We start from the raw sequence: 55,132 nt of genomic DNA, 5'->3' as shown, positions 1-55,132 counted from the left end.
TGGCCGAGCGGTACATCGTGTAGATCTGCACGACGAGCGCGAAGACCCACAGCGCGTAGCCGCCCGGACCGCTACCGACGATACCGACCGTCGTCTCGAAGGCCGGGAAGCTGAGTCCGTAGGCCTGCGGCGAGTTCAGCACCCCACCGATCAGCAGGATGGTGAAGTAGCCGAAGAAGCCGGTTGCCCACCACATCGCGATGATGCGTCCCCAGCCGGGCTGGGTGTGTTCGGGCAGCCGCGTCGAGTTCAGGATGGTGACCAGCGCGTTGTACGGCCACATCATCGCACCGGCGATTGCGGCACCGATGACGAGCAGGATCCACGGCTGCTGGAACTGCGCGACGATGATGAGGATGCCCCACAGCGTGAACAGGGTGAGCAGGCCGAGGAAGACCCGCGACAGGTCCCAGCCGGCCGACCGCCCGTACCCCTCGAAGATGATGTCCACGCTGTTGCGGACGAAGGCTTCGAGGATGGCGTACTGCGTGCTGAAGAGGGCGATGAAGATCACCACGTACATCAGCTGCTGTTGCAGTGCGCCGAGCTGCGGGATGATCACGTCGAGCCACATGTTGATGGCGCCCTGATCCGTCCCACTCGCGTACTGCGCGGAGATGGTCATCGCGACCGTCGCGACGACGAGCAGGCCGACGACGAACGTCAGGAAGTGCTCCTGCTGGGTGACCTTCCACCACTGTTTCCAGCGCAGGAGGTTCTTCTCGGTCGGTTCGAAGGTGAAGCCGCCGTGAACCTCTTCGGGTTCGGCTCCCCGAAGCGGGTTCTTGATGCGGCCTTGGTAGGTACCCATGCCGTACCCCTTCTCGCGAGCCCAGATACCCTGGGCGAGGTTGATGTACCCGCCGGCACCCGCGTAGGCGAGGCCACCGAGGAACGTCGCGATGTCCATGTTCTGCGGGAGCGCGCCGAAGTTGACGGCGCCCGCGGGGATGTTAGCGAACTGACCGACGGAGCCGGCGATGAACGCCAGCACCACGGCCCCGAAGATGGCGACGATCATCAGGATCAGTTGGGCCTTTTCGATGGCGTTGTACAGAATCGGGCCAGCCTGGTAGCTGAGCCAGATGAGCACCATCGTCACGACGCCGATGATCGCCCAGTCCTCACGGGGGACGACCCCGGTCCAGACGGCGAACACTTCTGATGCACCGGCCGCCCAGCCCGGCCACCCGACGTGGAAGAAGCCGGCGACGAGGAAGAACCACGGCCAGATGCCGTTCATCCGGTCGAACGCCCGGAAGATGCTCTCCCCGGTGGCGATGGTCCAGCGCTGAATCTCAGTGTTGATGAAGAACTGGGTGATCACACCGACCCAGAAGGCCCAATAGAGGCCCCAGCCGTTCTGGGCGACGAGCGTCGGCCAGAACATCGTCTCGCCGCTCCCGAGTGACGCACCGAGCATGATGGCGCTCGGTCCGACGAGGTGGGACACCTTCGGGACTTTCGGCATGTCGTACTTCCGGAAGCCCCATTTGCCGTCGGTCGAGGGGTACTCGCTCGTTTCGGGCGCAACCTCGAGGGCCTCGTAATCAACGTCACGATACACTGTCGCACGATACTGTTCACCGACTTCGGCGGTCGTATGGACGTCGTCCTCCGTCAACCCGCCGTCGGTTTCTACTTGTGGTTCGTCGTGGTCGTCTGTCATAATCTCCCCTTGATTTGCGGGATCATACTTCGTGGGTCATGCTACCATCGTCTGTGCGATCCATGTTATCCAGGTTTGTCATATCATAAATAATCATCGATGCGTGACAGCGTGGTTACTATTCTGGAGGCACAGAGCGAGTAACAGCCACTCAAACGCCGAATTCCGGGGATTCGGACGTAACAGAGGAAGTACCCCGATGTCGGCTACGTGTCAGTTGTCCACGATTCGGACCGTCGCGCCGGCCCCATCGGGGAGGCGTGACAACGGAGTAATGTCGTCGAGTTGCGCGACGACGTTCACCGGCGACGCCGCCCGTGGTTGGGTTCCCGTACTCGCCGGCGTCGGCCCCCAGAACAGACATACCGCGGGCCCCTGCGGCCAGTAGGCGATCGTCCCCGGTTCGACTTCGGCGCGGGCGTTCGGTTCGAGGTCGACGTTCACGGACACGTCGAAGTAGAGTTCGTCGCCCCAGCGGGCCGCCCGTCCCTCGACCGGGAGGACGTCGGCGAGCGCCCGGCGCGTCTCCGGGCTCTCCGACGCCCACGAGGCCTCGATTTCGGTGCCATCGACCGTGGCGACCAGATCCGACTCTGACATGGGCGTGCGGTCGTCACGAACCGGGATATATCCCGGGGAAAAGTGGAATCGCGGCTGCGGCTGCGGCGATCAGTTCAGCGCGTCCGCGAGCTTCTCGACCGGATGCGGCGGATGCTCGTCGTACTCGTCGCCGAGCTGCGAACGACAGGAGGCGCCCGGGGCGGTCACCACGTCGCCCGGACTCTCCTCGACTTCCTCGAACAGGAGGCTGCCGATGGCCTGCGAGATGTCGTAATGCTCCTCGTGGTAGCCGAAGGAGCCGGCCATCCCACAACAGGTCGTGTTGAGCGTGTCCACCTCGTAGCCCGCACCTTGGAGGGCGCCGACGGCGTGGTGGTCCTTGTTCGTCGCCTTCTGGTTGCAGTGGCCGTGGTAGGACAGCGACTGCGGCGGCTCGCCGAAGTCGGCCACCTCGGTCAGGCCCGTCACGTCCGCGTACTCCATGACGCCGTAGGCGGCGTCGGAGACGGCCTCCGCGGCCGGCCCGGAGAGCAGGTCGCGGTACTCGTCCTGGAACATCACGGCGTCGGACGGCTCGATGAACACGACCGACCAGCCGTTCTCGACGTCCTCGCGGAGCGCCGAGACGTTCGTCTCCGCGCGCTCACGGCAGAGGTCGAGCATCCCCGACGAGAAGGCCGCGCGCCCGGACGGCGCCACGTCATCGGGGATGCGGACGAACACGTCCGCGGCTTCGAGCACGCGGATCGCCGCCTTCCCCGCCTCGGGGTAGATGTAGTTGGTGTAGGTGTCCGGGAAGAGAAGCACCTGGTCGCGCGCGTCGCTCGGGGCGACTTTACAGCGCCCGCGACGCTCGAACCACGCTTCGAGGCTCTCGCTCGCGAAGGTGGGGAGTTCGCGCTCCCGGGAGATGCCGAGCGCCTCCTCCATCACCGCGCGCGCGCCCGGAATCTTCGGCGCGAGGTTGGAGATGGGCGCCGTCATCGACCCGAGCTTCGACAGCGTGTCGATGTTGGCGAAGACGCGTTCGCGCAGGCTGACGCCCTCCTCCTGGTGGTACTGGTGTTTGACCTCCGTCTTCAGCTTCGCCATGTCGACGCCGGTCGGGCAGTCGCTCTTACAGCCCTTGCAGCCGACACAGAGGTCCATTACCTCCTCCTGGAAGCGGTCGGAGTAGATTTCGTCCTCGTCGAGGTTGCCGCTGATGGCGGCCCGGAGCATGTTCGCGCGGCCACGCGTCGTCTGAATCTCCTCCTGACTCGCGCGGTAGGTCGGACACATCACTTCGGAGTCGGTCTGGCGGCAGGTCCCACAGCCGTTACAGAGTTCGACGAGGTGGGAGAAGCCGCCCTCGTCCTCGAAGTCGAGGGTGGTCTGCGGTTCGACCGACTTGTAGGCGGTGCCGTACCGGAGGTTCTCGCGCATGTCGGCGCCGACGCCGCGGTCCGAATCCGGCCCGATGTCCTCGGGACCGTCGCGGTAGACGACGTTGCCCGGATGCATGTGCCAGTCGGGGTCGAACGCCGTCTTCAGCTCCTTGAACGCCTGCCAGAGTTCGTCGCCGTACATCTTGGGGTTGAACTCCGTGCGCGCCATCCCGTCGCCGTGCTCGCCAGAGAACGACCCGTAGTGGTCGAGCACGAGGTCGGTTACGTCCTCCGTGATGGAGTGCATCTTCTCGATGCCCTCCCCGTCCTTGAGGTTGAGGATGGGGCGGATGTGGAGCGTCCCGCTCCCGGCGTGGGCGAAGTACGCGGCGGAGGTGTCGTGGTCCTCCAGTACCTCCTCGAACTCGAAGACGTACTCGGAGAGTTCCTCCGGCGGCACCGTCGCGTCCTCGATGAACGGGTACGGCTTGGGGTCGCCTTTCATCCCCATCAGCAGGGGGATGGCGGCCTTGCGGAGCTTCCAGATGTCGGCCTGGTCCTCCTCGGTGTAGGCCTCGATGGCGTGGAAGGCGTCCCCGTTCTCGACGAAGTATTCGTTGGTCTCCGCGATGGCCTCGTGGAAGTCGTCGGCGAGTTCGGAGTCGAACTCCAACATCAGGGCCGCCTTCGTCCCCTCCGGGATCATCTCGACGTACTGGGCGTACTCCGTCGAGTCGGCGGCGAGGGCGAACACCTCGTCGTCCATCAACTCGACCGCGCCCACGTCGAACTGGAGCGCCTCGGGCACGGCCTCCATCGTCTCGACCAGGTCGTCGAAACAGTAGAGGACGAGCGCCGTCTCCTCGGGCAGGGTGACGAGCGACACCTCGGCCTCGACGATGACGCCGAGGGTCCCCTCGGCACCGACGAAGAGCTTCGAGAGGTTGATGACCGCTTCACCCTCGTCGTTCTCGTAGATGACCTTCTGGAGGTTGTAGCCCGACACCGAGCGCTTGAGATCGGGATACTTCTCCTCGATCTCCTCCTCGTGGTCCTCGACGAGGCGGCGGGTCGTCTCGTAGATCTGGGCTTCGAGGTCGTCACCGGACACCTTCTCGTCCCACTCGTCGCTGTCGAGGACGATCTCCTCCGTGTGAATCAGCGAGCCGTCCGCGAGCACCACGTCGAGTTCCTCGGTGTAGGCGTCGGTGATGCCGTACCGAACGGAGTGTGCCCCCGTGGAGTTGTTCCCGATGCCACCGACGATGGTCGACCGATTGGAGGAGGCCGGGTCGGGGGCGAACTTCAGGCCGTACTGTTCGAGGTGGTTGTCGAGGTGGTCCTGCACGACGCCGGGCTGGACGACCGCCCGCTGGCCGTCGGGATCGACGTCGACGATGTCGTCCATGTATCGCGTGAAGTCGACGACGACACAGCCCGGTCCGACCGTCTGACCGCCGAGCGACGATCCGGTGCCGCGTGGCAGGATCGGCACGCCGTGTTCGGCCGCCGTCTCGACCGTGTGCTGGACGTCCTCGATCGTCTGCGGCAGGACGACCCCGGCCGGCTCCGCCTGGTAGATGCTCCCGTCCGTCGCGTACAGCACCTGCGCGTACTTGTCGAAGGAAACGTCACCGCGGACTCCCGCCCGTAGGTCCTCGGCGAGCGCCTGATACTCCTCCGCATCGGGATGCTCGTGCCCCAGGGAGTCGGCTGAGGTCTCTAATCCCGTTGATCGTTCATCAATGGCCATGCGTCGCACACCGGACTCAGCAGGTATAAGTCCTACGTTGCGGAGATGGTCGACTCTCGGCGCCGTCCCCCGATTTTACACGAACGTTCGGGAGTAATTGTTGCCGCGTTCGATAGGTGATCACACGCCGCACTCTCCCGACCGTGGGACAGCTTCGGGATGACCAGTCGGTCGCGAGTGGTTGCCAATGACAATAGGTACCATCACACAAAAATTCGCGATCGATGCTACAGGTACGACTTGTCGATGCCGGCACCGATGGTGTAGTTCGGGTCGACCATGTTGCCGAGGCGGACGTGGCCCACCTGCGTGAGGAGCATGTACGCCTCCATCTCGTCGAAGCCGTAGTCGTCCGCCATCCACGTCACCAGATCGGCGTACGCCGCCCGCGCCGCGTCCTCCATCGGACGGGCGCTCCCGATGCTCATGACGAAGTCGTCGGATTCGAGCCGCGGCCACTCCAGTTCCCAGTCCTCGATCAGATCGACCGTGATCGTCGTGTTGGTGGGGTGTTCCAAGGCGACACCACAGAGTTCGCCGTCACCCTGTGCCGCGTGACAGTCGCCGAGGTAGACGTAGCCACCGTCGACTTCGACGGGGAGGTAGATGGTGTTGCCCGGCCGGACGTCGGGCAGGTCCATGTTGCCCCCGTGTTTGAACGGCGTCAGCGCGTTCACCGAGTCGATCTTCGGCGACGTGCTGATCGTGCCGACGAAGGGTTCGTAGGGGATGGTGATGTCGTCGTTCCAGACGGTGCCGTCCGTCGTCACCTCGAGTTTCTTGACGATCTCCGGCAACGGCTCGTGGAGCATCGCCGTCCGGTCGGTGGTCGAGAGGCCGCCGAAGTGCGGAACCGTACAGGTCGTCCCCCGGGGCTGTGGGCCGCGGGGTTCGATCTCGTCGATGGTGATCGCGAGTGCGTCCCCCGGCGTGGCACCCTCTACGTAGATCGGCCCGTTCTGGGGGTTGAGGTTGTCGCCCAGCACCTCGCTCGGGAGGTCGTCTTCCGTCTCGATGGCGCCCTCGAAGGCGTCGTGGGTCTCGACCTCGACGGTGTCGCCGGGGGCGACCTCGAGGACTGGATCGGGGTACGGCCCGACCGTGTAGTGGTACTCGCCCTGAACGCCTTCGGTGAGTTCGTGTGTCGTCACGGTGTGTGAGCGACGAATTTACGCTCGTATCGGATAATAATTTCCTACGTTGCAATTTTGTGTGCTAAAAGTGGCCGTAACCGATTTTATATATGGATTTCAGTTCCTCATCGTCAAATACTATTCGAGGGGAGAGCGTGGATATCGTCGTTCTCGACGAGCGGTGGGTCGACCCGACTCAGCCATCTTTTTGTCGTCGTGTCACCCTCTTCGGGACGCAATGAACCTGATTCACGTCTGTCTGAACGTCGCCGACGCCGACGAGTCCATCGAGTTCTACGAGCAGTTCGGCTTCGAGGAGTCGTGGTCGTTCGAGACGCCGGACGGCGAGACGGAGAACCGCTACGTCGCGGACCCCGACGGCGTCGAGATTCAACTCTCCGAAACCGAGGGTGAGACGGCGTTCGAACAGGGTACCGCGTGGGACCACCTCGCCCTCGGCGTCGACGACGTGGACGCCACGTTCGAGGACATCGACCACTACGGCGTCGTCGAGGAACCCGGCGATCAGCCCGCGGCCGGCGCCCGCACCGCGTTCGTGAAGGACCCGGACGGCCACGTCGTCGAACTCGTCGAACCGCTCGAATAGCGGGTCGTGCGCCCGCCGCTCACACCCGGCGAAGCGTCTTTTCCCTCCCGGTGCCTCCATCCGGTATGACCGACGATCCGACCGGCTGGCCGACGCGCCGTGCCGTCCTCGCCGGCGGCGTCTCGATGCTCGGTGCGGGGTGTCTGGGGAGTGCCGGTGGCGGGGGCGGGAACGGCGGCGGAGACGAGGGGGGCGGCGATACCCCCACCCTCGCCGACCACCCGGTCGGCGGGAACCTCGACGCCCAGCCGCGACTCGGTCCCGAACCCACCACGGCGGCGGGGACCATCGTCGCCTTCGAGGACCCCTCCTGTCCACGGTGTGCAGCCTTCGAGAAGCAGACGGTCCCGAAGATCAAGTCGGAACTCGTCGACCCCGGCGACGCGGCCTACGTCGTCCGGACGGCTCCGCTCGTCTACCCGTGGGGCGAGCCGGCGATTCACGCGCTCGAAGCCACGTACGCCCGCGACGCCGACGCCTTCTGGGCGCTTCTCGGTCACTACTTCGCCGAGCAGGACGCCTTCGACACCGGAAACGTGCTGGATCGGACGGAGACGTTCCTGTCGGCCGAAACCGACGTGGACGGCGCGGCGGTGGCCGCCGACGCCGAGAGCGGAGCGTCCGACGACGCCGTTGGCGTGGACGTCGACGCCGCCGAGGCGGCGGACGTGAGCGGCACCCCCACCGTCTTCCTGTTCCGCGACGGCGAGTATCGAACGCGCGTGACGGGATCGGTGAGCTTCGACCTCGTCAGGCAGTCGCTCGGACTGTGATCTCGCTTCCCACCCGCGTCGCCGACTGGCGGTTGATGGGACGGACCACGCGACTCGTCCTCGCCGGCCCGGTTTACGCCGCCGTCGCCGTCGTCGCCGCCGCCGTTGCCCTCACGGGCTTCGTCCTCTCGCAGAACCTGCCCTTCACCGCCGACGCCCTCGCGGGGCGCGTGCCGGCCGCGGCCCTCCTCGAACTCTACCCGTTCGTGGGCATCTCGTACGACCCGGTGACGGGGACCGTGTTGCTCCTCGTCTCCTTCCTCGTCGGCGTCGACATCGCGCTCGTCGCCTACCACGTCCGCGAACACCGCCTCTCGGCGGAGGGGGGCGGCGGGAGCCTGCTCGGCGTCCTCCTCGGGACGCTCGGCGCGGGGTGTGCCGCCTGCGGATCGGCCATCCTCGCCGGCGTCCTCTCCCTGTTCGGCGCCGCGGGGCTGGTGACGCTCCTGCCGCTCGACGGGCTGGAGTTCGCGCTGCTGGCGCTCGCCGCGCTCGTCCTCTCCATCCACTGGCTGGCCGACGGGATGCGCGGGGGCGAGATTCGCGGCTGTCCGGTCGATCTGCAAAAATAGGAAGTCGGGAGAGCGAAACGCCGAGTTACAGGATGCCGGCCGCGCGGGCCTTGGCGACGATGTCCTGCGCCATCTTGTTGGTGGCCTCGTCGACCATCTGGCCGTCGACGGAGACGGCGCCCTTGCCTTCCTCCATCGCCTCGGCGTAGGCGTCGACGATGCGCTCGGCGCGTTCGGCGACCTCGGGGTCGGGCGCGAACACTTCGTTGCCGATTTCGATCTGACTCGGGTGGATGGCCCACTTGCCGTCACAGCCGAGCATGTTGGCGCGCTCCGCGGACGTGCGGAAGCCGTCGGGGTCGTCGATGTCAGCGTACGGGCCGTCCATGCAGGGGAGGCCGGCGCTCTTCGCGGCGGAGTTACACTCCGAGAGCGCGTGGTGCCAGTAGTGGCCGGGGTACTCGGGGAACTGCCCGATGTCGAGCCCGGGCGTGCCCATCGCGGCGGAGTAGTCGCCGGGACCGAAGATGATCGAGGAGAGCCGGTCGGAGGCGTGGGCGATCTCGTAGACGTTGTGGATGCCGTCGCCGTCCTCGATCTGGGGTTCGAGGCCGATGGCGCCGACTTCCAGCCCGTTGTTCTCCTCGACCTGTTCGAGCAGGTTCTCGACGGTGTGGATGTCGCTCGGGCCGGCGACCTTCGGGATGATGATGTCGTCGATCCCCTCGCCGACGGCGCCGACGACCTCGATGATGTCGTCGTACCACCACTGGGTGTCGATGCCGTTCATCCGGTACGACAGGATCTTGTCGGACCAGTCGTGCTCCTCGACGGCCTCGATGAGCGGCTGGCGGGCCTCCACCTTCGCGTTGGGCGCCACGGAGTCTTCCAGGTCCAGGAAGACTTCGTCCGCGTCGCTCCGCGAAGCACTCTCCATGAAGTCAGGGTCGCTGGCCGGCGTCGCGAGCTGCGTGCGCCGAAGTTCGACGTCTTCAGACATGATTTCTACCACCCATAAAAGCCGCTCGCTGACAGATAAAGATTCCTTAGTATCCGTATTTTCGGGGGCTGACGTACGTGATTTCGTTCGTTGTCGACAATGGTCGAATGGAAAACGATATCCTCCGCGGCGGCGCCCCGACCCGGACCGCAGACTGAACGCTTTTAGGCTCGCCGGGTAGAGGTACGCCCAATGAGCGAGTACGACTACGAGGCGCTCGGCCTCGTCGCGGGGCTGGAGATCCACCAGCAACTCGACACCGCGACGAAGCTGTTCTGTGCGTGCCCGACCGAGCGTCGGGAACCCGAGGAATCGAGTCGGACCTTCTCCCGGTATCTCCACCCGACCAAGAGCGAACTCGGCGAACTCGACGAGGCGGCGGTGGAGGAGAGCCGCGTCGACCGCGAGTTCGAGTATCTCGCCTTCGACACCACCTGTCTGGTCGAGGAGGACGACGAACCACCTCACCGCATCGACGACGAGGCCCTCGACGTGGCGCTGCAGATCGCCGCCTTGCTCGACATGACCGCGGTCGATCAGGCCCACGTGATGCGGAAGATCGTCGTCGACGGCTCCAACACCTCCGGCTTCCAGCGAACGGCGCTGGTGGGACAGGACGGCGAAATCGAGACGAGCGAGGGGCCCGTCGGCGTCGAGGACCTCCTCCTCGAGGAGGAGAGCGCCGGTCGCGTCGAGGAGACGGCGGCGGGCGTCCGCTTCAGCCTCGACCGCCTCGGCATCCCGCTGGTCGAAATCGGGACGAAACCGGACATCTCCTCGCCCGCGCAGGCCCGCGAGGCCGCCGAGCGCATCGGGATGCTCCTGCGCTCGACCGGGTCGGTCAAGCGCGGCCTCGGCACTATCCGCCAGGACGTGAACGTCTCCATCGCCGACGGGGCCCGCGTCGAGATCAAGGGCGTGCAGGCGCTCGACGAGATCGAGGAGATCGTCCGGCTGGAGGTGGGCCGACAGGTCGAACTCCTCGACATCGCCGACGAACTCCGGCGGCGCGACGCGTCGGTCGGGGACACGCAGGACGTGAGTGCGGTGTTCGAGGACACCGACAGCGGGGTGATCCGCGGTGCCCTGAACTCGGGCGGCCACGTCACCGCTGTTCCCCTCTACGGCTTCGACGGCCTCGTCGGCCGCGAGATCCAGCCCGACCGCCGCCTCGGCACCGAATGCTCCGACCACGCCAAGCGCCACGGCGCCGGCGGGATCTTCCACACCGACGAACTCCCGGCGTACGGCGTGACCGAGGACGAAGTGGCGGCCCTCCGCGACGCCGTCGGAGCCGGTCCCGACGACGCCGTCGCCATCGTCGCCGACGACCCCGAGACGGCCGAGTTAGCCATCGAAGCCGTCGCCGAGCGCGCCGAGACGGCAATCGAGGGCGTCCCGGAGGAGACCCGCGACGCGACCCCCGAGGGGACCACCCGCTACCTCCGTCCCCTCCCCGGCGCGGCGCGGATGTACCCCGAGACGGACGTGCCGCCCGTCGAACTCGACCCCACGGACGTGGACCTGCCGGAGCTGCTGACCGAGAAGGTCGAGCGCTATCAGGGCGACTACGACTTAGACGCCGGCCTCGCGGAACAGGTGGCCTACGGCCGCCGGATGCCCCTCTTCGAGTCCGTCGTCGAGGCGGGCGTCGACGCCACCTTCGCCGCCGGCGTGCTGGAGGGGACGCTGACCGAACTCCGCCGCGACGACGTGCCGGTCGAGCGCCTCACCGACGACCACCTGCGCGAGGTGCTCCTACTCGTCGAGGACGGCGACCTCGCGAAGGAGGGAGTCGAGCAAGTGCTGTCGACGCTCGCCGAGAACCCCGACCTCTCCGCCGACGAAGCCGTCGAGGAAGCCGGCCTCGCCGGTGTCTCCGAGGCCGAGGTGCGCGAGGCGGTGAGCGAGGTGGTCGAGCGAAACGCCGAACAGGTCGAGAGCGAAGGGATGGGCGCCTTCTCCGCGCTCATGGGCGAGTGCATGGGTGCGCTCCGCGGGAAGGCCGACGGCGAAATCGTCAGCGACGTGCTCCGCGAAGAGATCGGCAAGCGGACGTAGCGCGCTCGGTTCGCCGGACCAGACGTGGGACGAAAATGCACAATTCTAATGCGGAAACGGCGGTTTTTCGAACGACTGACGCCGCTCACGCATCCACCATTAAGTAGCTCTGAATGGTAATTTGCAGTATGTACCAGACAGTACCAGCGATAATCGCCGGTCGATCCGTCCCGCAAGGGACGAACACGAGCGTCGCGGGGGGAGACTGACCGTGGCGTCGGACGGCCTCGATACGCGGACGCTCGTCCTGTTGCTCGTCGCGGCGGTGATTCTGCTGCCGCTGTTGACGATGGGGCTGGGCGGCGGGATGATGGGTGGCGGAATGATGGGCGGCGGGATGTGGGGCGGCCACATGTGGAGCGACGGGGGGGTGTCCGGCTGGTGGCTGCTCGTCGGTCTCTTGGGTCGTGTCCTCACTCTCCTCGTCGTCGTGGGTGTGGGCTATCTCATCTACCGCGCACTGACGGAGTCGGACGAGGGGATTGACGAGGCGATGGACGAACTCCGACTCGCGTACGCCCGCGGCGACATCGACGACGAGGAGTACGAACGCCGACGGAAGACGCTCGAACGGGACGAGCGCTGATCAGTTTTGCGCCGGCGTGCGCGACGGGCATTCGACGCCCGTGATTTCGAAGCGGGTGCCGCCCGCCTCGCTCTCGGTCACTGTGACCGACCAGCCGCGGGCGTCGACGATGTGCTGGACGGTGGTGAGGCCGACGCCCGTGCCTTCGGCCGCGGTGGGGTAGCCGCTGTCGAAGACGGTGTCGCGATCGGTCTCGGGGATGCCGGAGCCGTCGTCGAGACCGGCAATCAAGGGGTTCGACGCGATGTCGATCGGCCCGAGGACCTAGATGCGGTGTGATCCGTTCGGTGGTACACCACCGAAACGTAGCGGATACCGGAACGGGATCGGACATGTGGCCCTCGATCCGACCCCGACAGCGGAGTTCCCAACGATCGCTACGTCCCGATGGTCTCGGCCGCGAACACGACGGTACGAGAGGGAAAACAGTTTTGCCCTCGAAGTCGTTATGTCATACTCAACATATCGTCGTGAGAAACGATACCACGGAACACTCATGATGGGACCACGATCACGGCGTGCATTCCTCGGGACGATGGCCGGTGCATTCGCGCTGGGCGCCGGCTGTGGGCGGTCCGGACGAACGGGAACCGGTCGATCGACGGCGACGGGGACAGCGATGTCGACGTCGACGTCGACACCGACACCGACAGCCACCGAAGTCTGCATGGAGCCGGTCGGCTGTCTCACGTTGGATTCCCCGCCGGAGACGTGGGTCGCCAACGCGGGTATCTACTGTGACATGGGGATGGCGCTGGGACTGACGGATCGGCTCGCCGGGATCGGTTCGCCGCGCCGATTCTACACGGGCTATTACGAGCAGTTGCCGGGGATTTCGCTGGACAAGCGAGCCTATCCGGCCCTGTCCCGAGGGACTCGGCTGCCGAAGGAGTCGTTCTACGCCGTCGATGCCGATATCCACATCATGGATCCGGTGTGGATCGTCAACACCTTCGGCTGGACCGAGGGCGACGTTGCGGAGATAGCGAACAACGTCGGTCCCTTCTTCGGGAACTACATCCGCGAGAAAGGGGACGCGTGGCACGACTACCGATACTACACCCTGTGGGAGGCCTTCGAGAAGGTGGCGACGCTCTTCGACCGTCGAGAACGGTACGAACGGCTCAACGCTGTCCATCGGGACCTGACCGAGACCATCCGGTCCCGTCTCCCCGACGAGCGACCGGAGCTCTTGCTGTTGCGTCCGCAAGGCGTCCCACCGCAGTCCTTCTTTCCCCAGTACATCGACGACTCCGTCTCCGACCTCCAGTGGAACGTCGTCGAGATTCGGGACGCGCTCGCGGGAAGTGACATCCCGAAGTGGGGCGTTCGGATCGGCTACGAGGCACTCGCGGAACTCGACCCGGACGTCATCGTCATGGAAACACAGTTCGCCGACGACTTCGTCCTCGAGGAGGAGTCGTTTCGGGAGTACACGCTCGGATTCCTGCGTGAGAACTCCGTCACCCGCGACATTTCGGCCGTCGAGAACGGCCGGGTTCACGCCGGCGGCATCAACTATCAGGGACCGTTGATCTCCCTGTTCCAGATCGAACAGGCCGCCAAGGTGGCGTATCCGGAGGAGTTCACCGAGGAGACGCTGTTCGACAGACAGCAGGTTGCACGTATCGTGTCCGGTGATCGCGGGTGACGCATCGAGCCTGACCGATGACCAGCGAGGATCACCTACCAGTCGACCGGTTCGATTGGATCACGCGGGAGTTGGGCATCGTCGTCGCCGGCAGTAGCCTCCTCGTCCTCGTCGCGGCGACGTTGCAATTGAGCTTCGGCGCGTACCCGCTCTCACCGGTCGCGGCCTGGCGAACGCTGTTGGACCCCACGGTCCTCCTGAGCGGCGGGGCTTGGCACGCGTTCCTGTTCGGCGGTCCCGTCCCGGCGTACGAGACGGGGACGCTCGTCACGTGGACGATCAGACTCCCCCGGGTGCTGGTGGGCATGCTCGTCGGGATGAACCTCGCCGTCTCCGGCGCGATACTCCAAGCCGTGACGCGCAACGAACTCGCCAGTCCGTTCGTCCTCGGAGTCTCCTCGGGGGCCGGCCTCGCCGTCCTCCTGACCGTCGTGGTGTTCACCGGCCTGCTTCCGTATCTCCCGCTGTTTGCCGCCGTCGGCGGCGGCGTCGCCTTCCTGCTGGTCTACGGTATCGCGTGGCAGGGAGGGACCAGTCCCGTCCGACTGGTCCTGGCGGGCGTCATCGTCAGCAGCGTGTTCGGATCGGTCCAGACCGGCCTCTTTCTCCTCTTGGAGGACGTCGGCGTCATCCAGAGCGTGGTGGCCTGGACGACTGGGTCGTTGGTCGGGGCGGACTGGGCACAGGTCCGGATGATACTGCCGTGGACGGCCGTCGCCGTCGGCGCGGCGCTACTCGGCGCGCGGCAGTTGAACGTCCTCACACTCGGGGAGCGAACGGCATCGTCGCTCGGCATGTCCGTCGAACACGCCCGGTTCGGACTCTCCGGGGTCGCGGTACTCGCGGCGGCGGCCAGCGTCGCCGCCGCCGGCATCGTCGGGTTCGTCGGACTCGTCGTCCCTCACATCGTTCGGCGACTCGTCGGCACGGATCACAAGCGGCTACTGGTCGGTTGTGTGTTCGCCGGCCCGGCGTTGCTGACCGCTGCCGACGCCGGGGCACGACTGGCACTCAACCCGGCACAGATTCCGGTCGGTATCGTGACCGGACTGGTCGGCGGTCCGTACTTCCTGTATCTGATGCGGAAACACCGCGACTTCGGAGGGTTCTGACCGTGGACGATCCGAAATATGGAGCCGACACGACCGACAGCTCCCTCTCGACGGCGTCGCTGACCCTCGAATATCCGAACGGCGAGTCGCCGGCCGTCGACGGCGTCTCACTCAGCGTCGACCCCGCTCGGATCACGGCGCTGGTCGGCCCGAACGGGAGCGGCAAGAGTACGCTGCTCAAGGGACTCTCGGGCCAACTGGAACCGACAACGGGACGGACGGTTCTCGACGGACGGGCAGTCGCGACGTACGACGACACCGAACTCGCACGTCGGCTGGGGATTCTCCACCAAGAGACCGATGGAATGGAGAGGATACGTGTCGAGGAACTGGTCACTCACGGTCGCTATCCGTACCGGGGGTTCCTCGAACGGCCGTCCGAAGCGGACGTCGCCGCCATCGAACGAGCGCTCTCGTTGACGGGGATCGAGCGGCTTCGCGACCGTCCACTGGCCGATCTGAGTGGGGGACAGCGCCGACTCGCGTGGCTAGCGATGGTCCTCGCACAGGACACTGATGTCCTCCTCCTCGACGAGCCGACGACGTTCCTCGACCTGCGACACCAGTTGGCCGTCATGGACGTCGTCCGTGAGCTACGAGATGATGTGGGCACGACGGTCGTCGTCGTGCTTCACGACATCGAACAGGCGGCCCGGTACGCCGACGAGATGGTGGTTCTCTCCGACGGGGAGGTCGCCGCCCGCGGACCGCCAGCGGAGATCGTCACGGCCGACCTGCTGGCGGACGTGTTTGGCATCGAGGCGACGGTCGAAACGGATTCGCAGGGTGTGCGGATACGACCCGTCCGCCCGCTCTCGCCGCCATCGCACGACCGATCACTATGAGGACCGACAGAACCCATATCGATCCCAGTGGACACTGGCGCGTGATCCTAGTCGCAATCGTCGTCGTACTGGCGGGGTGCCCGGGTGGCACGTCGAACACTGCGGACGACGTCGGGTCCGACGTACCTGAATCGCCGTCGGAGCCGGCACCGTCGTCGACAGCGGTCGACTCGACACCGATCACTCGGACATCGGCGGAGATATCCAGCGGAACGGATACGGCTGTTCGCCCCCTCACAGAGGGGATACTCAACGAATCATTCGTCGTCGGAACGGGATCGAACCGGGTCCGCTACACGATCACCAGTATTGATCGAGCAGATCGCGTCGGGGGTGAGTTCGGTATCGACGCCGACGCACAGTTCGTCGTCGTGGGAGTCACGGTGACGAACCTCGGCGACAACATCACTCGCGTCACCGGCGATGCGTTCACCGTGGTCGCGGGTGATGGGGAAAGATATCCAACGGACGGGCAGGCGATGAACGCCGACGAAGACGCGCTCCTCGTTCGAGATTTGGGCCCGAACGCGACCGTTCGTAGGATACTCATCTTCGACGTTCCTCCGACTCGAGAATCGCTTCGACTCAGCGTGACGGCCCCTCAGTCCTGAACCGACGCCTCCGGGAGTCTACCGACGATTGCCACCTCTGGGTTTGGCAGTAGGAACACCCAGAACGCATCCTCGAAAGTTCCAATCGTGCTGGACGCGCTCCCCGTCGGAAAGGGGCGAATTGCGGGAGTGGACACCTCATTGAGTATGGCTACAGGTGGGAGATCGAGAGCGGCTACAGATCGATAAAGCGGTTCGTGGCGTCGACGACGTCGAAGGATTTCGGATTCCGGTTCGTCTGCTCGCTATACTCGATCTGGCGGGTGGTGGACCTGCTTGTGCGGGTGGAGTTGACCGGTGGGTACGAGCATTCGCCAATCGTGACTGCCGACGCTGTTGAAGAAGGAAACAGGAATCGGGTAGTGAGGCAGTCTGTCTGGGCTAGCGGGCAGTTTGAGAAGCAAGGCTCCCGAAAGCCGTCGTAATTCCCCTTTACGATTGGTAGTAGAACAAGTAGTCTGTTTGAACGGCGATTTGAAGCAGTTTCGGCTCCTCGATGCAGCCGAATCCCCGCTAAACCCGTGTAGTCTCAACTTCCACGGGGGGCCGGTTTCGTATCGCGCTCGACGGTTTACTCTCGACAGCAATGCACTTCACTCCCGAACGTGACCGTCGACCGATGACCGTCTTTCTCGACGACATCCGGCGCTGGGACGGCGAATCGTACGGCACCTACGAGGTGACCGAGGCGGAGATACTGGAGTTCGCCGAGCGCTACGACCCACAGTGGTTCCACACGGACCCCGACCGCGCGGCCGACTCCATCTACGGCGACCTCATCGCCAGCGGCTGGCACACCGCCTCGATGTCGATGCGGCTGTTCGTCGACGGCTTCCTCGGCGAGACAGCGACGCTCGGCGCGAAGGGACTGGATCGACTCCGCTGGCCGAAGCCGGTCGTCCCCGGCGACGAACTCACCGTCCACTCGACCATCGAGGGCGTCGCGGAGGAGACGGAGGACTACGGCGTCGTCCGCTGGGGGGTCGAGACGACCGCCAACGACGGCGCGAAGACCGTTCTCGCCATCGAGGCGCTCGTGTTGGTCGCGACCGAGTAGGCCGATTCCCACGCTCCGGGAACGGGCTTCGCCGATTCCCCGATGCTCGGAATCGGCGCGTCGCATACGTTACTGTCGGCCCCACTCTCAACCGAGGTGAGTCACAATGAGCGTCCGTTCCCTCGAAGGGGAACTGTTCGGCGAACCGTTGACGATTCCGGAGCGCGTCGCCGCCGGCCTCGCGGCAGTCGTGGGAGCCGCCGGTCATATCGTGCTCGTGACGGCCGCACTGCTCTTTTTCGCCATCGTCCTCGGCGTCGTTTGACGCCGTGGACGGAGCAGTGGGTCGGGAAGTAACGGCAAGGTGTTCGGGGTCCGGGGCGTGAGACGATTGTTGTGACTGTGTACCGGTGGTTCGCTCGTCCGTCTTGGCGAACCACCGATACGGATTCACAGCAAACCGTACGAGTCACCACCGATCCGGCTCGTCGTACTCAGCGAGGAGTTCGGATCGGTGTTCGAGCTGACCCGTCGCCCGACGCAACACGCCGAGCAAGGTGTGAATCTCGCGGTCGGTCGGGTGGGCGCGGCCGATCAGCCGGCGGACCAGTCGCCGGGTCTTGTCCCGCTTTATCTCTTTGTAGCCGCTGGCGTCGAGGAACTCCGCCACGAAGTCGTGGAACCGCTCGACGTCCGCCTCCGCGGCGCGTTCTCGCTCCACGTCGGGCAGTTGCGTCTCTTCGACGGTCAGCTCGCGGAGTTCGTAGAGGAGGATAGTCGCCGCCTGTCCCAGGTTCAGGACGGGGTAGTCGGCGCTCGCGGGGATCGAACACACCTCGTCCAGCCGGGCGAGTTCCCCGTTGTCGAGGCCGCGGCCCTCCCGGCCGAAGACGAGCGCCGTCGGCGCATCGACCGTCCGCAGGCTCTCCGCCAGCTCCCGCGGCGTCTTGAACGGGAAGCGGACGTGTCGACGGCTGTCCTCGCCGGTGATGGCCGTACAGCCGACGGTGTGGTAGTTCTCGACCACCTCGTCGAACGTCACCTCCTCGGCGTTCGGGAGCACGTCCTCGCGGGCGTGGCCGGCGAAGCCGTACGCCTCGCTGTCGCGACCGAGTTCGGGTGGGTTCACCAGCTTGAGCTCCGACAGCCCGAAGTTCTTCATCGCGCGGGCGATGGTGCCCACGTTGCCCGGCGTCTCGGCGTCCACGACGACGACGACCGGCGGGTCGCGGTCGTGGCTCATCGCGACGGGTAGTCGGTGCCGAGGTCGACGTCGTCGAGGTCGAGTTCCTCGGCGTCTTCGCTCTCGTCCGCGTCGTCCGCGTCGTCCGCGTCGTCCCACCCCTCACGCAGGTCGATCCGCCGGCCCTCGAACCCCTCGTTCAAGCGCCGATGGATCTCCTCGGGGTCCGGCGGGTCGGGAAGCCCGTCGGGGTCGGTATCGACGTGATCCAGCCCCTCGTAGCCCGCCGGCGCGCGGCCGCCGTCGGCGAACCACTCGTGGAAGCGGTCGCGGAAGGTCGGTTCGCCGCGGTGTGCCTTGCCCCCCTCTTCGCGGTACCAGTAGAGGAAGTCGGCCTCGTGGTCGGCACACAACAGGAGTTCGTCGCCGGGTTCGCCGTAGACGATGGCCGCCTGTGCGCACCGCTCGATGTCCGCCTCGCCGTGAATCAGATAACAGGCGTCGCAGGGCTGTTCGACGAGGTAGGTGAGTCGAACGAGCCGTTCCCGAGGCTCCTCGGGCACCTCGTCGAGGGGCTTGAATTCGCCGTCCTCGGTGAACACCTCGGACTCCTCGAAGCGCCAGCCACGAAGCCCGATGTTGACCTTAGCCATTGTCGCCCGGTAGCGGCCGGGCGGATAAAAAGAGCGTGTCTCGCCGTCCGCGCGGCGAATCGGTCGACATCGTCCGGCCCACCGTCACCCCGACCGGTCCGCATATGGTCGTCGCGTCCCCACGGACGCTCATGCGCAACGTGGACGCCGCGGGCCTCGGCATCGGCGACGACTACCCGCCACGGATCATGGGGGTGTTGAACGTCAGCGAGGAGTCGCCGTACTCGCCGAGCGTCTTCGACGACCCGGACGAAGCCGCCGCGTACGTCGACGAGGACCTGATCGGCGAGGGTGCCGACATCGTCGACGTGGGGCTGGAGTCGGCGAACAAGCGCTTCGAGGTGCTCACCGCGGAGGAGGAACTCGACCGCCTCGACACCGCCGTCCAGGCGATAGAGAGCGTCTCCGGCGACGCCGTCTTCTCCATCGAAACCCGCTACCACGAGGTTGCCGAGGCGGCCCTCGACGCCGGCTTCGACATGGTGAACGATATCTGTGGGTTCGCGGACCCCGAGATGCCGCGGGTCTGTGCCGAACGGGACGTGGCCGTCGCGAAGATGGCTAGCCCGCCGAACCTCGAACGCCCCGGTGCCGTCGAGGCCGTGGACGACATCTACGCGGCCCTGCAACGGGAGGGGCTCACCGACAAGACCATCGTCGACCCCGCGTTCGGCGGGTGGAGCGAGGCCAAAACCCTCGAAGACGACCGCGAGACCTTCCGCCGCCTGCGGGAGTTTCGCGCCCTCGACCGTCCGATCCTCGTCTCGATCAACCGCAAGAACTTCCTCCGTGACCTCGCCGGCCGGTCGACGGAGGAAGCCCTCCCCGTCAGCCTCGCGGCCACCGCGATGGCCGTCGAGCGCGGCGCGCACGTGATCCGCACCCACGACGTGGCGGAGACGCGGGACGCCGCCCTGATCGGCAAGGTGTTCGCGCGGGACCGCCTGCGGACGACCGACGAGGTGGCCGTCGAGGAACTCGACGTGACGAGCGTCGGGGAGCTTCGCCGCCATCTGGATCGGATCGGCGGCGAGGCGGCGGCCGCCCGGCGCGGCGTCGTCCGCACCTTCGGACTCTCGGGGCTCTCGCCCGCCGAACGCGAGACGCTCGCCGACGCCGCCCGGGGGACGCCCGTGACCGTCGCCGGCGAGGGCGCGCACCGACTCCTCGTCGGGACGCCCGCGGACCTGCCCGCCGTCGTCGAATCGGCGTCGGGGCGGTCCGACGCCCTCGATGCCGCGCTCGCCGCCGTCGCCGAGGCACTCGCGTAACGCGCCGAAACCGCCCGGCCACGGTCGTGTGATCGGGCACTATCGGTCGACGACACGACTGTATAGTAAGAGAAAGCTTATGCCGGACGCTTCAGAACAACGGACGTGGAAGCCGGAGCGGCACACGGGTAGGGGTACTTGGTGTCGGTCCGGCTACTGTGGTCTTATTGTGCAATGAACTACCAGACGTGGCTCCCGGTGTACGAACGCATCCTCGACGACTTCGGGTACGACCGCGCCGGCGACGAACGCGCCCGTGACCGCCTCGCGGCGCTCGTGACCGCCTTCGACGAGTCACGACTCGGCTGGCTCGACGGAGCGGTCGTCGCCGTCGCCGGCGCCGGCCCGTCGCTCGAAGCCGAGGCGGGCGTCGCCGCCGACGCGGAGATGGTGATCGCCGCCTCGGTGGCCGCCGACCGACTCCGCGAGGTCGGCGTCACCGTCGACCTGATGGTCACCGACCTCGACAAGACGCCGGCCACCGCCCGCGACCTGACCCGCGAGGGCGTCCCCGTCGCCGTCCACGCCCATGGCGACAACGTCCCCGCCGTGGAGCGGTGGGTGCCGCGATTCGACGGCGAACACGTCCTACCGACGACGCAGGCCGAGCCAACCGGGCCGGTGCGCAACTACGGCGGGTTCACCGACGGCGACCGGGCCGCCTTCCTCGCGGACGCGTTCGGCGCCGCCTCGCTCCGATTCCCCGGCTGGGACTTCGACGACGCGAGCGTCGGCCCCGAGAAACGGCGGAAGCTCGTGTGGGCCGAACGGCTGCTCCACTGGCTCGAACGCCGTCGCGGCGAGCGGTTCGCCGTCCTCGACGGCCGGCGGTCGGGGATCGATCCGATCTGAGCCGATCGGCTCTGCCGACCGCCGTCACTGCGTTTCGGTGCTCCGTCGAGACGGAGCGGCCGAGCGCCGATACCGACGCCTCCGTCAGTCAGTGCTCGTATCGCTGCCACTCGACCCGCTGGAGTCACCACCGCTCGAACCTCCGGAGTCACCACCGCTCGATCCGCCGGAGTCACCACCGCTCGATCCGCCGGAGTCACCGCCCGATCCGCTGGAATCGCCACCGCTCGAACTACCACTGTCCGAATCACCGCCGCTCGAACTTCCGCTGTCCGAACCACCCGAGCTTCCCGAGTCACCACTACTCGTGCTTCCCGAGTCGCCACCGCTCGAACTTCCCGAGTCACTGCCGCTGTCTGAACCGCTCGAACTTCCCGAGTCACCGCCGCTCGAACTGCCACTGTCCGAACCGCTCGAACTTCCGGCGTCACCGCCGCTCGAACTTCCGCTGTCCGAACCACCCGAGCTTCCCGAGTCACCACTACTCGTGCTTCCCGAGTCGCCACCGCTCGAACTTCCGCTGTCCGAATCGCCGCCGCTCGAGCTGCCACTATCCGAATCGCCACCACTCGAACTGCCGGCGTCCGAGCCGCCATTCGCTCCGCCGTCGCTACTCCCGGCATCGCCGGCGTCGGCATCGCTCGCTCCACCGGAGTCCCCGCCGTCCGAACTGCCGGCGTCCGAGCCGTCACCGCCGGCGTCGCTCGACCCACCGGCGTCGCCGCCGTTCGAATTGCGGTTGTCCGCGCCACCCGAATCGCCGGCGTTTCCGGAGTCGCCGTCCGCTCCGTCGGTCGTGGACCCGCCGGCCGAGTCGGCGTCGTCCCCGTCCGTACCGGCGGAGCCGTCGGCGTTCGACCCGTCGTCCGTACGACCCGAGTCGCCGGCGTCGCCGCTCTCGGCACCGTCGTCCGAGGCGTCGTCGTCACCGTCCGCCCGGGTATCGGCGTCGGTCGGCCCGCCGTCGGGAGCCGGCCCGTCGGTGTCCGATCCGTCGTCGTCCTCCGCGTCGGGCGCGTTGGACGCCCCGGAACCGGACGCCCGATCCGAGCTACCCCCGGCGCTCGCTCCGCCGGACCGTGACGCGGACGGCTGGCCCGGTTCGCCGTCGTCGCTCGCGTTTCCGGTCGTGCTCACGATGCTCGCGTTGCCGGCGCCGTTCCCCGGCGCCGCCGCTCCGGCCACGGTGGGCGGGCCGGGCGGGACGACGGGTTCGATCACCGGCAGGCCGGACACGTCGACGGTGGCGTCGACGCCGCCGGTGTCGCTGAACACGGCGACGGTGTAGACGCCGCCGAACGCCGCCGCGAACGTCAGCCAGCAGGCGACGACGACGGGCAGGACGGCGCGGTGCTCGGGTGTCATCGACCCGCGCTCCTCGGTTCGACGGGCGCCGACGGGAGCGGCTCCGACTCCATCGGGACGCCAGCGTCGGCGTCGCCCGTTGGCCCGAGGTGTCGCTCGATGGCGTCGACTTCGGCGCTCGCGTCGTCGGGACCCGTCGGCACGTCGCAGGCGTACGTCACCGCACCGTCGAGGACGACGTACCGGTCGCGGTCGTCGCGCAGGAGTGGCCGGCCGAGGGTGGCGGCGATGGCCGACAGGTCGGCCGGCGTCGCCACGTCGACGGTCGGGCCGGTCGGACGCCCATCGCCGATGCGCACCGTCGGGGCGACCGTCAGTCGGTCGGCGGCCGTCGCCGCGTCGAACGGCGCGAACAGTCGAAGCGCGACCGCGAGGAGGAACAGCGCCCCGACGGCGATGGCGAGGGTCACGGAGACGGCCGTCGGCGTCCCGAAGGCGACGTAGCCGGCGTAGACGGTGAAGGCGCCGAGGGCGACGCTCGACAGCGTCAGGTCCGCGGGCGTGAACACGACCTGGTCGTCGGGGACGGGGTCAGTGGCCGTGGCCGTCGTCGCGACGGCCGCGTCGGAATCGGTCGGCGCATCCGCGTCGGCCGCGTCGCTCGCCGCCGCGCCGGACCGTCCCGCACGGAGCAAGTCGGCGACTTCCGAGACGACCAGCAGGCCGAGCGGAAGCACGACGAGCGCGACGAAGCCGGCGGGCGTCCCGACGAACTGGATGACGTGACCGATCAGTGGAATACTGAAGACGACCCGCCCGATCACGCGGTCCGGCGTCACGGGGGTCAGGTCGGCGTCCTCGTTCGCATCACCCTTGGTTTGGAACGCGGGCGGGGCGCCGGCGGAGCGCTCCACACCGATTACCCGGTGGGTGATCGGGATGGCGTCGCCGGCCCGCTGTTCGAACACGATCACGTCGCCGACGGCGATATCCCGGGCCGGCACCGAGTCGACGATCACCACGTCGCCCGGCGCGATGGCCGGTGTCATGCTGGCCGTCAGGACCACGTAGCTCGCTTCGGCGCCGACGGTCGCGGGGACCGCGTAGACGACGAAGGGGGCGATCAGGGCCAGCAAGACGACGGCGAGCAACGCTCGTCCGACCGTCGGGGGCCGCAGAGTCTGCCGAATAGTGTGATTCATTTCGTCTCACCGCTCGCATCGCTCGGGTCGGGAGCGTCGCTCCCGGTCGATTCCGTCGCAGTCGGGTCGTTCGTCGGTGGGCCGCCACGGGACCCCCCGTCGTCACACGAGAGCGCGACGACGGCGTCGAAGGTGCCCGCCGACCCGTTCCAGTCGTCGAGTTTGGCGCCCGTGCCCTCGCAGGCACACCGCGAGAAGTTCGCCGGCACGTCGAGGAGCGTCCCGCCCGTCGAGGAGACGGTTATCGTCGTCGTGCCGCCGGCGTCGAAGCGCCGGAACTCCGGGCCGGCCTTGACGACGGCGTACTGGATCGGAACCGGCGCCGTGACCGTCACGACGAACGCCTCGTCGACCGCGCCGGTGGCGTCGGCGCCCGTCTCCGGGTCGCGAACCGTCCACGTGACGGCGCCGGGATCGACCGACTCCGACGACGTACACAGCGAGACGTTGCTGATGGCGTAGCCGCCGTCGTCGCCGTCGTCGCCGCCCTCGCCACCGCCCGTGGGCGCACACGGCGGGAACGTGAACGAGGGGTTCTCCCCCGCGGTCGGCCGCCGCGGCGTCGGGACGTGTCGCGACTGCTCGGCGTAGGCGTCGACGCCGACGGCGAACGGCGACGCGGCCTTCAGCGCCCGGACGGTACCGGGGTCGTCGGCGAGCGTCGTCGAGGCCCAGACGTCGACCGCGAGACACACCGCGCCTTCGGAGCCGGGCGACACGGGGTCGCCGTCGCCCGCGAGGGCGGTGAGGAGGACGCCGTCGCCGCCGGGACCGGCGATGGTGTCGAGGAGGCCACCGAGCGAGCCGGTGTAGACCGTCGTCCCGTCGACGCGCAGTCGGGCGTCGAGCGCGTCCGCGACGGGGTCGGTGGGGCAGGCGCGAACCCACAGCCAACCGGGATTTGACTCGTCGCCGAGGCCGAGACAGACCGTCTCGGTGTTCCGGTGCTCGAAGCCGTAGTCGTCGACGGTGAAGGACAGGTCGACCCGTCGAGTGTCGTTTCCGTCGAGTGCGAGCGTCACCGACCCCGCAGTCATGCGGTTGTCGGCGAACGTCTCGCGGTCAGTCAGGTACGCGGCGGCGCCGCGGCCGGTCAGCGCACCGGCGGCACCGACCGTCGAAATGGCGGCCAGCAGACGCCGGCGGTTCAGCCGGAGTTCGTCCCGGTCGCTCATTCGCCCCCTCCGAACGGGTTCGTCGTCTCGTCGCAGGCCGTCGCGGCGAAGGCGATGTCGAGACGCGCCGAGTCGCTCTGGATGACGTTAGCCACCGAGGGGTCGATGCGCCAGCGCAGCGCGAGACAGCGTTGCGCCCCCGCGTCGATACAAGGGTCGTCGACGAGGCCGAACGTCAGGGGAACGCCGCCGGAGAGCGCGTCGCTAACCTCGGCCAGCGTGCCCGCGGCGACGACGGCCTCCTCGCTGAAGTCCCGGCGGCCGTTACAGCCGCCGACGCCGAGTCGGCCCGTGTCGTACCAACATTCCACGTCGACGTAATGCTGGAGTTCACCGGCGTCAGTCGCCGTGTCGTCGGTGGTGGTGTCGCCCTCGGCCCGTTCCGGCTCCACGAGGGAGTTCTCCGCGAACTCGGACGCCTCGATGCTGAGCCAGGCGCGGGCGTCGGCGCCCTCGGCCCGGAGGCCGATCAGGAGGAGGCCCTCGTCCCCCGGCTGCGCGTTGGGAATGGAGAGTACCGGCCCCGCGGCGACGGCGTCGGGACCCGTCACGTCGACGAATCGACCGGCGTCGTCCGACGTGTTGAACGAGTCCGAATCGTTCGTCAGCGGCGGGCCGTCGGTAAAGCGGTTGCTCTCCTCGGCCAGAGTGCCGTTGTATCGCTCGTACCACGCCACACGGAGGTTCGGGCCGGTGGACTGGGCGTACGTGTACTGCGTGAACGCCGGGTCGTGACCCATGGCGCCGACGGCCCGCGGCCCGGCCGCGAGGAGGCCGACGCCGCCGATGGCGGCCAGGAGTTTCCGGCGTGTGAGTGGTGAACCGTGTGTCATTGGAATCCCCGAGGGGAAGCCCACCGGCGGAGTCGAACCGCCCGTACCGTCCCGTGTGGGTCGTGTCGTTTTCGAACGCTACTACTGCGCGGTGATCGGGGTTAGGTATGCCCGTCGTACCCCGATTTCGAAGGGTTCAGGACGACCCTACTCCGTGGCTGTCTCGTTCGTAGACGCCGCAGTGTCGCCGGCGGCGGCCGGTTCGAACGGGTTCCAGCCGTCCGGGTCGTGCCGGCACTGGACCGCCGCGAACCGACAGTCGAACGCGACCGAGTCGGTGATCGCGCGGTTGTGATCCGGCCCGTCGAGGGGGAGACACCAGTCGACCGTGACGGTGAGTGTCTCGGCCTCGCAGGTCGGGCCGTCGTCGCGGGTCAGGAGGAGCCCCGATCCGGCCGCCGTCGCCAGTCCGGCGAGCGTCCCCTCGTAGACGACGCGGTCGGTCTCGTCGACGACACCGTCGGCGTCGATCCGGACCGACACGTCGACGAGGTCCCCCAGTTCGCCCGCCTCGACCGTCTCGTCGCCGGCGAGAATCTCTTCCGGGCGGCGGTCGTTCTCCGCCGCGTCGACGATATCGACCGCCAGCCAGAGCCGCGACGGGTTCCCGCAGACGTACAGGGTCGTCGTCAGCGTGCCGCAGTCGCCGGGTTTCACGTCCGCGAGTTCGATCACCGGGACGCCGTCGCCGTCGACGAGGCCGGGGGTGTCGCAGTCGACCGCTTCGTCCTCGCCGGGCGCCGACGCCAGCGGCTCGCCGTTGTACGTCGACCGGTAGCCGAGTTTGAGTTCGAGGGTGCCGGCGGTCGTGACGTTGGGGACGCGTTCCCGGTCGGTGAGATAGCCCACCGAGCCGAATCCGGCGCCCGCGCTACAGGCGCCGACGGCGCCGAGGCCGAGCAGGAGTTGGCGGCGCGAAAGCGTCGTCATGAGAGTCTCCGGAGGGACGCGGGTGACACGCGGTCACCCGACGACCGTCACGACCTCCGTCCCCGTCGTGCCGCTCGTCTCCCCACGGTAGGTGAGGCTGATCGTGACCGACCGGCCGCTCATGTCGACACTGGCGCCGCCCGCGTCGCGGAACCCGGTCAGCGTGGCGTCGGCGACTTCGCCGGAGGTCAGGATCGGCTCCTGATCGGCGCCGTCGCTGTAGCCGTCGCTTCCGAGGGCGATAGTGCCGGGGAGCCCAACCCCGCCGGCGGTGTCGGTGTAGCCGGGCGTCGAGGCGTCGACGTACACCTCGTAGCCGTACCGGCTCCCCGGGTCCGCCACGTCGTCGCTCAACAGCGTGAGCGACGGATCGGCGGGCACGACGGTGACGCTCGTCAGCGCGATCGGTTCGGCGAGGCCGTTCTCCACGTCGAATCCGAGGGCGCTCGGGGGCGAGCCACCCGTATCCGCCGTCTCCGATCCGGCGAGTGAGATGGCCGCTGCGTTCCGGATCGCCACCGCGGCGCCCATGCCGCCCCCGTCGTTGTGGCGGCACTGCTCGGCGTAGAAGCCCACGTCGAAGGTGACACCGTCGGACTGGATCTGGTTCGCGTGGTCGACGGGGAGTTCCCACCGGAACCCGACGTAGTACGTCGTCGAGTTCTCGAAACAGGCGCGGCCGACGGCGTCGGCCCCGGTGTCCCCGTCCCCGGCGAGCGGAATCCCGTCGCCCGTCGACAGGAGCGCGAGCACCTGCCGGAGCGTCGGGTTCGCCGTCGGGTCGGCGTTGCCGCCGAGCAGGACGGGTTCGCCGGCGTCCACTTCAGCGTCGCCGTCCGTGTCGTACCAGACGGTGACGCGAATCTCGTCTAAGAGTTCCACGTCGTTGTCGAGGCCCGTCGCCACCTCGTCGGGGGCGCCCGTGGTGTCGGGATCGGACGCCTCGGGTTCGGTGTGGCCGTTCTCGCGGGCCTCGGTCAGACCGCCGTTCAGCCAGATGTAGCCGGGGTTGTCGAACAGGTGGAGGCTGAAGGAGACGGTCCCCTGGTCGCCGGGTTTCACGTCGTCGAGGTCGATGATCGGCCGCGCCTCGACGAGGTCCTGTGGAACGTCCGCGAACTGCGAGCGGAACTGGGTCTCGACCGTCGCCTGTCGATCCGCGTCGAGTTCGTCGAAGTCGACACCGTAACGCATCATCGAGAGTTCGTCCCGCGTGAATATCGGATCGCGAACGTCGTCGGGACCCTCGACGAACGGGTTGAAGAAGTCCGGGTTCTCGGCCAGTTGCGTCGGATCGTCGGGGTCGTTCCGATACTCGTCCGGCGATGCGGTGACGTACTCGAAGCCGTTCGGGCCGGTGTAGGTCACCTGCCAGTCGAGCGTGAGGTCGAACTCGCCGGCGGTGAGTTCGTTGTTCGCGAACGTCTCCTGATCGCTGAAGTAGGCCGTGGTGCCGAGGCCGGCACCCGCGGACGCGACGCCGACGGTGCCGAGACCGGCGAGGAGGCGGCGGCGGGTGAGTGTGAGTTTGTGGGTCATAGTATGGGGGGAGCCCCACCGGCGGGGTCGAACCACCGAACGGCCGCGCCGTACCGGGCGCTCCGCGTGGGGAGTGTCTCAGGACGAACGGGAGCCGCGGGTCGACGGCTACCGAGCGTGGCTCAGATCGGGGTGAGTTTACGCCTCGACCTGCTCCTCCGGGACCATCCCAGTACCGTCGTTGTGGCGGCACTGTTCGGTGTAGAACCCGACGTCGAAGGCGACGGAGTCTCCCTGAATCTGGTTCGCGTGGTCGACCGGGAGCCACCACTGCAGGCCGACACAGTGGGTCGTGCCGCCGCCGGTGAAGCAGTCGCGCTGCGGATCGTTCTCGTCGCCGTGGAGTTCGTCGAAGCCGGTTCCGCGGTCGCCGTCGAGCGGGATGCCGCGACCCTCGTTGCCGGAGAGGGCGACGAGCGCCTCGCGGAGCGTCCCGCTCGTAAAGAACACTTCTTCGCCGACGACGACGCTGGCGACGAGACTGTCCGCAGCCGCAGTCAGGTTGCCGAGGTCGATGTCGAAGTAGAAGTTCGTCGACGCGATCTCGTCTTCCAAGTACGTCGGCAGATCCGTGTACTGGGTGATGGCGGGGCCGGTCAGCGCCTCCGTTGGGTTGTCACCGACGTTCACGACGGCGACGCGGACCGGGGTGCCGGAGTTGCGCACTTCGTCCGCCACGTTGGCGGTTTCGTCGAGTTCGTTGACATCGACGCTGCTGTCTGCGGTGCCGCCCTCGTAGCCGGTTGCGCCGGGGTCGTTCGAGTAGCCGGTGGCACCGCGCGGGGCCGTGTAGCCGCCGCCCGAGTATTCGACGCCGGACTCGTAGTTCGGACCGCCGTCGGTGAACACGGCAATCGCCTTCTGCGCGCCCGGACGGGCGTTGCTACCGTTGAACAGTTCCTGCTCGGCGATGTCGAGCGCCGGGGGCAAGGGCGTGTTGCCGCGGCCGGAGTTGGGGTAGCTGACGCCGAAGCCACTCGGACTGGAGAGGCCCTGGAAGCGGGTGATGTCGTTGTTCTCGCCGAAGAGGAGCGAGCCGACTTGCACGCTGCCGTTGGTGGGCAGCGCACCGATGAACGCGTTGACACCCTGGACGAGGTTGTACGCCTCGGTGCCCTCGGTTCCGCTGTTGCCGTTGATGGAGCCCGACGCGTCGACGACGATCATGATGTCGAGGTCCTCGCTGCTCTCGGTGATCTGATTGTTGCAGTCGGGGTCGTACCACATACGCACGCGCAGTTCGTCGAGGAGTTCGACCTGACTCGTGGAGAGGTCCATCGGGCCGCTCACTTCGTCGGACGGGCCACCGGTCTGGGGGTCGCTCGCCTCGGGTTCGGTGTGACCGTTCTCGGCCGCGCTGACGAGTTCGCCGTTCATCCAGACGTAGCCGGGGTTGTCACACAGGTGGTAGCTGAACGTGACTTCGCCGAAGTCACCCGGCTTCACGTCGTCGAGGCTGATCAGCGGTTCGCCGACCGAGCTCTCGGTCCGGCGGTCGGAGCTGAGGCCGTCCTCGGCGCCGCCCACGTTCACGAGGATATCCTCGGTGCAGACGACGGCGTCGTCGAACTCGTCCTGCTGGCCGTCGTCGTTCTCGTCCGGGAGCGCCTCGATGGCGGTGGCGTCCCAGAACAGGTCCTTGGCGGCCTGCGGGTCGTCGTCGCCGATGAACTCGATGGCGATGGAGCGCGAGTCGGGGTTGTTCACGGGGCCGGGAAGCACGTACGCGCCGGGATCTTCGGGGCTCGCCAGCCGGGCGAACTCCCCGCCGATCGTCCCGTTGTAGTAGTGTTCCTCCCAGTCGACGAGCATGTCGAGCGTGCCGGCCGTCAGCTGGTTGTTCTGGAACGTCTCCTGGTCGGAGAAATATGCAGTCGTGCCGAGGCCCGCCCCCGCGGAGGCGACGCCGATGGTCCCGAGTCCGGCGAGTACCTTCCGCCGCGAAATGCTGAATTGTCGGTCGTTGGTCATGGTGTTGTTTGCCCGCCGTGGCCGACGGAAGTCGTACCTCGGTTCGGGTCAGCCAACCCTGGGTGGCCAGGGGACATAGGTAATCACCGACACCCCACGGCCGAACGACGCCATAGCGGATTCTACGGCCTCCGTAGCGGCGTCTCCGGGGTTCGTAGGAATCGTCAGGGCGACCCTGTAGCCGACCGGCGAGGTGGATGGCTCGCCCGGTATTCGCTTAACCGACCGTTACACCGAACGGGCACAGGTGGTTCGGCGTCTATACCTATACCCGGTTCTCGCGTCCCACTCGCTAGTGATGAGTCAGCAGGTTACGCGACGGTCGATGACGGAGTGTCAGATTCACGGACTGCTCGCCAACGAACGGCGGCGAGCGGTGATCGAACGCCTGGACGCTTCGACCGGGACCGTCACCGTGCGCGACCTATCGACGGCCATCGCGGAGACGGAGACGGGACAGTCGCCGCCGCCGACGCGGGTCCGCGAGAGCGTCTACACCTCCCTCCACCAGACCCACCTCCCCAAACTGCACGCGGTGGGCGTCGTCGAGTACGACCGCGAGCGGAGTCTGGTTCACGTCCGCCCCGCCGTGCGGCAGGTCGACCGCCACATGGACGTGGTGAACGGTCTGGGGATCACCTGGGGCGAGTACTACCGGTCCCTCGGGGTGTTCGGACTCACGCTGGTGATCGGCTCGCTGACCGGCCTGCCGGTCGTCGGCGCCATCGATCCCCTGCTTCCCGCCAGCGGCACGCTCGCCCTCTTCGCCGTCTCCGGCGCCGTCCAACTCTGGGACGACCGCTGGCGCGTCCGGCGGACGGTCGAACGGCTGTTCCGTCGACGGATCGGAGTCGGCAGGCGGGCCATACCTATGCCCGAATCACGCGTCGAGACCCATCGAGACGCCGACCGACGGCGGCCGTAACACCATGACGATCCTTCACCGATATCAGAACCCCGCCTACACCGGATCGAACCGGTGTGTCCCGTGTACGATCACGAACGTCGCCATCGCGGCCCTCGGCTCGCTGGCGGTGGCGGCCGTCGCCCCGCCGCTCGGGGCCGTCGCCTTCCTCGGCGCTCTGCTCACCATCTACCTCCGGGGCTACCTCGTCCCGGGGACGCCGGCGTTCACCCGGCGGTACTTCCCCGACTGGCTCCTCGCCGTCTTCGACAAGGCCGACCCGACTCCCTCCTCGGCCGACGTAGAGGAGATGCTCGTCGCCGCGGGTGTCCTTCACGACGAGGCGACAGACCTCGTCCTCGATCCGCGGTTCGCGACGGCGTGGGCGGAGCGCATGGCCGACATCGACACCGAACGCGACGGCCTGAGCGACGCCGACGCCGACCGCCTCGACGCGGTCGAACTCGCCGCGCTGACCGACCTCGACGCCGACGCCCTCGACATCCAGCGCTACGGCGACGCGGTGGTGGCCAACCTCGACGCCGAGCGGATCGGCCGCTGGGAGTCGCGTGCGGCGTTCGTCGCCGACGTGGCCGCCGCGCGCGAACTCGACGACTGGGTGCCGCGGTGGCGCTCCATCCCTCTCGCCGCGCGGAGCGAACTGCTCGGGGCGCTCAGGCTGTTCCTCGAGCGCTGTCCGGCCTGCGACGCCGCGCTGACGCTCGACCACGAAGTCGTGCGCTCCTGCTGTCGCGACCGCGACGTGATCGCGATGTCGTGTTCCGGCTGTGGCTCGCGCCTGCTCGAAGCCGACTTCGACGTGAGCGTGCTGGAAGGGGAGGCGGACGCGATGGCGTCGCCGGTCGAAACCCACTAACCCTCCCCCCGCGAATCCCCGTCGATGACTCCGCTGGAGCGGTACGAATCGCTCGTCGACGATCCCGACGCCTTCCGGGCGGCCTGTGACCGACCCCTGCCGTCGGTCGTCCGCGTCAACACGATCAAGGCGACCGTCGATCGAGTGCGTGCGGCCCTCGACGCCGAGGGGGTCGCCCACGAGCCGACCGACTGGCATCCGGACGTCCTCCGGCTGACCGACGATTCGCCCGGCCACAACTGGCCCCACGCCCACGGCTGGATTCACGGTCAAGAGGAGGTGTCGAACCTACCGGCTCCGATTCTCGACCCCCAGCCCGGCGACCGGGTGTGGGACGCCTGCGCCGCGCCGGGCAGCAAGACGACCCAGCTCGCGGCGCTCATGGACGACCGTGGCCTCCTCGTCGGCAACGACAACAACCTCGGCCGCCTCTCCGCGCTCCGGCACAACGCCGAACGCCTCGGCGTGACGAACCTCGTCGTCACCAACCAGGACGCACGCAACTTCTCGCTGAAGCCGCTGGGGGAGGGAAGCGACGACCCCACCGCCGTCGACGCCTTCGACCGCGTCCTCGTCGACGCCCCCTGTTCCTGCGAGGGGACGATCCGCAAGAACCCCGACGCCTTCGACACCTGGAGTCTGGATCACGTCCACAGCGTCGCCGGCGTCCAGAAGGGGATTCTCCGGCGGGCGGTCCAGGCCACCCGTCCCGGTGGGGTCGTCGTCTACTCCACCTGCACCTTCGCGCCCGAGGAGAACGAAGCGGTGCTGGATCACGTCCTCGACGCCGAGGACTGCCGTCTCGTCGACTTCGAGGCGCCCCTCGACGGCGTCCCCGGCGTCACCGAGTGGGAGGGCGAGGAGTACGATCCGAGCGTCGAGAAGGCGCTGCGGATCTATCCGCACCACAACGACACGGGCGGGTTCTTCTGTGCGAAAGTGGAGGTGGGCGGATGACCGACAACGACGGCCAGCGGTTCGACCGCCTGCCCGCCACCGCCGCGGACCGCGAGGTGACGGGGCGGGCGAGTCGCGCCGAGGTGATCGAGTGGTGGGTCGACCGGTTCGGCCTGCCCGACGACACCTTCGACGGCTTCACCTTCTGGGAGAAAGGCGCCGGCAAAATCTGGATCTTCGCTTCCGACCTCCCCTCCCCGACCGACGTGGAGGGTCTGGGCATGACGTTCCTGCGGACGCGACAGGAACACTGGAAGCCGACGACGAACGCCGTCCAGCGGTTCGGGCGCGAAGCGAGCAGGAACGTGATCGAACTCGCACCCGACGCGGCCCGACGCTTCCTCGCCGGCGAGGACCTCGAACCGGACTGGGACGGCGACTGGGGCTACCTGATCGTCGCTCACGAACTCGCGGGCGGCGTCGAACCCATCGGCGTCGGCCTGTACGTCCACGACGAGTTGCGGTCGGTGGTGCCGAAAGGGCGGCGAGCGTCGTTGTCGCCGCCGGAATAGGGGCGGCGAGCGTCGTTATCGCCGCCGGAATAGGGGCGGCGAGCGTCGTTATCGCCGCCGGAGTAGGGGCGGCGAGCGTCGTCAACGAGCAAGCTTTTCTGATTTCTAGTACGCCGTCTCCGCCCGATGGACCGCACGCATCACCCCACGGAGGCCCGGACAGGCCGTCACTGCTGGTCCACGGAGCGTCGTAGACTGCGGGAAACGTAGCCAGCGGCGTGTGATTGAACCGCCACGCGGACGATTCGTCCACGTATGAGCATCGAGAACCCGCACGCGACCGGTCCGCGCGTCGAGCCGAAAGCACCGGAGGAAGTCCAGGCGATCCTCGAGGAGGCGCCCGAGGCCGCGAAGGCGAACATGGAACGGGCCGAAGCGATTCTCGGCGCGCTCGAAGACGGGGACGTGCCGGACAAGTACGCGACCGAAGAGGAGTGGGGATTCACGTTCACCGGCATCCTCGCCCACCACCCGGAGACGTTCAAGATCTGGTGGGCCGAAGAAGGACAGGTCTTCGAGGGTGGGGACCTCGACCGTGGCTTCAAGGAACTCCTCGCGGCCGTCATCGCTCACGAACGCGGGGCGTCGATCTGCATCGCGTGGCACACGACCAGCGCCGAACTCGAAGACGTCGACCCCGAGCGGTTCGGAATCGTCCAGCAGTTCGACGAGCGGAAGGACGAACTGCCCGACGACGAACGCGCAGCCATCGAATTCGCCGTCGAGAGCGTCGACGCACCGGCGGACGTGACGGCCGACGACGTGGAAGCGCTCAAAGACCACGGCTACAGCGACGCCGACATCGTCGAACTCACGACGACCGCGGGGACGGCGGCGAAGTTCGCCAACTTCGCGCTGACGCTCGACATCTGATCGGGCCGACCGCGACGGCAGTTGGGGCGACCCGTACAGCTAACTCCCTACCTGTCGTCTCACTGAACGGTGTTTCAGGATGGCGTACTTCGAGACCACCGACGGCGTACCGATCTACTACACCGACCGCGGCGAGGGGGATCCGATCCTCCTGATCCACGGGTGGACGATGAACTCGACGTACTGGTGGCAACACAACGTCGACGCCCTCGTCGAGGCGGGGTATCAGGTGGTAGCCATGGACCTCCGGGGCCACGGCAAGTCCGGGAAGACGGACGCGGGCCACACGCTGGCGCAGTACGGCCGCGACGTGCGTGAGTTGATCGACCATCTCGGCCTCGACGGCGTGACGCCGGTCGGGTGGTCGATGGGGACTGCCGTGATCCTCAACTACGTCGACCAGTTCGGGACGAATGGATTGGAAAAGGTCGTCTTCGTCGACCAGAGCCCGAAGTTCCACACCGACGACGAGTGGGAACACGGCCTGCTCGGCGAGTTCTCGGGCGAGGCGGCGACGGAACTCGCGACGAATCTGGAGTACAACCGGCCGTCGGCGGCCAAGCCGTTCGTGCAGGCGATGTTCGCCGACGAGATAGACGAGAGCCTCGTCGACGAGATGTACGCGGAGACGACGAAGACGCCGACGAGCGTGACCGTCGACATCTTCCTCGACATGACGTACTCCGATCTCCGGCCGGTCGTGAGCGAGGTGGACGTGCCGGCGCTCCTGATCTACGGCGAGCAGAGCGACATCTTCCCGACGGACGTGGGCGCGTGGCTCGAAGACGCGATGCCCGACGCGACGCACGTCCCCTTTGGGGACAGCGGTCACTGCCCGTTCTGGGAGGAAGCGGAGCGGTTCAACGAGGAAGTGGCGCGGTTCGTCTAACCTCGGACGATCACGCGGCCGGTCATGCCGGACCCCTCGTGGGGGACACAGAAGTAGTCGTGGGTGCCAGTGGTGGTGAACGTGTGTTCGTAGGCGTCGCCGGCCGCGATCAGGCCGCCGGCGATGTCGTTGCGGGCGGCGCGTTCGGTGTCGAAGCCGCCGCTGGCGAAGTAGTCGGTGCCGGCCGGAATCGCGTCCCCGTAGGCCGTCACCGAGTGGCCGACGTCGTCGTCGTTGACCCAGCGGACGGTGGTGCCGGGGGCGACGGTGACGCGTTCGGGGTCGTACGCGAAGTCGTCGGTCATCGAGACGCGTTTCGTGTCGGTCGACTCCCCGGCGGACGAACAGCCGGCTATCGCCGCGAGTCCCACCGCACCGCCGAGTCGAAGGGCGTGACGCCTGTGCATGGTCGGGGGTCGAGCCGAGGGGGTTAGAGGGCGACGAAGAGGTCGGTGGCGTACATCACCACGAGACCGACGAGGAACGTGACGAGGTTGAGCGCCGTTCCTGCGCGACCCCGGCGGCCGATCATCCCGCGGAGTTCCCAGACCACCTGGAGGATGGCGCCGACGCCGATAGCCAGAAAGAGCGCGCCGAGCGTCGGGGAGTAGGCCAGACTCCCGATCCACCCACCGAGGATGACGGGCGCGCCGGCGAGGACCCCCAGTCCGACGAAGTGTGCGAGAGGCGGGCGCTCGCCGCGGGCGACCGGCGCCACGACGGCCGGTCCTTCGGTCACGTTGTGGAGCATGAACCCGATCACGAGGAAGGCGCCGAGCGAGACGCGCCCGAGCGCGAACGAACTCCCGATGGCGAGGCCTTCCGCGAGGTTGTGCAGGCCGATACCGAGCGCGACGAGGTAGGCGATCCAGAGGCCGCTCTCCGCGCGGGCGTCGCCGTCGTCGGCGCGGCCCTGTCGCCACGCGCTGACGGACTGCACCGCGAGGAGGGCGCCGAGGATGCCGAGGGCGACGAGCGCCGGTCCCTCGAAGGCCCCGGGAACCCGCTCGGCGAGTTCGAAGGCCTCGAAGCCGGCGTCGAAGGCGAGAAAGACCAGAATCCCCGCGGAGAAGGCGAGGATGGCGTGGAGCCAGCGCTCGCTCATCGACTGCAGGAAGGGGAACCACAGCATCCCCAGCACGACGGGAATGACGCCCACGAACAGGCCGACGACGACCATCGTCACGAGGAGGTCGGTCGTCAGTCCGGGCGACTCGCTGGGCGCGACGAGCGTGTGGTGGATCGTCGCGCCGTCCGAGAGGACGAGCGCGAACGACAGGTCCCAGCCGGGATTCCAGTGGTATGGGATCACGACACGCGCGCTCTCGCGCGGGGCGAGCGTCGCGTCACCGCCAGCCCCCTGCACGTCGAAGTTCCAGTACGCGTCGGCGACGAGCACCTGCGAGATGGTGACCGGGTCGGGACCGTTGTTCGTGACGTGGAGGACGACCGTCTCGTCGTCCGGCAGAGTGGTGTGCGTGATCGTCACGTCGGGGAGGGGTTCGCCGCCGGTGTCGAGCGACGCGAACGGCGTCGCCGCGAAGAACCCGCCGACGATCAGCGCGAGGAGGACGAGTGGGAGGACGGCCGCGACCCAGCGCGGCAGTCCCAGCGGTCGATCGGAGCGGTGTATCGTCGTGCCGCCATCCGGTTGACTCATCTCAGATCACCTCGAAGAAGCTCATCCAGCCCAGTTCCGCGAACTCCGACTGGTGGGCGTGGAACATGTACAGTCCGGGGTCGTGGTTCGAGTAGTCGAGTTCGATGATGCCGCGCTGTGCCTGACACTGCATGATCGTGTCCACCGTCTGGTGGGTGGGACGCAACGTCGTCCCGTGGTCGTAGTAGTCGAAGAACTGCGAGTGGGTGTGAAAGGAGTTGATGGGGTCGAACTCGATGGCGTTGATCAGGTAGACGCGTTGGCGCCGCGTCCGATCCACCTGGATGGGCCGTTTCGTCTCCCCGGCCTGCCAGTCGCCCTGCCCGTCCGTCTCGCCGACGCCGTACGCGAACGCACGGGTGTTGACGGCGTACACCTCGTTGTCGCCGTCGAAGTTGGTGTCGAACCCGTTCATCACCATCACCAGTTCGTCGACGGCGTCGTTGGCGTCGTAGGTGTGGTTTCGCGTCTCCGCCTCGGCGACCAGGTCGGCGCGGAGGTCGTCGGTGATCTGTGACGGGTGGAAGTCGCAGTAGTCCTCGGGGCGCTCCGCGACCCGTTCGGGGTCGGGGTCGACGATGATCGCGCCGTACAGCCCCCGGTGGATGTGTTCTTTCAGCGGCAGGGAGTGGCAGTGATAGAAGTGACTGCCCGCGGGTTGGGCGATCCACTCGTAGGTGTAGGAGTTGCCCGTATCGAGGACGCCGGGACCGTTCGTCGGCACGCCGTCCATCGCCGGGTCGAGGTTGCGGAGATGGGGGTGGATGGTGTGGGCGTGCCGGCTCAGGTTCTCGAAGTGGACGCGGATCAGGTCGCCCTCGACGGCCCGAAGCGTCGGGCCGGGCACCTGCCCGTTGTACGCCCACGCCGAAAATTCGATACCCGGTGCGATGGTGATCGTGGTGTCGACGGCGGTGAGCGTGAACTCCCGGACCGTCCGGCCGTCTTCCTCGTACACGTCCTGCGGGACGTTGTCGCTCTCGCCGTTGCCCGTGTTGTAGCGGGTGAGGTAGTCGTGCGGGTCGAAATCGAGGTCGCGGTACTCGCCCACGGCGCCGAAGTTGCCGTGGGAGTGGTCGTCGTCGTGGCTGGCCGCCGCGGGGTCGTGCGAGTCCGCCCGACCAACCCCGGTGAGAGCCGCCCCGCCCGCCAGTCCGAGACCACCGAGAACCGACCGACGGGTCGTCGTCAACTCGGACGTTAGCGAGTCGATCAGTCGGGTCTCCAGTCGTTCGGTGAGCGCCCGTGCGCGGCCGTACGTGGTCGAGGGCATCAACAATCCCCCACGTTCCGACAAGGCACTGACCGTCGTGACCGTGGTTCTCCTGTGCTACTCGATGACATCATAACTAAAGATTAGACGCGTCTAAACATAAGGGTTGGCAAGGCTGGTCACCCGGCTCGAACACCTGGCTTCGCTACTACCGAGGTGACGAGCCGAGACGTGTGCCGCATCTACTCCGACTGTCGGACCGTCCCGCCGCTCAGTCCCTCCCACTCGACCCGGAGCCCGAGCGTCGAGAGGACGGCGCTGGCGTCGTCGAGGCCGTACTCGTCGAGGACGCCATCCGCGTCGGAGAGCGACTGGCCGGGTTCGATCCGGTCGCGCAACGCGTCGAGGACGGCGGGACGGACGAGCGTCCGGCCGACGCGTTCGTGTTCCGGGAACGCGACCGAGTCGAGGGCGTCCACGCTCACGCCGTGATCGGCGGCGAGTTCGTCGAGACCGACGGCGTCCGCCGCGGGCCGGAGTTCGTCGGGCAGGTCGGCACGCGTCTCGGCGACCAACTCGGCCTCGTAGCGCCGGAGGGCGTCGACCACGTCCTTCACGCGCACCGATCCGGAGTAGGGGATGGCGCGGCCGTCGCGGGCCTCGATTTCCTCGCCGACGCCCAGGCTCTCGTCGACGGCGACGAGCATCTCCACGTCCTCCAGGTCGGCGAGCTGTTCGAGTTTCTTCGCGACGTACTCGGGGGTCCAGAAGCCCATGATCTCGAAGAAGACGGTGAAGTCGGCGAAGCGGTACTCGAAGGCGAAGTCGGGGATCATCACCCGCGCGCCCGCGGCGAGTGGTTCGGGCTCGCGGACGAGGTCCCAGTCGAGATTCAGGGAACCGAATCGGGCGGCGAAGTCGGCCTCGACGCCGCTGTCGTAGGTGGGTTCGGCGACCGGTTCGACCCCCGGCACCGACACGTCCGCTCCCGTGAGGACGAGTTCGCGCTCGGTCCCCCGGTCGTCGACGGTGGCTTCGAGACGCCACTCGGCCGTCTTGGCGACCGAGCGCAGCAGACGGGCGAAGGCGGTGCCGTAGCGGCGGGTGCGCCGAAAGAGGTGGTCCGGCCCGGTGACGACGACTTCCCGCCCCGAATCGGTCCGGCGCACCTCGTACATGAGGCCGAGGCGCTTCACGGCCGAAATCAGCGCCCGCGGGTCGGAGCTCCGGACCCGCACCTCGACGGCGTCGAAGAGCGCCGTCTGGGCCAGCGACAGGTCGTACTGGGCGAGGAGTTCGTCCGGGTCCCACCGCGGGTCGAAGTCGGCGAGCACCTGTCGGGGATCACGGTCGGCGTACAGCGAGTCGACGAGGGCGTCCGCCTCGGCGCCCAGACGGTCGGCGGCGCGGGCGAGTGCCCGGTCGCGGTCGGCCTCGGTCACCACGCCGACGGCCTCGCCGGCCTCGAACGCGGCCCGACGGGCGCGCTCCGGCGGCACCGCCGCCCGCGTCTCGAAGGTCGCGTCGCGTTCACAGAGCGCCGCGAACCCCCGGACGAGTTTGAAGTGGTCGGCCTCGGGTTCCAGATCGGCGAGCGCCGCCTCCAGATCCGCGCGCGGCCGGCCGACGTGAGCCTCGAAGGTTCCCAGTACGCGCGCGGCGAGCGGGCGGTGGCTCCGGTCGGTGAACTGCGGGTGGTAGCCGCCGCCGGCCCGCGACACCCGGAGGAGGTCCTTCGTGAGCACGGACGGGTGTGGGGGCGGTGGGCGTAAAGACCCTCACCCTCGCCGTCGTGGTGGGAAACGCTCTTGTCCGTCGCGGGGGAGCCGTCGGGTATGGAACGGCGTCGCCTCCTCGCTCTCACCGTTGCCCTCCTCGGCGGCTGTTCGGACCTCCCCGGTGCGACCGGGCCGCGCACCCCGCCGACGCCGAGCGAACCGACCGCCGCGCCGACCCGGTCGCTGCAGGTGACGAACCTCGCCGTCGAGGAGGCCGACGACGGCCACCTCCGGGTCGTCGCCACGGTCCGCAACGGAACGAACGCCCAGCGGACGCGGCGGCTCCGCATCCGGGTCCGGGCCGGCGAGATCCGGACCGAACAGCAACGGGACGTGACCGTCCCCGGCGGCACCCAACAGGACGTGGTCTTCGACTTTGCCGACGTGCAGTACGAGGACTTCTCGGGTAACGGGTCGCTAAACTCGGGGTGGGTGTAGGGGGCGTCCGCGACTACGACTCAGAGGGATCATCGTACCTGTCCGGAGGTTCTCGCCGGCCGGTCCGGTGAGAACCTACGATGACTTCCGATGATCCCTATCACCGTCCGACGGCGGTCGCTCGGACAGCCGATCGAACCGATCCTGGGCCCGTTCGGCCCGGTCCGCCGTCCGTTCGGCGTCGTACTCGCTCCCGACCAGCGCCCCGTCGACGACCGTGACACGCAGGATCGCGTCTTCGTGTCGTGCCGCCTCGGGTAAGGCCGCGGCGTCGAGTACCGCGTTCCCGACTTCCTCGCCATCGTCCTCGAAGAAGACGGTCGCGACGCCGTCCTCGACGGAATCGACGACCGCCGTGTAACAGCCGTCCGCCAGCGCGTCGACATCGGTCATGGATACGTCTCCCGAAGCACGGGGTCACCGTCACTGTTGTGGACGATCACCGTGTCGCCGTCGTTGTTCCAGATGGCCGATCCCGATCCCCAGTACAGCTCGGCGTCGGTGTCGGTTCCGGTGCCGGTCCGCAGCGTCACCGTTCCGCCGGCTGCGAGGACGTACCCGTCGGGGAAGGTGTACGTCCGACCCGCCTCGTCCTCGACCGTCCAGCCGGAGAGGTCGAGGGGTTCGTCGTCCGCGTTCTCGAAGACGACGTACTCGTCGTCGAGGTGTTCCCGGTCGGGACTGTCGGGGTCGGGGTTGATCTCCGCGACGACCAAACGGCCGGTCGGGGTGCCGCCGTCGGTCACGGTCGGTGCCGCCGTCAGGACCGTCCCCTCGCCACCCTCGAAGCGAGCGCGGTCGGCGAGCACGCTCTGGTTCCCGGGCTCGACGTCGTCGGCGTCGCGGAGGTCGAGTGGATCGGTTGGTACCGCCGCCTGCGTCCGCACGGTGACCCCGCGTCCGTCGCTGACGAGGACGATGTCGCCGTGGGTCGCCGTCCAGTAGGTCGGCAGCGAGCGGTCGGCGAACCGCTCCAGCACCGCCTCGGTCGGGTGACCGTACCGGGAGTCGTAGGCGCTCGATACGACGACGGCGTTCGGCCGGACCGCGTCGAGGAAGGCGCCGCTGGAGGAACTCGACGAGCCGTGGTGGCCGGCCTTCAGGACGGTCGCTCGGAGCCGGTCGCCGTACCGGTCGACGAGGTAGGCCTCCTGGTCGTCCTCGGCGTCGCCGGTGAGGAGGACGCTCGTCTCGCCGTGTGTGAGTTTGAGGACGATGCTGTTCTCGTTGCGGGCGCCGTCTTCGAGGTAGGGGTCGGGAGGACCGAGCACCGCCACGTCGACGCCCTCGAACCGAATCTCGTCGCCCTCTCGCGTCTCGTACAGCGTCACCCCGTGTTCCTCGACGGCGTCGAGGTAGCGGCCGTACGTCTGGGTGCTCGCCGCGATGCCCGGGTCGTAGACGGCGCCGATGCCGGCGGCCTCACGCTCGTAGTAGTCGATGATCGCCGCGTTGCCGCCGATGTGATCCGCGTCGTTGTGCGAGACGACGAGGTGGTCGATGCGGTCGATCCCCCGGCGCTCCAGATACGTCAGCACGTACGCGCCGTCGTCGTTGTAGTGGCCGGTGTCGACCAGCATCGTCTCGCCAGTCGGCCCGACGACGAGCGTGCTCACCGACTGCCCGACGTTGATGAAGTGGACTTCGACGATCCCGTCGGCGCCCGTTTCCGTTCCCGTCCCCGTTCCCGTCTCCGTCGCCGCTGGGGCCGATGTGTCGGTCGGCCCGACGGCCCCACCGCACCCCGCGAGGGCAACGACGAGGAGGAGGGCGAGGGCAACCAGGACCGTGCGGGCCGTTCGCGACATGGTGCGGGTACGGCTCGTCGGCACAAAGATGATTCGACCGTCGGCGTGGCGCGACCGACGGCCCTACCGCCTGCGTTCGGCCACCCGCTCCTCCGCCGTCTCGGCGCTCACGACTTCGTAGAGCAGCGCCCGGCCGCCGTCGGATTTGGGGCGCAGAACCCGCCCCAGTCGCTGGGTGAACTCGCGTTCGCTCCCGCTCCCCGAGAGGACGACGGCGACGTTCGCGTCGGGCACGTCCACCCCCTCGTCGAGGACGTTCGCAGTCACGATCCGACCGTACGTCCCCTCGCGGAACCGGTCGAGAATGGCCCGGCGCTCGCTCGCCCCCGTCTCGCCGGTGATCGCGGGGAGGAGGAATCGTTCGGAGAGGCGGTAGACGAGGTCGGTGTGGGCGGTGAAGACGATGATCCGGTCGTCGCGGTGGCGATCCAGCAGGCGGGCGAGCGCCTCGACTTTCGCGTCCGCGTTCATCATGATCTCGCGAGCCTCCTGTTTGGCCAGCAGGGCCTCGCGGGCGCGCGGATCGTTTCCGGAACGCATCACGAGTTCCTGGTAGTCGCTGCCGGAGGAGAAGGTGAGGCCGGTGGTCTTCAGGTAGTCGACGAAGGTGCCCTGAGCGTCCTCGTAGGCCTCGCGTTCCTCGTCCGTCAGTTCGACCTCGATCCGCCGAAGTTCGTAGTCAGCGAGATGTTCGCCTGCCAAGTCGTCGACAGCGAGGTCGTAGACGACGGGGCCGACCAAGTCCTCGATCACCTCGTGGGCGCCGTCTGGACGCTCGAACGTCGCCGTGAGGCCGAGGCGGGCGGGCGCGGTGAGTAGTCGGGCCACGTCGCGGTAGCCCTCGCCGCCGAGGTGGTGCACCTCGTCGAAGACGACGAGCCCGAAGCGGTCGCCGACGTCGTCGGCGCGGAGGTACGCCGAGTCGTACGTGGAGACGGTCACGTCTTCGACGCGTTGCTCGCCGCCGCCGAGTTGGCCGACCGTGATCGAAAATTCGGTCTCCAGTTCGCGTCGCCACTGCGTCAGGAGGTCGACGGTGGGGACGACGACGAGCGTCGGCGTATCGAGCGCGGCCATCGCGGCGACGGCGACGACGGTCTTGCCGCTCCCGGTCGGGAGTTCGAGGACGCCCCGCCGACCCGCCGCCGTCCACGCGTCGAGCGCCTCTCGCTGGTACTCCCGGAGGTCGTAGTCGGTCGATAGGTCGAGAGCGGGCAGGTCGCCGACGCCGTCCTCGTAGTCGACGCCGGCGTCGTCGAGGGCGCGTCGCAGGTCGGGGTAGCGGTGGGCGGGGGCGCGGAGCGTCCGGTCGCGGTCGTCGGGGGTGAGCGGGAGGGCGTCGACGCCGGGCGGGTCGGGAACGTCGCCTTCGACGACGATCGCGCCGTCGGCAAACCGGAGGCGAAGCGTCACGGCGCGGGCTTCGAGGGGTGGAAATATATGCCCTCCGCCCCGCCGATGGGGTATGACCGACGACATCGATACGGCCGTGACGGACTTTCTCGACGCAGCCGAACGCGTCTACGACGAGTACGACGACGGATACATCGACGCCGACGCCGCCCTCTCGCGACTGGGCGATCACGTCTCGACGCTGCGAGACGCCCACGAGGGGGAGGAATGAGCGGACGCGAGTTCTCCGCACGCGTCGAAGCCATCTCGATCAGCGGCATCCGCGAGGTGTTCGAAGCCGCCGGCGAGGACGCCATCAACCTCGGCCTCGGCCAACCCGACTTCCCGGCGCCGGCCCACGCGCGACAGGCGGCCGTCGAGGCCATCGAGGCCGGAAAGGCCGACGCCTACACCGGCAACAAGGGGATCGAACCCCTCCGCGAGGCCATCGCCGCGAAACACGAACGCGATCAGGGGGTCGCCGTCGACCCGGGCGACGTCATCGCGACTGCGGGGGGGAGCGAGGCGCTCCACCTCGCCATGGAGGCCCACGTCGACGCGGGGCAGGAAGTGATCTTCCCCGATCCGGGCTTCGTCTCCTACGACGCCCTGACCAAGGTGGCCGGCGGGACGCCCAAGCCCGTCCCCCTGCGCGACGACCTGACGCTCGATCCGGCCGCCGTCGAGGACGCGATCACCGACGACACCGCGATGTTCGTCGTCAACAGCCCCGGCAACCCGACGGGCGCAGTGTCGCCCGAGGACGACGTCCGGGAGTTCGCCCGCATCGCCGACGAACACGACGTGGTCTGTCTCTCCGACGAGGTGTACGAACCCTTCGTCTTCGAGGGTGACCACCACTCCCCCATCTCCTACGCCGACACCGACAGCGTGGTCGTCGTCAACGGCTGTTCGAAGACCTACTCGATGACGGGGTGGCGGCTGGGGTGGGTGACGGCGTCGACCCGCCGGATCGAGCGGATGCTCCGCGTCCACCAGTACATCCAGGCCTGCGCGTCGGCGCCGGCGCAGTACGCCGCCGAAGCGGCGCTGACCGGCCCGCAGGGCGTCGTCGACGAGATGCGCGAGACGTTCGAGGAGCGCCGGAACCTCCTGCTGGACCGCTTTTCGGAGATGGGCGTCGAGGTGCCGACGCCGAAAGGCGCCTTCTACGCGATGCCGAAGGTGCCCGAGGGGTTCGTCGACGCCTGCATCGACCGTGGGGTGATCGTCGTCCCCGGCGAGGCGTTCGGCGACGGGGGCGCGGGCCACGCCCGCCTCTCCTACGCCAACGACACCGAGTCGCTCCGCGAGGCACTCGACGTGATGGAAGGCGTCCTCGCGGACCTGCGGGCGTAGGGCGGGCGGCCGACGGTTTTGCGACCGGTGACGCCCCCGAAGGCGTGACGATCACGCAGTTCCACCCCGCCGAACGGCCACATCGGAAATAAACGTGAATAAACTGGCAGAAGTGGCACAAGCGCTACGTTAAACTATCCACGCGCCGTAAGTTTGCGTGCCCGCTGACGAATCGGATCGTCTCTCCCCTCCCTTCTGTACGAACTCTTGTAACTGTTCACCGGACCCTCTCGGCGAACCACCGATACCGACGTACGATGGACCGTCTCACTTCGCCGTACTCACGATTTTGATCACGTCGCCCTCCGACAGTTCGTGGTCCTCGCCGATCCGTCGATCCGACCGCGCGTCGACGGCGTGGAGGTAGCCCTCGCCGATGTCGGTGTGGATGGCGTAGGCGAGGTCCGGCGGCGTCGACCCGCGGGGCAGGAGGACGGCGTCGGGCAGGACGGTTCCGGACCCGTCGGTCCACTTCGTCTCGTTTTGCACGGGGAAGACGGTGATCCGATCCAGCAGGTCGTAGACGGCGTGATCGATAGCAGCCTGGACGCCGGTGCCGCCGTACTCGGTCATGACCTCGCGGATGCGGTTCAGCCCCTCGCGCTGGGCGTCGGTCACGTCGCCCGTGATGCTAAATCCCTCGTCGCCGGGGTCGTAGTCGACGACCCCCGCCTCCGCCGCAGTCCGCAGGGCGAGTTCGCCGTCCGCCGTCGTGGGGATGACGGGCTTGTCCGTCTCGCGCAGGCGTTGCAGGTTCTCCGCGGGCGCCACGTCGGCCTTGTTCGCGACGATGACGAGCGGCTTCGTTCGCGCCCGAATCTGCTCGGCGAGGTTCGCCCGGTCCGCGTCGGTCCACTGGATGGGGTCCTCGGGGTACTCCAGCGTCCGGAGGCTGGCGGCCACGTCTGCCACCGTCGCCCCGAACCCGGTGAGCAGTTCCGTGAGCACGTCGTCGATGTCGAAGTCGGGGGAGCGGGACTTGCGTTCCACGCTCTCCCAGTTGCGGGCGATGATCCCCGCGAGCCACTGGTCCATCTCGCGTTCGACGAAGTCCACCTCCTCGACGGGGTCGTAGGTCCCCACCTCGACCGGTTCGCCCTCGGCGTTCGTCCCGCCCGAGGCGTCGACGACGTTCAGGATGGCGTCGGCGTTGGTGAGTTCGTCGAGAAACTGGTTGCCGAGGCCCTTCCCCTCGTGGGCGCCGGGGACGAGTCCGGCCACGTCGAGGAGTTCGACGGGGACGTACCGCTTCCCGTCGTGACAACGCTCGTTGCCACAGCGCTCGTCGCGGGCGAGACAGGGGCAGTCCGTGCGGGCGTGGGTGACGCCGCGGTTGGCGTCGATGGTCGTGAAGGGGTAGTTCGCTACGTCGACGTCGGCGCGGGTCGCCGCCTTGTAGAAGGTGGACTTACCCGCGTTGGGCTTGCCCGCGAGCGCGAGAGAGAGCATAGTGGGGAGTGGTGGGTGGCGGGGAATTTAGTTTCGGTCGGTCCACGAATCTCGTCGTCGCTGGCAACCACTTTCGACAGTCGTACGTCCGCGGCGCCCCCGGGACGATCCGGCGGGGAGAACGAATCACAGCGGGTAGTGCGGAATCGTCGAAGCGCTCGTCCGGCAAGCGAGATACTGTCAGTGAACTCGCAGAATGGGACTTCTGCTTCCCCGGTTATAGAAATGTAATTCAGATTAGGTATATACGCTGATAGCACGTCGGTGAGTGTGGAATACCATGTCCAACGAAATCGATCCAGTCGACGGTGTATCGCGTCGAACGGTGTTGAAAGCCGGCGCCGTCTCGGTGGGTGCACTCGGAATGAGCGCCCCCGTCGCCGCCAGACATCTGGAGGGTAGTAACGGACGCAGAGCCGAGAACGAAGTCGACAGCGCCGCCGGGTACGGCGTCGAAGTCCTCGCAAAACACGCGACGTTCCCCAACAGAGTGAGCGCGAGGTTCCAGATGGAGTACGAGGGGTACGACGGTGCCGTCGTCTCCGACCTTCCGCTCGACGCGTCGAGCGTCATCGTTGCCAAGGTGACCTGGCAACCGGAGGGGACGTCAGGGTGGCACACCCACCCTGGGCCAGTCATCGTCAGCATCGTAGACGGCGAAATCGAGGTATTCAACGAGCGCGACTGCGTCGTCCGCACCTACGCGACGGGCGAGGCATTCGTCGACCCCGGGCAAGGAAACGTCCACATCGCATCTAACCCCAGCACGACGGACGACGCCGTGGCCTACGCGACGTTCCTCGGCGTACCCGCCGGAATGCCCGCGACGACGTGGGTCAGGCCGGTGGACTGCAGCCGTCAGAACACGTGACGGCGAGTACCGATGCCTCTCACGTGCTCGACTCGACGACGTTCATCGCCTCGTCGAAAGTCAAGCGCAGTTCGTCACCCTCGTAGCAGATCGTGATGAGAACACGTGCCGGGTGAATCGAAACGAGCTCTTGCTCGTGTTTCCCCATGAGGGACAGGAGCTGTTGGCTACGCTCGAAGCTATCGATAGTGTAGCCGATATCGATGCCGTGGTCGTGATAGAAGGCACAGACTGCCGGATGGATTATCGCGGCCACACACGGCGGTGCCTGTCCCCGGTACTTGCAGACGCTACAGGTCCATTTGACGGCCACCTCGTACTGCCTCCGGCAGGTTGGGCACACCCCGTCCGACGGGGGATCGTGGTTCTCACAAATCTCGAACATCGACCCGACTACCCCGGCGCAGCGTGGACAGATTCCGGCCATTTTCATGACGAACGCCTGTAACATACGGGACACGCCCGCTACGAAGACTTCTTCCAGAGTCCGGTTCGACAGGGCAGCCGGGGGGAGCGCCTGCGAGAAAAGGATGCCCTCGGGCTGTCCCGTACGTCCCCCGACGAACCCATCACATTCCGTACAAAAGTAGTAGAGCCACCCGTCCTGGTAACTCATGGCAGTTGGGGCGTCGCAACGGAGACATGGAGCGTCGATCTCGATTGGATCGATCACGGCCTTCTTTATACCGGTGCCCGCGATGACGGTCTGAACGAGGTGGAGACCGGCCGGATGCAGTTCGTAGCCACGGTCTGTCTTATTTACGAACCGTCCGGTGAGTTTGCGGAGATGGTAGTTGAACTGCCCCGGATCGCGCACGTCGACGCGGGCACGGAGTTCGGAAAACGACACCGCGTTGTCCTCCGTGTACGGATCGAAAGCCTCCCAGAGCGCCAGCAGAATCGCCAATCGCGTTTCGTTGCCCACGATCCCGAAGGCCTCGATGGCGTCAGCCCCTGCCGACTCGGCGGCCGCTACGAGTGCCGATGTCGACGATCCTGTCCCGGTCATGCCGATATGTAGTCCGGGAGACGAGATAAGGTAGAGGCCATACGCACCGACCGTTTCCGGATGGAAGGCCGCGTTCGGTCGGGTGTGTGATGATCCGCAGGCGCTACTCGATCTCCCGTTTCGCCTCCGACCGAACGATCCGCATCTCGCCACGCGACCGGATCGAGCCGTCGACCACCGCGTCCTCGTGGAGTTCGAGGTCGTTACAGGAGACGTCGCCGAGGACGCGCACGTCCTCGGCCAACTGGACGGTGCCGCCGCGGGTGGTCACGTCGCCGTGGATGCGGGTGCCCGAGTCGACCGAAATGTCGCCGCGGGCGCGCAGGCTCCCGAAGACGTTGTTGTCGGCACCCATGTCGATGGATTTCGCGCGGAGGTTGCCGTGGAGGCGACAGCCGTCGCCGACGGTGGCGGGCGTCGACACCTGCCACGAGTCGTCGGAGACGTCGCCGCCGCGGGGGATCACCAGCGGATCGTCGGGGGCGTCGCCGCCGAGAGCCTCCGCGATTTCGTCGGCGGCGTCGGTCTCGCCCACCCGCAGGAGCTGCGAGAGGACGATGAAGTAGAAGACGAGCGTCGGGACGGGATTCCGGATGACGATCCAGCCGTTGGCCTCGAACCCCTCCTCGATCTCCACGTCGTCGCCGATGTCCAGATCGCCGGAGACCATCAACTGGCCGCCGACGTGGACGCGTTCGCCGAGGTAGGCGTCGTCGCCGACGAGGACGTTCCCGGCCACGTCCGACCACATGTCGAGCCGGCAGTCCCCCTCGGCCTCGATGTCGCCGCCGAAGCGGACGCGCTCGCCGGCGACGACGTTGCGGCCGCGGACGCCGAACTCGACGGTGCTCTGTCCGCCGACGATCACGTCGCCGTCGGTGACGAGGTCGTGCTCCTCGACGGTCGTCCCGTCGGGAATCTCCAGCGCGTCGAGCGGGTCCCTCCCGAGTGCCACGCGCGTGTGTTCACGCTTCTCGTATTAAAACGGCCGTCAGACGCAGGGCTGACGGGGGGTGGGAAGCCACGCTCCTCGGGGAGTCGGACAGTCCGACGACAGCGAGGTATCGGAGCGACGTCGGACGGAGGGCGAAGCCGTCGCCGACGTGACGGCAGGGTTTTTTGCGGCCGACGACTACGGCCGGCCATGACTGCGCTCTCCTTCGACGAGAACGGCGTCGACGTCGTCTACGAGGGAACCGAATTCAGACTGGAGAAGGCACTGATCGAGGAGGCGGTCGGGAAATCCTACCCCGACGTGACCGACCACGAGGTGTTGCAGATGGTCGAGAAGAATCCGTCGCTGGGTGGCGAGCCGCGGCGGATCGGCGATATCGTGCGATAGGGTCCCGTTCGGCGGCGCCCGCGATTACGTCCGTTCGACCGTGTCCGTCGTCGTCACCGCATCCAGCGACGTCCCGAACCGCTCCTCGATGCCGACCCGGAAGATGGACTTCGCGATGGCGGCGCCGCCCCGGAAGGGATCGAGTTTCGTCTCGCCCGCGCGTTCGTCGTAGTCGATGGGCACCTCCGTCACCCGGTGGTTGCGGGCGACGGGGCGCATCAGGAGTTCCGCGGAGAGCCCCGTGTTCTCGGTCCACTCGATGCGGTGGAGCAGATCACGCCGGTAGGCGCGCATCCCCGTCGTCACGTCGTGGAGCCGACGGCCGAGGAGGAGACTGGCGAGCGCCGCGAACGCACGATTTCCCAGTCGGTTGAGCGCGGGCATCGTCTCCGGACCGGGCGAGATGCGGTCGCCGCTCACCACGTCGTAGCCCTCGTTGACGAGTTCGAGGAAGTCGGGCAGGCGCTCCATCGGGTAGGTGTCGTCGCAGTCGGTGGTGACGACCACCGGCCGGTCCGGCGTGAGCACCGCCTCGCGGACGGCGACGCCGTAGCCCTGTGGCTCCTGTTCGATCACGCGGGCACCCATCCCGCGCGCTATCTCGGGGGTGCGGTCGCTCGACCCGTCCACACAGACCACCTCGGCCTGCCCGTCGGTCACCCGGTCGATGTCCGCGAGAACGCTTCCGATGGCCTCTTCCTCGTTGTACGTGCCCATGACCACGGCCACGTCGGCGAAGGTGTACTCGCTCATATCCCTACCTGTGAGTCGCCCCACTTGAGCTTTTAGGTTTACCTAAAACGTCGTGTCTTCGGGGCAACAGGTGTCGTGGAGGCGGTTCGTGACTAGGTCCGCGAGCCGTTCGAGGTTCCGCGTGTCCTCGCGGTTGTACGAGACGAGCGTATCGAGGGCGGCGTCGTCGCCGCGTTCGTACTCGCGCCAGAGGCGCACGGCGTCCTTCCCCGAGAGGTCCGGCCGGTCCCGGTCGATCCCTACGTCCCGTTCGATGCGTTTGAGGCCGCCGGTCAGGTCGAGGCGGCGACAGGGGTACATCAGGTCGAGATGCGGGGCGTCGATGGAGAGAGGGAACGAGTCCTCGAGGAAGGGCACGTCGAAGCGCGCGCCGTTGAACGAGACGATCAGCGGCGCGTCCGCGAACCGTTCGCGGAGGGCGTCGGCGGTGAGGTTGTCGCCACGGACGAGGGTGTCGGTGTCGCCGTCGCGGTGGACGCTCACCGTCGTCACGTCGTTGCGCGCGGCGTCGAGACCGGTCGTCTCGATGTCGAAAAAGAGCGCGTCGTCGCGGAAGTTCTCGTAGAGGCGCCAGCGCGCCCCGGAGGGGAAGGCGTCGTCGAAGAAGCGGGCATTCCCCCGGCTGAGGTGGTCGGTAGCTACGTCGACGAACTCGTGAATCCGGTCGGCGGTGGTCGGCCCGACGACGGAGCCGTCGAACGTGTCCCAGTGGGTGATGCCGGCCTCCCAGAGGCGGCGTTCGGTCGCCTCGCCCACGCCGCGAATGGGGATGAAGCTGTTCTCGATGCGCACACCGGTAGTGGTGAGTCGGGGGTCAAAAACGTCGCGCTTGGCCGCTCACGCGAACGGCGAGGGGGCGCCGAGCGACGGCGACCAGCCGTCGGGCTTCAACTGCACGTACGCGCGGGCGCCGATGGCGACGGAGAGGAGGCCCGCCACCGCGCCGACGAGGACGCTCACGGCGACGACGACGAGGGTCGGCGCGCCGACGAACCCGAGGGCGACGCTGGGGACGGCACTCGCCAGGCCGAGCGCGAAGATGACCAGGAGAAGCAGGAAGACGCCGAGCCGTTCCCCCTTCGTCAGCTCCCACCCGGTGCGCAGGGCCTCGATGGCGTTTTTGTCCTCGATTATCACCTCGAACTGGACGAAATAGAGCGCTACGGCGAGGTAGATGCCCGGGATGACGAGCAGGATGGTGCCGAGACCGATCAACACGTTGACCACGAAGCCGGCGACGAGGGCGTTCAGCACCACCCACGTCAGGTGGCTGGTCAGCCCCGACGGGAACGACGACCGGGCGTCGCTGACGAACGTCCGAATCCCGACGACGCCGACGACCTGTGCGAGGACGACCTGTACCAGAAAGAGGGCGGCGGCGACGGGCAGCCCCACGTCGAGCGCGAGCGCACCGCCGCCCATCCCGGGCGTCGTCGGAGCGGTGGCGTCGGCGGGCACCGCCGTCTGGAGCGCGTCGACGACGGCGAGGCTGAGCGTCTGCGCGGCGACGGTCGATACCGCGCCGACGGCGAGATACGCCACGAACAGGATGGCGGCGACGCGCGTCGGAATGCGGGAGAGTCCGTTCTCTAACGCGGCGGGGATGTCGAGTGACATGAGGGCAGTCGATACTCTTCGCCGACCGACAAATAGGTGCGGGACTGCGGTCAGTCGCTCGCCGTCGCGTTGGTCGTCCCGCTCACCACGCGAACGGTCTCGTTGCCGTAGATTTCGAGCGTCTCGATCACGGTCCCGTTGGGGGCGACGCGTTCGACGACGATGGTCGGCGTCCGGCCCGCCGTCTCACCCTCGTCGGGCGACGCCTCGACCGGCGTGCCTTCGAGGAACGCCCGCACTTCGGCGGTCGTACCGACTTCGTGGACGTCGGTCGTGCGCGCGTTCACGAAGGCGGTGTACGCGATGCCGCTACTGTCGCTCGGGACGACCCTGACTTCCCAGTAGAGTTCGCCGTCGATGACGACGGGGATGGGTTCGGACGGCCGGAAGCGGTTCCAGTCCGTCGTGCGCGCGGCCTGTCTGACGTAGTCGGTCGCCTTGCGCGCGCCGAACAGCGACTCGGTCGGCGTGTAGATTTCGTACTCGCCGGTGCGGGCGTCGACCGTCCACACCTCCTTCAGTCCCTGGGCCTCGCCGTAGGGTTCGACGGCGACGACGTACTCCGGCCCGGCCTCGGTGAACACGAGGAACGGCTGGTCGTTGCCCTCGCCGGGCACCGGCGCGACCTCGATTTCGTCCTCGTGGGCGGTGAACGTGTTGACGATGCCCTTGCGGTACTTCGTCGCCGCGATCCGCTCCCGGGTCAGTTCGAAGGGGTAGAGCTTCTGTTCCTGCAGGACGGGGTGGGCGCGGGCCTCGGCGGGCGAGAGATCCTCGATGGTACCCTGCCCGTCGATCAACACCACCCCACCCCACTCCGGCGTCGTGTAGGGTAGGGGAAGCCAGTGGAACTCCGGTTTCGTGTAGGGGACGGCGATGTACTGGTCGCCCTCGTGGACGACCATGAACGGATCGTCGTACTCGACCAGGTAGTTCGCCCGCTTGAGGGTCGCGAACCGGTAGTTGTTGTAGAAGGCCGGACCGACGCCTTTCTCCAGGTCGCCGACGACGGTGTCGACGTCGGCGTTCTGTCGCGTCATGTCGACCAGCACCGTCCCGTGCTGGCGCTTGGTGTAGTAGTTGAACGCGCCGTCGGGAGCGAGCGCGTACGACCAGTAGGGGGTGCCGTTCCGGACGGTGATGTCGCCCCCCGCGATCCGATACTGCGGGAAATTGAGCGTGTTCGAGGCGTAGCGTGACGCGACGGCTTTCGTCACCACGCGCGGTTTCGCCGGGTCGGTCTCGCGCAGTTCCTCGGCGGTGCCCGCCTGCTCCATCGTCGCCTTGCCGAGGTCCTCCCCGGCCAGCAACCCGGCGACGCTCGACCCGGTGACGAGGAGGGCGAAGAAGACGGCGAGTCCGACTCGGCCGCCGACGAAGGTGCCGAGACGCCGTCTGGCGAGAAGACCGAGGCCGAGGCCGAGAACGGCGGCGAGCGGGAGGATCGGCGTCGTGTAAATCCCGTAGACCGCCGAATGAAGCCACGGGCGGAAGTACCACGCGAGCGCGAGACCGACCGCCGCCACGACGGCGACCAGGCCGACCGCCGCCCGTGGGTCGCGTTCGTACAGTCGGCGCAACCGGTCCCGAAGGACGACGAGGAGTTCGTCGAGGGAGGGCATCCGTGGGAGGTACGGGATGGAAGGGGATTACCGTTCCGTCTCAACCGACCGACGGAGCGGGGATCGGAGCCGTGTCGACACGGCGTGTGGCGTCCGGAGTCGCCCCCACCACGACCGACGGGGAATCCGGCGGACTGACCGTGGGCGGGACGAGCACCTAAGATGATCCCTGTCCAATAGGTAGTGATACGGGTGCCGTCCGTGGCTACAGGGACGGTGCCCCGTCGGAGTACTACATGACCCCCAAAACCGCACTCGTGTTCCTGCAGGCGCTCGTTCGATCCGTCGGCTACCTCCTCCGGGGCCGGATCGAGTTCCCGCGGGGCCGTCTCGGCGACGTCCTCGAACTGTCGGAGGGCGACCGCTTCGTCTGTTACCGTGAAACGGCGCTCCGGCCGGCCGTCGAGGCCGACCGTGACGACGGCGTCGTCCTCGTCTTCGGACTGGAGAGTGCCGACAGGGAGACGGGCGCGACGATTCGGAGCGTGCTCTTCGATCCGGCCGCGAACGTCGCCACCCCGTTTTTCGCCGGGATGCCCGGCTTTCGGCGCAAACTCTGGTTGGCCGGTCGGCGAGAGGGCGAGTTCCTCGAACTGTACGAGTGGGCCACCGTCGAGGACGCGGAACGGTTCGTCGACGTGATGCGGTCGCTGCTCGACCCGTTCGGGTTTCTCGGCGCGGCCACCTTCGACATCGTCGAGGACGACACCGTCGACGAGTACGTGGCCGCCCGGTCGCTCTCGTGGGGGGCGCAACGCGAGTCACGGTCGACCCGCAGGCGGTGGCGACGGCCGGCCGTCCTCGGACTCCTCCTGCTGATCGGCGGATACCTCGCGTGGCGGAGGCGATCCGACGCCGACCGACCGCACTCCGAACCGTAGAGCGGGAGATAGGCTTAGCACGGGGGCGAACGTATCTCCGGATATGTCCCTTCGAGAGTGGCTCAGACGCGTCGAGTGGCTGTGGATGATCATCGGCGGCTTCTACCTCGTCGCGTATCTGTTCTGGTACATCCCCGCGCTCGAAGACCTGCCCGACAGCGTTCGGGAACCACCCGCTCCGTATCCGTGGCACTGGACGCTCGATTTCGTCGCGACCGGCGTGGCCGGCGGCGTGTTGCTGTTTCTCGGCTTCGACCGAGCGACCGAGGCGACGCCGTCTCGAGACGAGGAGTGATCCCGCGACAATATTATTATCTCGCTGACGAATAGGGGAGCATGCCCAACGAACAACTGCGTCGGCTTCGTCGGTGGATCGACGCCGTCCTGCGGGGGGCCGCGTCGGCCCTGGAACTCCTCGCCGACGTCGTCTCGGACACCGAGGACGTGGAACTCCACACCGTCGTCACCTTTCGGGCAATCGTCGACGCGGTGGTGCCGGAGACGCCGGAACTCGACCCCGAACTCGGTCCCGAACACGTCCCCGGCGGGCTGGCGGTCGGTCTCGAGGAGTTCGCCGTCACGTACGTCGACGACGGGTTCCAACTCGGGTTGCCGTACGTCGGCCCGCGGGGGAACATTCCGCTCGCCGACCCCATCGCCCAAATCCTCGACCTCGCGGCGCTGCGGCTCGTCGACCGGGAAGCGAACACGGGGGAACTGGACGACGACCGCCCCGTCTCGTTACTGGCTCCGGGCGAGGCGTCGCCCCGGACGGT

At 67.6% G+C, this 55,132-nt stretch carries 55 protein-coding genes and 2 pseudogenes (2 of these 57 only partly in view); 28 read left to right on the top strand and 29 right to left on the bottom strand.

The features are described 5' to 3' along the window. From DU484_RS10835 to DU484_RS10820, 4 genes are all read right to left on the bottom strand, one after another. Nucleotides 1-1,669, bottom strand: partial view of an Nramp family divalent metal transporter gene (locus tag DU484_RS10835; protein WP_114605898.1) — the 5' portion only. 65 nt of this gene lie to the left of the window's left edge; the window shows 1,669 of its 1,734 coding nt (coding positions 1-1,669); the start codon lies at nucleotides 1,667-1,669; its stop codon lies beyond the left edge, outside the window. A gap of 213 nt (nucleotides 1,670-1,882) precedes the next feature. After that, nucleotides 1,883-2,269 (bottom strand): cyclophilin-like fold protein, encoded by a 387-nt coding sequence (locus DU484_RS10830; RefSeq protein WP_114605897.1) that lies wholly within the window; start codon nucleotides 2,267-2,269, stop codon nucleotides 1,883-1,885. Nucleotides 2,270-2,338: 69 nt separating this feature from the next. Beyond that, complete coding sequence (locus DU484_RS10825; protein ID WP_114586059.1) at nucleotides 2,339-5,350, bottom strand: FAD-binding and (Fe-S)-binding domain-containing protein; 3,012 nt, start codon at nucleotides 5,348-5,350, stop codon at nucleotides 2,339-2,341. A 227-nt stretch (nucleotides 5,351-5,577) separates the two neighbouring features. Next, the gene (locus DU484_RS10820; protein WP_222844833.1) at nucleotides 5,578-6,501 is read right to left on the bottom strand and encodes an acetamidase/formamidase family protein; all 924 of its coding nucleotides are present in this window, start codon (nucleotides 6,499-6,501) and stop codon (nucleotides 5,578-5,580) included. 220 nt (nucleotides 6,502-6,721) lie between these two features. Here DU484_RS10820 and DU484_RS10815 point away from each other — a divergent pair, with 220 nt between their 5' ends. The 3 genes from DU484_RS10815 (at nucleotide 6,722) to DU484_RS10805 (ending at nucleotide 8,435) form a co-directional block, all read left to right on the top strand. Further along, complete coding sequence (locus tag DU484_RS10815) at nucleotides 6,722-7,090, top strand: VOC family protein (protein WP_114586057.1); 369 nt, start codon at nucleotides 6,722-6,724, stop codon at nucleotides 7,088-7,090. Between the two features lie 65 nt (nucleotides 7,091-7,155). Further along, on the top strand, nucleotides 7,156-7,863 hold the full coding sequence (locus DU484_RS10810) for a DsbA family protein (protein WP_187347691.1): 708 nt from the start codon (nucleotides 7,156-7,158) through the stop codon (nucleotides 7,861-7,863). A gap of 35 nt (nucleotides 7,864-7,898) precedes the next feature. Next, a complete protein-coding gene (locus DU484_RS10805; RefSeq protein ID WP_114587241.1) occupies nucleotides 7,899-8,435 on the top strand; it encodes a hypothetical protein in 537 nt (178 codons plus the stop codon). Between the two features lie 25 nt (nucleotides 8,436-8,460). On the opposite strand, the gene DU484_RS10800 is transcribed toward DU484_RS10805, so the two are convergent. Further along, complete coding sequence (locus DU484_RS10800) at nucleotides 8,461-9,375, bottom strand: HpcH/HpaI aldolase/citrate lyase family protein (RefSeq protein ID WP_114586056.1); 915 nt, start codon at nucleotides 9,373-9,375, stop codon at nucleotides 8,461-8,463. Between the two features lie 192 nt (nucleotides 9,376-9,567). Between DU484_RS10800 and gatE the strand changes: the two genes are divergently transcribed. Next, nucleotides 9,568-11,436, top strand: coding sequence for a Glu-tRNA(Gln) amidotransferase subunit GatE (gene gatE / locus DU484_RS10795; RefSeq protein ID WP_114605896.1), 1,869 nt, complete (start codon nucleotides 9,568-9,570; stop codon nucleotides 11,434-11,436). 211 nt (nucleotides 11,437-11,647) lie between these two features. Further along, nucleotides 11,648-12,022: an SHOCT domain-containing protein gene (locus DU484_RS10790; RefSeq protein WP_245957235.1), complete on the top strand. Its 375-nt coding sequence runs from the start codon at nucleotides 11,648-11,650 to the stop codon at nucleotides 12,020-12,022. On the opposite strand, the pseudogene DU484_RS10785 reads toward DU484_RS10790, so the two are convergent. After that, nucleotides 12,023-12,238 (bottom strand): annotated as a pseudogene (locus DU484_RS10785) (sensor histidine kinase); the annotation flags it as partial. It abuts the gene before it with no gap. Nucleotides 12,239-12,641: 403 nt separating this feature from the next. On the opposite strand from DU484_RS10785, the gene DU484_RS10780 reads away from it, so the two are divergent. From DU484_RS10780 to DU484_RS19545, 7 genes and pseudogenes are all read left to right on the top strand, one after another. Then, nucleotides 12,642-13,673 (top strand): ABC transporter substrate-binding protein, encoded by a 1,032-nt coding sequence (locus DU484_RS10780; RefSeq protein WP_157969553.1) that lies wholly within the window; start codon nucleotides 12,642-12,644, stop codon nucleotides 13,671-13,673. Nucleotides 13,674-13,690: 17 nt separating this feature from the next. Next, entirely contained in the window at nucleotides 13,691-14,785 is a 1,095-nt protein-coding gene (locus tag DU484_RS10775; RefSeq protein ID WP_114586052.1) for a FecCD family ABC transporter permease, read from the top strand. 2 nt (nucleotides 14,786-14,787) lie between these two features. Further along, nucleotides 14,788-15,630, top strand: a complete 843-nt coding sequence (locus DU484_RS10770) for an ABC transporter ATP-binding protein (protein WP_262342772.1) — start codon at nucleotides 14,788-14,790, stop codon at nucleotides 15,628-15,630. A 41-nt stretch (nucleotides 15,631-15,671) separates the two neighbouring features. After that, nucleotides 15,672-16,241, top strand: coding sequence for a DUF4352 domain-containing protein (locus DU484_RS10765; RefSeq protein ID WP_157969552.1), 570 nt, complete (start codon nucleotides 15,672-15,674; stop codon nucleotides 16,239-16,241). Nucleotides 16,242-16,360: 119 nt separating this feature from the next. Beyond that, nucleotides 16,361-16,604 (top strand): annotated as a pseudogene (locus tag DU484_RS20425) (transposase); the annotation flags it as partial. Nucleotides 16,605-16,860: 256 nt separating this feature from the next. Then, the gene (locus tag DU484_RS10755) at nucleotides 16,861-17,298 is read left to right on the top strand and encodes a MaoC/PaaZ C-terminal domain-containing protein (RefSeq protein ID WP_114587237.1); all 438 of its coding nucleotides are present in this window, start codon (nucleotides 16,861-16,863) and stop codon (nucleotides 17,296-17,298) included. 106 nt (nucleotides 17,299-17,404) lie between these two features. Continuing rightward, nucleotides 17,405-17,563, top strand: a complete 159-nt coding sequence (locus DU484_RS19545; RefSeq protein ID WP_157969322.1) for a hypothetical protein — start codon at nucleotides 17,405-17,407, stop codon at nucleotides 17,561-17,563. A 144-nt stretch (nucleotides 17,564-17,707) separates the two neighbouring features. Here DU484_RS19545 and DU484_RS10750 read toward each other — a convergent pair whose 3' ends face one another. Together DU484_RS10750 and DU484_RS10745 are read right to left on the bottom strand one after the other, a co-directional pair. Then, on the bottom strand, nucleotides 17,708-18,481 hold the full coding sequence (locus DU484_RS10750; RefSeq protein WP_114605893.1) for an RNA methyltransferase: 774 nt from the start codon (nucleotides 18,479-18,481) through the stop codon (nucleotides 17,708-17,710). Further along, nucleotides 18,478-19,074, bottom strand: a complete 597-nt coding sequence (locus DU484_RS10745; protein WP_114586049.1) for a hypothetical protein — start codon at nucleotides 19,072-19,074, stop codon at nucleotides 18,478-18,480. The genes DU484_RS10750 and DU484_RS10745 overlap by 4 nt, the downstream gene beginning before the upstream one ends. 131 nt (nucleotides 19,075-19,205) lie before the next feature. Between DU484_RS10745 and folP the strand changes: the two genes are divergently transcribed. Both folP and DU484_RS10735 read left to right on the top strand, forming a co-directional pair. Beyond that, on the top strand, nucleotides 19,206-20,345 hold the full coding sequence (folP, locus tag DU484_RS10740; RefSeq protein ID WP_114606771.1) for a dihydropteroate synthase: 1,140 nt from the start codon (nucleotides 19,206-19,208) through the stop codon (nucleotides 20,343-20,345). Nucleotides 20,346-20,519: 174 nt separating this feature from the next. Continuing rightward, nucleotides 20,520-21,197 carry a 6-hydroxymethylpterin diphosphokinase MptE-like protein gene (locus DU484_RS10735; RefSeq protein WP_114605892.1) on the top strand — a complete coding sequence of 226 codons (678 nt, stop codon included), beginning with the start codon at nucleotides 20,520-20,522 and terminating at the stop codon, nucleotides 21,195-21,197. Between the two features lie 84 nt (nucleotides 21,198-21,281). Here DU484_RS10735 and DU484_RS10730 read toward each other — a convergent pair whose 3' ends face one another. The 7 genes from DU484_RS10730 to DU484_RS10700 form a co-directional block, all read right to left on the bottom strand. Beyond that, nucleotides 21,282-22,562: a hypothetical protein gene (locus tag DU484_RS10730; RefSeq protein ID WP_114605891.1), complete on the bottom strand. Its 1,281-nt coding sequence runs from the start codon at nucleotides 22,560-22,562 to the stop codon at nucleotides 21,282-21,284. Further along, nucleotides 22,559-23,704, bottom strand: coding sequence for a signal peptidase I (locus DU484_RS10725; protein ID WP_114605890.1), 1,146 nt, complete (start codon nucleotides 23,702-23,704; stop codon nucleotides 22,559-22,561). Before DU484_RS10725 ends, DU484_RS10730 begins: the two co-directional genes overlap by 4 nt. Next, nucleotides 23,701-24,879 carry a hypothetical protein gene (locus DU484_RS10720; protein WP_114605889.1) on the bottom strand — a complete coding sequence of 393 codons (1,179 nt, stop codon included), beginning with the start codon at nucleotides 24,877-24,879 and terminating at the stop codon, nucleotides 23,701-23,703. Before DU484_RS10720 ends, DU484_RS10725 begins: the two co-directional genes overlap by 4 nt. Then, a complete protein-coding gene (locus DU484_RS10715) occupies nucleotides 24,876-25,712 on the bottom strand; it encodes a hypothetical protein (protein WP_114605888.1) in 837 nt (278 codons plus the stop codon). Before DU484_RS10715 ends, DU484_RS10720 begins: the two co-directional genes overlap by 4 nt. A gap of 147 nt (nucleotides 25,713-25,859) precedes the next feature. Then, nucleotides 25,860-26,642, bottom strand: a complete 783-nt coding sequence (locus tag DU484_RS10710; RefSeq protein WP_114605887.1) for a hypothetical protein — start codon at nucleotides 26,640-26,642, stop codon at nucleotides 25,860-25,862. Nucleotides 26,643-26,675: 33 nt separating this feature from the next. Next, nucleotides 26,676-28,181, bottom strand: coding sequence for a CalY family protein (locus tag DU484_RS20420; protein ID WP_262342771.1), 1,506 nt, complete (start codon nucleotides 28,179-28,181; stop codon nucleotides 26,676-26,678). Between the two features lie 138 nt (nucleotides 28,182-28,319). Next, a complete protein-coding gene (locus DU484_RS10700) occupies nucleotides 28,320-30,152 on the bottom strand; it encodes a vWA domain-containing protein (protein ID WP_114605886.1) in 1,833 nt (610 codons plus the stop codon). 298 nt (nucleotides 30,153-30,450) lie between these two features. On the opposite strand from DU484_RS10700, the gene DU484_RS10695 reads away from it, so the two are divergent. The 6 genes from DU484_RS10695 (at nucleotide 30,451) to DU484_RS10670 (ending at nucleotide 35,164) form a co-directional block, all read left to right on the top strand. Further along, on the top strand, nucleotides 30,451-31,077 hold the full coding sequence (locus DU484_RS10695) for a DUF7344 domain-containing protein (RefSeq protein ID WP_262342770.1): 627 nt from the start codon (nucleotides 30,451-30,453) through the stop codon (nucleotides 31,075-31,077). Between the two features lie 4 nt (nucleotides 31,078-31,081). Next, the gene (locus tag DU484_RS10690; protein WP_187347690.1) at nucleotides 31,082-31,933 is read left to right on the top strand and encodes a hypothetical protein; all 852 of its coding nucleotides are present in this window, start codon (nucleotides 31,082-31,084) and stop codon (nucleotides 31,931-31,933) included. Nucleotides 31,934-31,957: 24 nt separating this feature from the next. Then, nucleotides 31,958-32,890 (top strand): RsmB/NOP family class I SAM-dependent RNA methyltransferase, encoded by a 933-nt coding sequence (locus DU484_RS10685; RefSeq protein WP_114605885.1) that lies wholly within the window; start codon nucleotides 31,958-31,960, stop codon nucleotides 32,888-32,890. Beyond that, nucleotides 32,887-33,402, top strand: a complete 516-nt coding sequence (locus DU484_RS10680) for a DUF7122 family protein (RefSeq protein WP_114605884.1) — start codon at nucleotides 32,887-32,889, stop codon at nucleotides 33,400-33,402. Before DU484_RS10685 ends, DU484_RS10680 begins: the two co-directional genes overlap by 4 nt. Before the next feature lie 255 nt (nucleotides 33,403-33,657). Further along, the gene (locus DU484_RS10675) at nucleotides 33,658-34,275 is read left to right on the top strand and encodes a carboxymuconolactone decarboxylase family protein (RefSeq protein WP_114586037.1); all 618 of its coding nucleotides are present in this window, start codon (nucleotides 33,658-33,660) and stop codon (nucleotides 34,273-34,275) included. Between the two features lie 79 nt (nucleotides 34,276-34,354). Further along, nucleotides 34,355-35,164: an alpha/beta fold hydrolase gene (locus tag DU484_RS10670; RefSeq protein WP_114605883.1), complete on the top strand. Its 810-nt coding sequence runs from the start codon at nucleotides 34,355-34,357 to the stop codon at nucleotides 35,162-35,164. Here the strand turns inward: DU484_RS10670 and DU484_RS10665 are convergent. The 4 genes from DU484_RS10665 to DU484_RS10650 all read right to left on the bottom strand — a co-directional run bounded on the left by DU484_RS10665 (nucleotide 35,161) and on the right by DU484_RS10650 (nucleotide 39,782). Continuing rightward, entirely contained in the window at nucleotides 35,161-35,571 is a 411-nt protein-coding gene (locus DU484_RS10665; protein ID WP_114605882.1) for a plastocyanin/azurin family copper-binding protein, read from the bottom strand. The two genes, DU484_RS10670 and DU484_RS10665, sit on opposite strands and share 4 nt — an antisense overlap. Nucleotides 35,572-35,594: 23 nt before the next feature. Next, entirely contained in the window at nucleotides 35,595-36,824 is a 1,230-nt protein-coding gene (locus DU484_RS10660) for a ZIP family metal transporter (protein ID WP_114605881.1), read from the bottom strand. A 1-nt stretch (nucleotide 36,825) separates the two neighbouring features. Continuing rightward, nucleotides 36,826-38,097 carry a multicopper oxidase domain-containing protein gene (locus DU484_RS10655; RefSeq protein WP_114605880.1) on the bottom strand — a complete coding sequence of 424 codons (1,272 nt, stop codon included), beginning with the start codon at nucleotides 38,095-38,097 and terminating at the stop codon, nucleotides 36,826-36,828. Between the two features lie 182 nt (nucleotides 38,098-38,279). Next, nucleotides 38,280-39,782, bottom strand: a complete 1,503-nt coding sequence (locus DU484_RS10650) for a DUF790 family protein (protein ID WP_114605879.1) — start codon at nucleotides 39,780-39,782, stop codon at nucleotides 38,280-38,282. A 90-nt stretch (nucleotides 39,783-39,872) separates the two neighbouring features. Here DU484_RS10650 and DU484_RS10645 point away from each other — a divergent pair, with 90 nt between their 5' ends. Beyond that, a complete protein-coding gene (locus DU484_RS10645) occupies nucleotides 39,873-40,253 on the top strand; it encodes a transcriptional initiation protein Tat (RefSeq protein WP_114605878.1) in 381 nt (126 codons plus the stop codon). 75 nt (nucleotides 40,254-40,328) lie between these two features. On the opposite strand, the gene DU484_RS10640 is transcribed toward DU484_RS10645, so the two are convergent. From DU484_RS10640 to DU484_RS10630, 3 genes are all read right to left on the bottom strand, one after another. Further along, entirely contained in the window at nucleotides 40,329-40,646 is a 318-nt protein-coding gene (locus DU484_RS10640; protein ID WP_114586033.1) for a DUF3006 domain-containing protein, read from the bottom strand. Beyond that, complete coding sequence (locus DU484_RS10635) at nucleotides 40,643-42,061, bottom strand: lamin tail domain-containing protein (protein ID WP_114605877.1); 1,419 nt, start codon at nucleotides 42,059-42,061, stop codon at nucleotides 40,643-40,645. The genes DU484_RS10640 and DU484_RS10635 overlap by 4 nt, the downstream gene beginning before the upstream one ends. 63 nt (nucleotides 42,062-42,124) lie before the next feature. Beyond that, on the bottom strand, nucleotides 42,125-43,474 hold the full coding sequence (locus tag DU484_RS10630) for a DEAD/DEAH box helicase (RefSeq protein WP_222844832.1): 1,350 nt from the start codon (nucleotides 43,472-43,474) through the stop codon (nucleotides 42,125-42,127). A 52-nt stretch (nucleotides 43,475-43,526) separates the two neighbouring features. Here DU484_RS10630 and DU484_RS20005 point away from each other — a divergent pair, with 52 nt between their 5' ends. Together DU484_RS20005 and DU484_RS10625 are read left to right on the top strand one after the other, a co-directional pair. Next, nucleotides 43,527-43,685, top strand: coding sequence for a hypothetical protein (locus DU484_RS20005; protein ID WP_187347689.1), 159 nt, complete (start codon nucleotides 43,527-43,529; stop codon nucleotides 43,683-43,685). After that, entirely contained in the window at nucleotides 43,682-44,812 is a 1,131-nt protein-coding gene (locus DU484_RS10625) for a pyridoxal phosphate-dependent aminotransferase (protein WP_114605876.1), read from the top strand. The genes DU484_RS20005 and DU484_RS10625 overlap by 4 nt, the downstream gene beginning before the upstream one ends. A 267-nt stretch (nucleotides 44,813-45,079) precedes the next feature. Here DU484_RS10625 and DU484_RS10620 read toward each other — a convergent pair whose 3' ends face one another. Beyond that, on the bottom strand, nucleotides 45,080-46,261 hold the full coding sequence (locus DU484_RS10620) for a redox-regulated ATPase YchF (RefSeq protein WP_114605875.1): 1,182 nt from the start codon (nucleotides 46,259-46,261) through the stop codon (nucleotides 45,080-45,082). A 280-nt stretch (nucleotides 46,262-46,541) separates the two neighbouring features. On the opposite strand from DU484_RS10620, the gene DU484_RS10615 reads away from it, so the two are divergent. After that, complete coding sequence (locus DU484_RS10615; protein ID WP_114605874.1) at nucleotides 46,542-47,132, top strand: cupin domain-containing protein; 591 nt, start codon at nucleotides 46,542-46,544, stop codon at nucleotides 47,130-47,132. A gap of 19 nt (nucleotides 47,133-47,151) precedes the next feature. Here DU484_RS10615 and DU484_RS10610 read toward each other — a convergent pair whose 3' ends face one another. Together DU484_RS10610 and DU484_RS10605 are read right to left on the bottom strand one after the other, a co-directional pair. After that, nucleotides 47,152-48,141, bottom strand: a complete 990-nt coding sequence (locus DU484_RS10610; protein ID WP_114586027.1) for a winged helix-turn-helix domain-containing protein — start codon at nucleotides 48,139-48,141, stop codon at nucleotides 47,152-47,154. Between the two features lie 103 nt (nucleotides 48,142-48,244). Next, on the bottom strand, nucleotides 48,245-49,096 hold the full coding sequence (locus DU484_RS10605) for a polymer-forming cytoskeletal protein (RefSeq protein ID WP_114605873.1): 852 nt from the start codon (nucleotides 49,094-49,096) through the stop codon (nucleotides 48,245-48,247). Between the two features lie 189 nt (nucleotides 49,097-49,285). On the opposite strand from DU484_RS10605, the gene DU484_RS10600 reads away from it, so the two are divergent. Then, nucleotides 49,286-49,483: a DUF5800 family protein gene (locus tag DU484_RS10600; RefSeq protein WP_114586025.1), complete on the top strand. Its 198-nt coding sequence runs from the start codon at nucleotides 49,286-49,288 to the stop codon at nucleotides 49,481-49,483. A gap of 24 nt (nucleotides 49,484-49,507) precedes the next feature. Here the strand turns inward: DU484_RS10600 and DU484_RS10595 are convergent, their stop codons facing one another. The 4 genes from DU484_RS10595 to DU484_RS10580 are packed head-to-tail and all read right to left on the bottom strand — an operon-like array spanning nucleotide 49,508 to nucleotide 53,475. Then, nucleotides 49,508-50,236, bottom strand: coding sequence for a dolichyl-phosphate hexose transferase (locus DU484_RS10595; protein ID WP_114586024.1), 729 nt, complete (start codon nucleotides 50,234-50,236; stop codon nucleotides 49,508-49,510). 42 nt (nucleotides 50,237-50,278) lie between these two features. Next, nucleotides 50,279-51,028: a ribonuclease H-like domain-containing protein gene (locus DU484_RS10590; RefSeq protein ID WP_114605872.1), complete on the bottom strand. Its 750-nt coding sequence runs from the start codon at nucleotides 51,026-51,028 to the stop codon at nucleotides 50,279-50,281. 45 nt (nucleotides 51,029-51,073) lie between these two features. Then, nucleotides 51,074-51,853 carry a hypothetical protein gene (locus DU484_RS10585; RefSeq protein WP_114605871.1) on the bottom strand — a complete coding sequence of 260 codons (780 nt, stop codon included), beginning with the start codon at nucleotides 51,851-51,853 and terminating at the stop codon, nucleotides 51,074-51,076. A gap of 50 nt (nucleotides 51,854-51,903) precedes the next feature. Next, a complete protein-coding gene (locus tag DU484_RS10580; protein WP_222844831.1) occupies nucleotides 51,904-53,475 on the bottom strand; it encodes a hypothetical protein in 1,572 nt (523 codons plus the stop codon). 236 nt (nucleotides 53,476-53,711) lie between these two features. On the opposite strand from DU484_RS10580, the gene DU484_RS10575 reads away from it, so the two are divergent. The 3 genes in view from DU484_RS10575 to DU484_RS10565 are tightly spaced (at most 43 nt apart) and all read left to right on the top strand, a layout consistent with a single transcriptional unit that may run on beyond the window. After that, nucleotides 53,712-54,356, top strand: coding sequence for a hypothetical protein (locus DU484_RS10575; RefSeq protein WP_114605870.1), 645 nt, complete (start codon nucleotides 53,712-53,714; stop codon nucleotides 54,354-54,356). 43 nt (nucleotides 54,357-54,399) lie between these two features. Continuing rightward, a complete protein-coding gene (locus DU484_RS10570) occupies nucleotides 54,400-54,651 on the top strand; it encodes a hypothetical protein (protein ID WP_114605869.1) in 252 nt (83 codons plus the stop codon). Between the two features lie 41 nt (nucleotides 54,652-54,692). Beyond that, nucleotides 54,693-55,132, top strand: the start of a protein-coding gene (locus DU484_RS10565) for a hypothetical protein (protein ID WP_114605868.1). Its footprint extends 457 nt past the window's final position; the window shows 440 of its 897 coding nt (coding positions 1-440); it begins with the start codon at nucleotides 54,693-54,695; its stop codon lies off the right edge, out of view.

The sequence above is a fragment of the Haloplanus rubicundus genome (genome assembly GCF_003342675.1).
In the GTDB taxonomy this organism is placed as follows: domain Archaea; phylum Halobacteriota; class Halobacteria; order Halobacteriales; family Haloferacaceae; genus Haloplanus; species Haloplanus rubicundus.
This window is presented reverse-complemented; position numbering and strand designations above follow the sequence as displayed.

Coding starts and splice junctions, on each gene's coding strand:
- DU484_RS10660 (WP_114605881.1), bottom strand. CDS start 36,824: ATGAGTCAACCGGATGGCGGCACGACGATACACCGCTCCGATCGACCG.
- DU484_RS10750 (WP_114605893.1), bottom strand. CDS start 18,481: ATGAGCCACGACCGCGACCCGCCGGTCGTCGTCGTCGTGGACGCCGAG.
- DU484_RS10775 (WP_114586052.1), top strand. CDS start 13,691: ATGACCAGCGAGGATCACCTACCAGTCGACCGGTTCGATTGGATCACG.
- DU484_RS10695 (WP_262342770.1), top strand. CDS start 30,451: ATGAGTCAGCAGGTTACGCGACGGTCGATGACGGAGTGTCAGATTCAC.
- DU484_RS10620 (WP_114605875.1), bottom strand. CDS start 46,261: ATGCTCTCTCTCGCGCTCGCGGGCAAGCCCAACGCGGGTAAGTCCACC.
- gatE (WP_114605896.1), top strand. CDS start 9,568: ATGAGCGAGTACGACTACGAGGCGCTCGGCCTCGTCGCGGGGCTGGAG.
- DU484_RS10640 (WP_114586033.1), bottom strand. CDS start 40,646: ATGACCGATGTCGACGCGCTGGCGGACGGCTGTTACACGGCGGTCGTC.
- DU484_RS20420 (WP_262342771.1), bottom strand. CDS start 28,181: ATGACCCACAAACTCACACTCACCCGCCGCCGCCTCCTCGCCGGTCTC.
- DU484_RS10680 (WP_114605884.1), top strand. CDS start 32,887: ATGACCGACAACGACGGCCAGCGGTTCGACCGCCTGCCCGCCACCGCC.
- DU484_RS20005 (WP_187347689.1), top strand. CDS start 43,527: ATGACCGACGACATCGATACGGCCGTGACGGACTTTCTCGACGCAGCC.
- DU484_RS10735 (WP_114605892.1), top strand. CDS start 20,520: ATGAACTACCAGACGTGGCTCCCGGTGTACGAACGCATCCTCGACGAC.
- DU484_RS10710 (WP_114605887.1), bottom strand. CDS start 26,642: ATGACGACGCTTTCGCGCCGCCAACTCCTGCTCGGCCTCGGCGCCGTC.
- DU484_RS10725 (WP_114605890.1), bottom strand. CDS start 23,704: ATGAATCACACTATTCGGCAGACTCTGCGGCCCCCGACGGTCGGACGA.
- DU484_RS10670 (WP_114605883.1), top strand. CDS start 34,355: ATGGCGTACTTCGAGACCACCGACGGCGTACCGATCTACTACACCGAC.
- DU484_RS10755 (WP_114587237.1), top strand. CDS start 16,861: ATGACCGTCTTTCTCGACGACATCCGGCGCTGGGACGGCGAATCGTAC.
- DU484_RS10815 (WP_114586057.1), top strand. CDS start 6,722: ATGAACCTGATTCACGTCTGTCTGAACGTCGCCGACGCCGACGAGTCC.
- DU484_RS10625 (WP_114605876.1), top strand. CDS start 43,682: ATGAGCGGACGCGAGTTCTCCGCACGCGTCGAAGCCATCTCGATCAGC.
- DU484_RS10730 (WP_114605891.1), bottom strand. CDS start 22,562: ATGACACCCGAGCACCGCGCCGTCCTGCCCGTCGTCGTCGCCTGCTGG.
- DU484_RS10675 (WP_114586037.1), top strand. CDS start 33,658: ATGAGCATCGAGAACCCGCACGCGACCGGTCCGCGCGTCGAGCCGAAA.
- DU484_RS10635 (WP_114605877.1), bottom strand. CDS start 42,061: ATGTCGCGAACGGCCCGCACGGTCCTGGTTGCCCTCGCCCTCCTCCTC.
- DU484_RS10645 (WP_114605878.1), top strand. CDS start 39,873: ATGGAACGGCGTCGCCTCCTCGCTCTCACCGTTGCCCTCCTCGGCGGC.
- DU484_RS10715 (WP_114605888.1), bottom strand. CDS start 25,712: ATGACACACGGTTCACCACTCACACGCCGGAAACTCCTGGCCGCCATC.
- DU484_RS10570 (WP_114605869.1), top strand. CDS start 54,400: ATGTCCCTTCGAGAGTGGCTCAGACGCGTCGAGTGGCTGTGGATGATC.
- folP (WP_114606771.1), top strand. CDS start 19,206: ATGCGCAACGTGGACGCCGCGGGCCTCGGCATCGGCGACGACTACCCG.
- DU484_RS10580 (WP_222844831.1), bottom strand. CDS start 53,475: ATGCCCTCCCTCGACGAACTCCTCGTCGTCCTTCGGGACCGGTTGCGC.
- DU484_RS10665 (WP_114605882.1), bottom strand. CDS start 35,571: ATGCACAGGCGTCACGCCCTTCGACTCGGCGGTGCGGTGGGACTCGCG.
- DU484_RS19545 (WP_157969322.1), top strand. CDS start 17,405: ATGAGCGTCCGTTCCCTCGAAGGGGAACTGTTCGGCGAACCGTTGACG.
- DU484_RS10615 (WP_114605874.1), top strand. CDS start 46,542: ATGTCCAACGAAATCGATCCAGTCGACGGTGTATCGCGTCGAACGGTG.
- DU484_RS10595 (WP_114586024.1), bottom strand. CDS start 50,236: ATGAGCGAGTACACCTTCGCCGACGTGGCCGTGGTCATGGGCACGTAC.
- DU484_RS10800 (WP_114586056.1), bottom strand. CDS start 9,375: ATGTCTGAAGACGTCGAACTTCGGCGCACGCAGCTCGCGACGCCGGCC.
- DU484_RS10585 (WP_114605871.1), bottom strand. CDS start 51,853: ATGTCACTCGACATCCCCGCCGCGTTAGAGAACGGACTCTCCCGCATT.
- DU484_RS10600 (WP_114586025.1), top strand. CDS start 49,286: ATGACTGCGCTCTCCTTCGACGAGAACGGCGTCGACGTCGTCTACGAG.
- DU484_RS10700 (WP_114605886.1), bottom strand. CDS start 30,152: ATGACCAACGACCGACAATTCAGCATTTCGCGGCGGAAGGTACTCGCC.
- DU484_RS10805 (WP_114587241.1), top strand. CDS start 7,899: ATGGGACGGACCACGCGACTCGTCCTCGCCGGCCCGGTTTACGCCGCC.
- DU484_RS10720 (WP_114605889.1), bottom strand. CDS start 24,879: ATGAGCGACCGGGACGAACTCCGGCTGAACCGCCGGCGTCTGCTGGCC.
- DU484_RS10810 (WP_187347691.1), top strand. CDS start 7,156: ATGACCGACGATCCGACCGGCTGGCCGACGCGCCGTGCCGTCCTCGCC.
- DU484_RS10825 (WP_114586059.1), bottom strand. CDS start 5,350: ATGGCCATTGATGAACGATCAACGGGATTAGAGACCTCAGCCGACTCC.
- DU484_RS10830 (WP_114605897.1), bottom strand. CDS start 2,269: ATGTCAGAGTCGGATCTGGTCGCCACGGTCGATGGCACCGAAATCGAG.
- DU484_RS10685 (WP_114605885.1), top strand. CDS start 31,958: ATGACTCCGCTGGAGCGGTACGAATCGCTCGTCGACGATCCCGACGCC.
- DU484_RS10780 (WP_157969553.1), top strand. CDS start 12,642: ATGTCGACGTCGACGTCGACACCGACACCGACAGCCACCGAAGTCTGC.
- DU484_RS10745 (WP_114586049.1), bottom strand. CDS start 19,074: ATGGCTAAGGTCAACATCGGGCTTCGTGGCTGGCGCTTCGAGGAGTCC.
- DU484_RS10610 (WP_114586027.1), bottom strand. CDS start 48,141: ATGACCGGGACAGGATCGTCGACATCGGCACTCGTAGCGGCCGCCGAG.
- DU484_RS10655 (WP_114605880.1), bottom strand. CDS start 38,097: ATGCCCTCGACCACGTACGGCCGCGCACGGGCGCTCACCGAACGACTG.
- DU484_RS10690 (WP_187347690.1), top strand. CDS start 31,082: ATGACGATCCTTCACCGATATCAGAACCCCGCCTACACCGGATCGAAC.
- DU484_RS10575 (WP_114605870.1), top strand. CDS start 53,712: ATGACCCCCAAAACCGCACTCGTGTTCCTGCAGGCGCTCGTTCGATCC.